This window comes from Pseudomonas sp. DWP3-1-2 (genome assembly GCF_049896285.1).
Lineage (GTDB): Bacteria > Pseudomonadota > Gammaproteobacteria > Pseudomonadales > Pseudomonadaceae > Aquipseudomonas.
This window is the reverse complement of the sequence record NZ_JAFCTZ010000012.1, coordinates 69,382-121,288: the sequence shown is the minus strand read 5'-3', so window position 1 is coordinate 121,288 and position 51,907 is coordinate 69,382. Positions and strand designations below refer to the sequence as shown.

47 protein-coding genes are annotated in these 51,907 nt (G+C 58.4%); 15 read left to right on the top strand and 32 right to left on the bottom strand.

Features of this window, described 5'->3' with window-relative positions; all coding sequences use genetic code 11:
- Positions 1 to 262: 262 nt before the first annotated feature.
- From thiO to ACP7B0_RS20850, 7 genes are read right to left on the bottom strand one after another with little or no spacing between them, the layout of a single operon-like run.
- Entirely contained in the window at positions 263 to 1,369 is a 1,107-nt protein-coding gene (thiO, locus tag ACP7B0_RS20880; protein ID WP_426143551.1) for a glycine oxidase ThiO, read from the bottom strand.
- Positions 1,370 to 1,396: 27 nt separating this feature from the next.
- The gene (locus tag ACP7B0_RS20875; protein ID WP_426143550.1) at positions 1,397 to 1,825 is read right to left on the bottom strand and encodes a type IV pilin protein; all 429 of its coding nucleotides are present in this window, start codon (positions 1,823 to 1,825) and stop codon (positions 1,397 to 1,399) included.
- Positions 1,826 to 1,838: 13 nt separating this feature from the next.
- Positions 1,839 to 4,940 (bottom strand): pilus assembly protein, encoded by a 3,102-nt coding sequence (locus ACP7B0_RS20870; protein ID WP_426143549.1) that lies wholly within the window; start codon positions 4,938 to 4,940, stop codon positions 1,839 to 1,841.
- The gene (locus ACP7B0_RS20865; protein ID WP_426143548.1) at positions 4,924 to 5,442 is read right to left on the bottom strand and encodes a pilus assembly PilX family protein; all 519 of its coding nucleotides are present in this window, start codon (positions 5,440 to 5,442) and stop codon (positions 4,924 to 4,926) included. The genes ACP7B0_RS20870 and ACP7B0_RS20865 overlap by 17 nt, the downstream gene beginning before the upstream one ends.
- A 9-nt stretch (positions 5,443 to 5,451) precedes the next feature.
- A complete protein-coding gene (locus ACP7B0_RS20860; protein ID WP_426143546.1) occupies positions 5,452 to 6,144 on the bottom strand; it encodes a PilW family protein in 693 nt (230 codons plus the stop codon).
- Positions 6,141 to 6,593 (bottom strand): type IV pilus modification protein PilV, encoded by a 453-nt coding sequence (gene pilV / locus ACP7B0_RS20855; protein ID WP_426143545.1) that lies wholly within the window; start codon positions 6,591 to 6,593, stop codon positions 6,141 to 6,143. Before pilV ends, ACP7B0_RS20860 begins: the two co-directional genes overlap by 4 nt.
- Positions 6,593 to 7,057 carry a GspH/FimT family pseudopilin gene (locus tag ACP7B0_RS20850; RefSeq protein WP_426143543.1) on the bottom strand — a complete coding sequence of 155 codons (465 nt, stop codon included), beginning with the start codon at positions 7,055 to 7,057 and terminating at the stop codon, positions 6,593 to 6,595. Before ACP7B0_RS20850 ends, pilV begins: the two co-directional genes overlap by 1 nt.
- A gap of 130 nt (positions 7,058 to 7,187) precedes the next feature.
- On the opposite strand from ACP7B0_RS20850, the gene ACP7B0_RS20845 reads away from it, so the two are divergent.
- A complete protein-coding gene (locus ACP7B0_RS20845; protein ID WP_426143542.1) occupies positions 7,188 to 7,688 on the top strand; it encodes a GspH/FimT family pseudopilin in 501 nt (166 codons plus the stop codon).
- Positions 7,689 to 7,803: 115 nt separating this feature from the next.
- On the opposite strand, the gene ispH is transcribed toward ACP7B0_RS20845, so the two are convergent.
- From ispH to murJ, 6 genes are all read right to left on the bottom strand, one after another.
- Positions 7,804 to 8,751, bottom strand: coding sequence for a 4-hydroxy-3-methylbut-2-enyl diphosphate reductase (gene ispH / locus ACP7B0_RS20840; RefSeq protein ID WP_426143541.1), 948 nt, complete (start codon positions 8,749 to 8,751; stop codon positions 7,804 to 7,806).
- Positions 8,752 to 8,819: 68 nt separating this feature from the next.
- On the bottom strand, positions 8,820 to 9,293 hold the full coding sequence (locus tag ACP7B0_RS20835) for an FKBP-type peptidyl-prolyl cis-trans isomerase (RefSeq protein ID WP_426143540.1): 474 nt from the start codon (positions 9,291 to 9,293) through the stop codon (positions 8,820 to 8,822).
- Positions 9,286 to 9,792: a signal peptidase II gene (gene lspA / locus ACP7B0_RS20830; protein WP_426143539.1), complete on the bottom strand. Its 507-nt coding sequence runs from the start codon at positions 9,790 to 9,792 to the stop codon at positions 9,286 to 9,288. The genes ACP7B0_RS20835 and lspA overlap by 8 nt, the downstream gene beginning before the upstream one ends.
- Positions 9,785 to 12,616: an isoleucine--tRNA ligase gene (gene ileS, locus ACP7B0_RS20825; protein WP_426143537.1), complete on the bottom strand. Its 2,832-nt coding sequence runs from the start codon at positions 12,614 to 12,616 to the stop codon at positions 9,785 to 9,787. The genes lspA and ileS overlap by 8 nt, the downstream gene beginning before the upstream one ends.
- Positions 12,613 to 13,563 (bottom strand): bifunctional riboflavin kinase/FAD synthetase, encoded by a 951-nt coding sequence (gene ribF / locus ACP7B0_RS20820; protein ID WP_426143536.1) that lies wholly within the window; start codon positions 13,561 to 13,563, stop codon positions 12,613 to 12,615. Before ribF ends, ileS begins: the two co-directional genes overlap by 4 nt.
- Before the next feature lie 131 nt (positions 13,564 to 13,694).
- Entirely contained in the window at positions 13,695 to 15,233 is a 1,539-nt protein-coding gene (gene murJ / locus ACP7B0_RS20815) for a murein biosynthesis integral membrane protein MurJ (protein ID WP_426143535.1), read from the bottom strand.
- A gap of 251 nt (positions 15,234 to 15,484) precedes the next feature.
- On the opposite strand from murJ, the gene rpsT reads away from it, so the two are divergent.
- Complete coding sequence (gene rpsT / locus ACP7B0_RS20810; protein ID WP_065836169.1) at positions 15,485 to 15,763, top strand: 30S ribosomal protein S20; 279 nt, start codon at positions 15,485 to 15,487, stop codon at positions 15,761 to 15,763.
- Positions 15,764 to 16,180: 417 nt separating this feature from the next.
- Here the strand turns inward: rpsT and ACP7B0_RS20805 are convergent, their stop codons facing one another.
- The 5 genes from ACP7B0_RS20805 to rplU form a co-directional block, all read right to left on the bottom strand.
- Positions 16,181 to 16,657 (bottom strand): CreA family protein, encoded by a 477-nt coding sequence (locus tag ACP7B0_RS20805; protein ID WP_426143534.1) that lies wholly within the window; start codon positions 16,655 to 16,657, stop codon positions 16,181 to 16,183.
- Positions 16,658 to 16,691: 34 nt separating this feature from the next.
- Entirely contained in the window at positions 16,692 to 17,810 is a 1,119-nt protein-coding gene (proB, locus tag ACP7B0_RS20800; RefSeq protein ID WP_426143561.1) for a glutamate 5-kinase, read from the bottom strand.
- A gap of 103 nt (positions 17,811 to 17,913) precedes the next feature.
- Positions 17,914 to 19,137 carry an Obg family GTPase CgtA gene (gene cgtA, locus ACP7B0_RS20795; protein WP_426143533.1) on the bottom strand — a complete coding sequence of 408 codons (1,224 nt, stop codon included), beginning with the start codon at positions 19,135 to 19,137 and terminating at the stop codon, positions 17,914 to 17,916.
- Between the two features lie 235 nt (positions 19,138 to 19,372).
- Entirely contained in the window at positions 19,373 to 19,648 is a 276-nt protein-coding gene (gene rpmA / locus ACP7B0_RS20790; protein WP_002551972.1) for a 50S ribosomal protein L27, read from the bottom strand.
- Between the two features lie 32 nt (positions 19,649 to 19,680).
- Positions 19,681 to 19,995, bottom strand: a complete 315-nt coding sequence (rplU, locus tag ACP7B0_RS20785; RefSeq protein ID WP_026014348.1) for a 50S ribosomal protein L21 — start codon at positions 19,993 to 19,995, stop codon at positions 19,681 to 19,683.
- Between the two features lie 240 nt (positions 19,996 to 20,235).
- Between rplU and ACP7B0_RS20780 the strand changes: the two genes are divergently transcribed.
- Both ACP7B0_RS20780 and ACP7B0_RS20775 read left to right on the top strand, forming a co-directional pair.
- Entirely contained in the window at positions 20,236 to 21,204 is a 969-nt protein-coding gene (locus ACP7B0_RS20780) for a polyprenyl synthetase family protein (protein WP_426143531.1), read from the top strand.
- Between the two features lie 194 nt (positions 21,205 to 21,398).
- Entirely contained in the window at positions 21,399 to 21,641 is a 243-nt protein-coding gene (locus ACP7B0_RS20775; protein ID WP_426143530.1) for a hypothetical protein, read from the top strand.
- Between the two features lie 89 nt (positions 21,642 to 21,730).
- Here the strand turns inward: ACP7B0_RS20775 and ACP7B0_RS20770 are convergent, their stop codons facing one another.
- The 5 genes from ACP7B0_RS20770 to ACP7B0_RS20750 form a co-directional block, all read right to left on the bottom strand.
- Positions 21,731 to 22,348, bottom strand: a complete 618-nt coding sequence (locus ACP7B0_RS20770) for an FKBP-type peptidyl-prolyl cis-trans isomerase (RefSeq protein ID WP_426143528.1) — start codon at positions 22,346 to 22,348, stop codon at positions 21,731 to 21,733.
- Positions 22,349 to 22,455: 107 nt separating this feature from the next.
- Positions 22,456 to 22,761, bottom strand: coding sequence for a DUF6482 family protein (locus ACP7B0_RS20765; protein ID WP_426143527.1), 306 nt, complete (start codon positions 22,759 to 22,761; stop codon positions 22,456 to 22,458).
- Between the two features lie 138 nt (positions 22,762 to 22,899).
- On the bottom strand, positions 22,900 to 23,388 hold the full coding sequence (locus ACP7B0_RS20760; RefSeq protein ID WP_426143526.1) for a TIGR00645 family protein: 489 nt from the start codon (positions 23,386 to 23,388) through the stop codon (positions 22,900 to 22,902).
- Positions 23,389 to 23,547: 159 nt separating this feature from the next.
- Entirely contained in the window at positions 23,548 to 23,877 is a 330-nt protein-coding gene (locus tag ACP7B0_RS20755; protein WP_426143525.1) for a hypothetical protein, read from the bottom strand.
- A gap of 377 nt (positions 23,878 to 24,254) precedes the next feature.
- The gene (locus ACP7B0_RS20750; RefSeq protein WP_426143524.1) at positions 24,255 to 26,690 is read right to left on the bottom strand and encodes a Lon protease family protein; all 2,436 of its coding nucleotides are present in this window, start codon (positions 26,688 to 26,690) and stop codon (positions 24,255 to 24,257) included.
- A gap of 277 nt (positions 26,691 to 26,967) precedes the next feature.
- Between ACP7B0_RS20750 and ACP7B0_RS20745 the strand changes: the two genes are divergently transcribed.
- From ACP7B0_RS20745 to ACP7B0_RS20730, 4 genes are all read left to right on the top strand, one after another.
- A complete protein-coding gene (locus ACP7B0_RS20745; protein WP_426143522.1) occupies positions 26,968 to 27,456 on the top strand; it encodes a DUF3015 domain-containing protein in 489 nt (162 codons plus the stop codon).
- A gap of 80 nt (positions 27,457 to 27,536) precedes the next feature.
- On the top strand, positions 27,537 to 29,390 hold the full coding sequence (locus tag ACP7B0_RS20740) for a DUF4105 domain-containing protein (RefSeq protein ID WP_426143521.1): 1,854 nt from the start codon (positions 27,537 to 27,539) through the stop codon (positions 29,388 to 29,390).
- Between the two features lie 386 nt (positions 29,391 to 29,776).
- Positions 29,777 to 30,130, top strand: a complete 354-nt coding sequence (locus tag ACP7B0_RS20735) for a hypothetical protein (RefSeq protein WP_426143519.1) — start codon at positions 29,777 to 29,779, stop codon at positions 30,128 to 30,130.
- A 73-nt stretch (positions 30,131 to 30,203) separates the two neighbouring features.
- Entirely contained in the window at positions 30,204 to 30,701 is a 498-nt protein-coding gene (locus ACP7B0_RS20730) for a GreA/GreB family elongation factor (protein WP_426143518.1), read from the top strand.
- A gap of 79 nt (positions 30,702 to 30,780) precedes the next feature.
- Here the strand turns inward: ACP7B0_RS20730 and ettA are convergent, their stop codons facing one another.
- Complete coding sequence (gene ettA, locus ACP7B0_RS20725) at positions 30,781 to 32,445, bottom strand: energy-dependent translational throttle protein EttA (protein ID WP_426143517.1); 1,665 nt, start codon at positions 32,443 to 32,445, stop codon at positions 30,781 to 30,783.
- Between the two features lie 556 nt (positions 32,446 to 33,001).
- On the opposite strand from ettA, the gene ACP7B0_RS20720 reads away from it, so the two are divergent.
- Positions 33,002 to 36,847, top strand: coding sequence for a sensor domain-containing protein (locus ACP7B0_RS20720; RefSeq protein WP_426143515.1), 3,846 nt, complete (start codon positions 33,002 to 33,004; stop codon positions 36,845 to 36,847).
- Between the two features lie 197 nt (positions 36,848 to 37,044).
- Positions 37,045 to 38,298, top strand: a complete 1,254-nt coding sequence (gene glyA, locus ACP7B0_RS20715) for a serine hydroxymethyltransferase (protein ID WP_426143514.1) — start codon at positions 37,045 to 37,047, stop codon at positions 38,296 to 38,298.
- A gap of 111 nt (positions 38,299 to 38,409) precedes the next feature.
- On the opposite strand, the gene yjiA is transcribed toward glyA, so the two are convergent.
- From yjiA to ACP7B0_RS20700, 3 genes are all read right to left on the bottom strand, one after another.
- Positions 38,410 to 39,387: a GTPase gene (yjiA, locus tag ACP7B0_RS20710; RefSeq protein WP_426143513.1), complete on the bottom strand. Its 978-nt coding sequence runs from the start codon at positions 39,385 to 39,387 to the stop codon at positions 38,410 to 38,412.
- Between the two features lie 156 nt (positions 39,388 to 39,543).
- Entirely contained in the window at positions 39,544 to 39,741 is a 198-nt protein-coding gene (locus ACP7B0_RS20705; protein WP_032627364.1) for a YbdD/YjiX family protein, read from the bottom strand.
- Positions 39,742 to 39,768: 27 nt separating this feature from the next.
- Positions 39,769 to 41,844, bottom strand: coding sequence for a carbon starvation CstA family protein (locus tag ACP7B0_RS20700; protein ID WP_426143511.1), 2,076 nt, complete (start codon positions 41,842 to 41,844; stop codon positions 39,769 to 39,771).
- Between the two features lie 286 nt (positions 41,845 to 42,130).
- Here ACP7B0_RS20700 and ACP7B0_RS20695 point away from each other — a divergent pair, with 286 nt between their 5' ends.
- Entirely contained in the window at positions 42,131 to 42,499 is a 369-nt protein-coding gene (locus tag ACP7B0_RS20695) for a PilZ domain-containing protein (RefSeq protein ID WP_426143510.1), read from the top strand.
- A gap of 59 nt (positions 42,500 to 42,558) precedes the next feature.
- Here ACP7B0_RS20695 and radA read toward each other — a convergent pair whose 3' ends face one another.
- Positions 42,559 to 43,926, bottom strand: coding sequence for a DNA repair protein RadA (radA, locus tag ACP7B0_RS20690; RefSeq protein ID WP_426143560.1), 1,368 nt, complete (start codon positions 43,924 to 43,926; stop codon positions 42,559 to 42,561).
- 193 nt (positions 43,927 to 44,119) lie between these two features.
- Here radA and mscL point away from each other — a divergent pair, with 193 nt between their 5' ends.
- Positions 44,120 to 44,566, top strand: coding sequence for a large-conductance mechanosensitive channel protein MscL (gene mscL, locus ACP7B0_RS20685; protein WP_426143508.1), 447 nt, complete (start codon positions 44,120 to 44,122; stop codon positions 44,564 to 44,566).
- Positions 44,567 to 44,690: 124 nt separating this feature from the next.
- Here mscL and ACP7B0_RS20680 read toward each other — a convergent pair whose 3' ends face one another.
- Positions 44,691 to 45,467, bottom strand: a complete 777-nt coding sequence (locus ACP7B0_RS20680) for a ferredoxin--NADP reductase (protein WP_426143507.1) — start codon at positions 45,465 to 45,467, stop codon at positions 44,691 to 44,693.
- Positions 45,468 to 45,827: 360 nt separating this feature from the next.
- Here ACP7B0_RS20680 and ACP7B0_RS20675 point away from each other — a divergent pair, with 360 nt between their 5' ends.
- Positions 45,828 to 46,061, top strand: a complete 234-nt coding sequence (locus tag ACP7B0_RS20675; protein WP_426143506.1) for a helix-turn-helix domain-containing protein — start codon at positions 45,828 to 45,830, stop codon at positions 46,059 to 46,061.
- 118 nt (positions 46,062 to 46,179) lie between these two features.
- Positions 46,180 to 47,304: a methyltransferase gene (locus ACP7B0_RS20670; protein ID WP_426143505.1), complete on the top strand. Its 1,125-nt coding sequence runs from the start codon at positions 46,180 to 46,182 to the stop codon at positions 47,302 to 47,304.
- 62 nt (positions 47,305 to 47,366) lie between these two features.
- Here ACP7B0_RS20670 and ACP7B0_RS20665 read toward each other — a convergent pair whose 3' ends face one another.
- The 3 genes from ACP7B0_RS20665 to ACP7B0_RS20655 are packed head-to-tail and all read right to left on the bottom strand — an operon-like array spanning position 47,367 to position 50,042.
- Entirely contained in the window at positions 47,367 to 47,537 is a 171-nt protein-coding gene (locus ACP7B0_RS20665) for a DUF2474 domain-containing protein (protein ID WP_426143504.1), read from the bottom strand.
- Positions 47,538 to 47,588: 51 nt separating this feature from the next.
- Complete coding sequence (cydB, locus tag ACP7B0_RS20660) at positions 47,589 to 48,596, bottom strand: cytochrome d ubiquinol oxidase subunit II (RefSeq protein ID WP_426143503.1); 1,008 nt, start codon at positions 48,594 to 48,596, stop codon at positions 47,589 to 47,591.
- Positions 48,597 to 48,599: 3 nt separating this feature from the next.
- Complete coding sequence (locus ACP7B0_RS20655) at positions 48,600 to 50,042, bottom strand: cytochrome ubiquinol oxidase subunit I (protein ID WP_426143502.1); 1,443 nt, start codon at positions 50,040 to 50,042, stop codon at positions 48,600 to 48,602.
- 408 nt (positions 50,043 to 50,450) lie between these two features.
- On the opposite strand from ACP7B0_RS20655, the gene ACP7B0_RS20650 reads away from it, so the two are divergent.
- The gene (locus ACP7B0_RS20650; protein WP_426143501.1) at positions 50,451 to 51,707 is read left to right on the top strand and encodes an MFS transporter; all 1,257 of its coding nucleotides are present in this window, start codon (positions 50,451 to 50,453) and stop codon (positions 51,705 to 51,707) included.
- Positions 51,708 to 51,907 lie beyond the last annotated feature (200 nt).

Sequence of the window (51,907 nt, the reverse complement as noted above, 5' to 3'; positions counted from 1 at the left end):
CCATGGCCCAACGGCGCTCGACCGGCATCCATGCCGGTCGCCCCACCCCACGACACCTGCGCTCAGCCTCCCGACGCGCGTTTGGCGGTGTCTGCCAGATCGCCGCACGGAAAAGCAAAGCAAAAGCAAATCCGCATGGCGGATTTTTAAGGGGATATTTTTTGTCTGACTCACCTCCAGCCTTGGGCGGGTGAATGTGCGCAGGACTCAAGGGTGACGACAATTGCGATTCCAATACTCTGCAACAGAGTATCTACAGGTCTCAGAGACTGAGCACCCTACCCTGCGGCGTATACGGCGTGGCGTCGATCACGGGCTCATGGCCCAGCAACAGATCGGCCAATAGCTGGCAGGACGCGGGCGCGAGAACCAGCCCATTGCGGTAGTGGCCACAGTTCAGCCAAAGCCCTTCGAATCCGGGCATCGGGCCGATGTACGGAATGCCCTCCGGCGAGCCTGGCCGCAAACCGGCCCACTGGGCGACCGGCTGTGCATCGGCAAGGGCCGGGATCAGTTCCATGGCCGACGCCTGCAGGCTCTGCAGCGCAGCGTCCGTGGGTGCCTTGTTGAAACCTTCGTGCTCAAGCGTGCTGCCCACCAGAATATGCCCGTCACGCCGCGGTATCGCGTAACGCCCCTTGGCCAGCACCATGCACGACAGGAAATCCGAGGCGCACTTGTAAAGGATCATCTGGCCCTTGACCGGCTCCACCGGCAAATCCAGACCCAGCGTCTTGAGCAATTCGCCACTCCAGGCCCCGGCCGCCAGCACGACCTGGTCAGCAAGGATATCGCCGGACGCCGTGCTGACACCCCGAATGCGCTCGCCCTCTCGAATAAACCCGCTGACCTCGCACTGCTCGTGAAGGGTGACATTCGGCAGCGCCAGCAGGGCGGCGGTCAGCGATTTCACCAGCCTTGGATTACGCACATTGGCGACATTGGCCATGTAAACGGCGCTTGAATAACCTTCCCCCAGCACCGGCACAGCCTTGTGCACCGCCGAAACAGCAACAGCGCTCAACGGCCGGTTGTTTTGTGTCGCCCAATCCAGCGCCTGCTGCTCGTCATCCAGATCCAGCCAGTACAACCCGGTGGTATGCACCTCGGGATCAATGCCAGTGCGAGTAAACAACCGATCGGCCAGCTGCGGATAGAAATCCTGAGACCAATGCGCCAGCGCCGTCACTGCCGGGCTGTAACGCCACGGATAAAGCGGCGAAACGATGCCACCGCCCGCCCACGAAGATTCCTGCCCGACCCTGGAACGATCCAGCAGAACCACGCTTTCCACCTCGGCAGCCAGGTTAAGGGCGGTCAACAGCCCAATAACGCCACCACCGACAATCACGACGTGTTGCCTGGACATCTTGCCCTCGATCCGAAAAAAACAACGTTAGCGGCCCCAACAGTCTTTGCTGGTGACGCCCACGGCGCCGGGGTTGGTTCTGGCGCCGGTGTTGGTTATTACAAAGCCGCCACACTTATCACCCTTCATCATTGACGTCGCGACGGGGTCGGCGGTCAAGCTGAACGTCTGCGCCGCACGCGTAGGGGTAATGGCGTAGTAGTCATTGCCCTTTGAAAGGGTCAGCTCCGAGGCAGCAGTGCTTCCTGAAGCGGCAATGTCAGTGTACTGACCCGTGCGTGAATAAAACCTTTCAAGCGCCTGGACTTGCTCCGATAACAAACTGGCAATTTCAGCCCGATGGGTACGCTTCACGTACTCCGTGTAACTGGGGTAAGCAATTGCCGCCAGAATACCCACAATCGCCACAACGATCATGAGCTCGATCAAGGTAAAGCCTTTGGATACAGTGCGCATATAACTGCCTTTTCTACTGAATTTGTCGCCACATGATTCTTCTGTCGCTCGTTCCGCCCACTTCCTGCTCCGAGTGTTGGCCCTGAGGATCACCGCCCAGAACAAGCACCTGATTGCCTTCGCTACCGTTGCTCAACGTTGCCGCCAGGAAAGGAACGCCGCTACTGAGCATGAAGCCACTAGACTTTCTGTCACTGCCATTGATCGCATCGTCACCATCTGTGTCGAGGACTGCGTAACTCAGCATTTTTCCATTTATTGCGTCAATGTCCACCAACCGACCTGAACCCGCGCTTGAGCAAGGGTCCGTGGTATCAACCGCAGCGGTGGTAAATAACACGCGACCATAACTGAGTTGCGCGGCATAAATGACTCGCTCGCCAGTCGCCACATTGTTGTAGATCAATGGCAGGAAGAAACCTTTTTTGTTTGTGTAATTAACGTCCGTTTCGCTGCTGGTGAAGTATTGGCCGGAAGCGCCTGTAAACACGCCGGTTATGGATTGGGCTTGCAGGTCAGCCTCGCCGTAGTTGGCTGCGGTGGAGTCAGTATCCCTTACCGCATAAAAGGTCTGGAGGGCGGTACTCGTTTTATCGGCAACCTCATTCAGCTTGCCGGTACCGAAATAAACCATTTTCCCGCCACTTGGGTGATTACCCACTACCGCCTGCGCCGTAATCGGCTGGTTTGTGCCCCGAGGCGCTGTAAACAATGGCGTTCCGCCAAACGCAACGCCCCATCCAGAGATAGCAGTACTGGTGAAGTCAAACTTCCACATTCGCCCTTTCAAGTCACCACCATAGGCATACTGGATGACACTCTGCGCATTAACACGCAACCTCACTGAAGAAAGCCCGTTATTACCCGTGGCGTCGACCACGATTTCCTTGATGAGCGAGCCATCTGCGATGTTCACGACAAAAAGAGATGCGGTGCCAGAAGTGCTGCCATAGCCGTTGGAAATGAAGGCCGCCCAACGACCATCCGGAAGCTGAGCGACTTCCGGCTTGGCGTAGGCGTAACCCATATTGGCAAAGCCAGTCGTTTCGTTCGAGATATTCCACAACGCGCCAATGGAGTTCCCCTCGGAAGCATCAAAAAGTCGCAAGGCATAGAACCCCTTCCCCCCCGCGCCCACGCCGCCTAACGCCAGGGTTGTCCAGGTATTGCTTATCCGCGCATCGACAACGGCCACCTGCCCATCCACAAGGAATTTGTGTGAAACCCCGTTGATATAAGAAGTGCTGGCGATGTAACGCAGGTTCGGCAGGACAGTAGAAGGCATAAATGCATAACGCCTGACGCCATCGACCGGATTGATGACATTCACAAAGCCGTCGTTAGCATTGACTACCAGATTGGGAGACATGCTGGCTGCTTTGGAATCGAGATAAACGGTGTAACTGTTATTCTCCGCAGGATCGGAAGCAGTGCGCCCCGTCGGAGAAGCGTAAGCCAGTGGCGAGTTGATGATATCGCCCAATAACGCGGTTCGGACTTTCAAACCTGCTCTGTTAGTCCCCTTACTCCACTCAACAAGGTGTGCCCCGGTGATGGATTGTGGAAGATTCGAGTCTAAAACTGACTTCTGCGCCGGTGAAAAATTCAGATAACTCAGGGTGATGGCTGTGTTGCTCGTCGTATTCCAGGACTGATAGGTGGCAGTCGCCCCCGGAACAATGGTTTTATCCGTCGACCAATTGAGAGACGATTTGTTAACGGTACCGTCTGTATTGAGGGGAAATGACTTAATGGTGCCACGCCAGTCTGTAGGGTCGTACTGTGTTTGGAAATAAGCCGCCGAACTCGACAGCGTGGATGAATCGGAAGCACCTGCACCGCCTGTGCCTGCTCTGGAAGTAATGTCATTAAGCGCAGCTGAAAGTGCCGTGTTCAAGCCAGCACTATCAGTGGCTTGATAATAAATGCCGTTCCCATAAGTCGCTGCCTTGGAAAGCATGGCGTTCGCGGCAGTAAAACCCACCGTATACGTAAACAGATTCTGCTGCGTAAAATCCGCAGCGTCCCAGCTCTTGTTAGCCGCATCCGTCCCGGATGACCGCAAATCGATATCGTAGGCAAACTTGGCAATATCATCGAGGTAAAGCGTATCGCCCTCCCCGTCACCACTCAGGTTATTGCCATCATCCGCACTGTTGCCATCCCAGTTAGGCAGTCGTGAACCGCCCAATGGGTCATTGCTGGGAAATGTCCGGTCATAGGTCGGCAGACCGTCAGTGATGACCACGCCATAGTTTTTCTGGCAACGGTACTGGATGGGGCTTGTATACGTTGATGGTGTCGAGTTGTAGTACGGCGACATGCCGCGAAAATATCGGGTTATCTCATAGTAAGTTTCCGCCAATGGTGTATTCGCGACGGCATCGAGATTATTGATAGCAGAAATGAGATCATTATAGTTTTTATCCGCGCCAGCCTGATTCGTATTGGCAGTCACCGACAGATCAGCAATAGCTTTGGCAATATTGCCGCCAGGGCCGGAATTGTTAAACGTAGGAGAGTTGAACGTTGCGAGACCGATTCGCAAATTTTTATTACTCGTCACCAACGCTTTAGATACCGTACGTGCGACATTGATCCGGTAATCATTCGGAACAGTGCCATCCGTATAGTCTTTTTGGGTTGAGTTCGTAGAGGCCAGCAGATAGCCAAGATAGTTGACACTGTAGCGGGTATTACCACCCCCGACGGGATCGGGTAATTTTAGGCACACAAAAGTACTCGACGAAAATTTGTAAAACCCCGAATAGCCGGTCGAACATCCCCCTCGATTGAGATCACCAATAAACAGGTTGGTATTACTCATATCAAGCGCTGTCACATTGCGACAATTGTTATCAGAACTGCAGTTATAAATTTGCGGCTGCGCGACAGCGGGATTATACCCTGTCGCCCAGATGATGTTGTTCATGCTGCCGGAGTTATCCACCAGAAGCATCACGTTTGGCGTGACTGACCCAGCGGTTAGCAAAGGCGAATCAGAAGGAGAAAATGCGTAAGCGGATAGCGTCGTACCCAGCCCAAATATTGCCCCAGCCATAAGCTTCGACAACCAGATCAGCAACGAACCGTGAACTTTAATGAAGTTTGACATAAATACTCTCCAGCACGGTTCGCGAACCATCCCCATCACCGACAAGCCCTACCCCGGTTATCCGGTATAACGTCCAAGGAAGGCTTTCATCCAGCCCATAACTTGCATTGACCGGGTCTTTAGTTGTTCCGATTTTCTGAACACCGTACAAACCACCATCGGTCGCAATCCACGTCACCCCGGAAGTTCCATTTGCCCCGGCTGCAACGACTGTCGTGGCTTCTGCAGGAGGCGCACATTTGGCTACGGTCGCGCACGCTGCAAGTTCATAGGAAGTCTGCTGTACCGCAGTCTCAGCCACCCGCAAGGCTGTCTCGGCAAACTGGAAAGATTCATTGCGCAACTGAACGCTGCCGGACATTTTTTCCTGAAGCGTCGCATTTTGCATGGATGAGACCCCAATCAGCGTTAACAACAGTAGAAAAATCAAACTGACGACAAGCACCATGCCCCGCTGAGAGGCGCCGTAAGAAGATCCAGAGAAGCATTTCGATGTGCTCATGATCGGCATCTATTCAAGCCTGTTCCGTAGGGCCGCCACTACGCTAAACCTCTGGTCTCTCACTTTGCCCTTTGGGTCGGACAGAGTGAGCACCACGTTAACGCTTCGGATCAATGCAGCGTTGGAAGGTGTAGCGGAATAACTGGTTACTGCCGTACCGGTAGAACTGCTGGCGAGGCCGAAGAGCAGCGTAAACGCGGATACATTGCTTACCAGAGGCTGACCGCCCAACGTGATCTGGCCATTCGCGAATCTGTAGACAAGCTTTCTGATTGGAAAAGCCATCTGACCATTTGCCGGGGCACTTACGCCTGTGTATGCGGTGGCCGATGACTTGCAGTCCGAACGTATTGTCCAGTTAGGCGCGGCGGCCGCAGTCGTTGTTGCCGAAGTAATCAAGGTTAATGTTCCAGTCGCGTTATCCCAACTGATTGGCGTCGTTTGAGCCGCTTTAAAGTCGCCGGTGGCACTGGAGTCAAGCACCGTCTGGAGGCAGCCGAACATCCCTACCATGCGAATTTCCTGAACAAGTTTACTCAGTACGAACCGCGCATCTTCTTGCATGACCGCAGAGGCGTTTTGGCTGGCGTAAGTGTTTTTTGCGCTGACGAAGGTTTGAGTCACACCCAGCATAATCACTAACCCCAACACCAGGGCTATCATGATTTCAACCAGACCAAACCCTCCCGACCGATTCCTCATAGGGGCGTGACCGCTACACGGCTGGTCAATTTGAACTGCTGCATCGTATTGTCCACGTTGGCCGCCCGAGAGTCATTCCAGGTAATCGTTATGGTCACAACCTGCTTGTCCACCGCAATCGTCGCCCCAGCATGTGCGCCACCCATCGCAGTGACGGCTGTACCAAAATCGAAAAGATCCTGCGTTCTGGGGTTGGCCAGATTGCCATCCGTCGGAGCGCTGGATAAAGAGGTGAGGCCGTAGTTGGCGTCTGGATTGGCTCTGATGCGGTCCATCATGTCGTAGGCAATGAAACTTGCCTGAGTACTGATTCTTGAACTATCGGTGTACTTCAACGCATTCAGCTGAATCGCCGCCGCGCCCAGCAAGCCAATTGCCAGGATCAGCACCGACACCAGCACCTCGATGAGCGTCATCCCTGTCTGTGTACTGCGACTACATTCGGCCATCAGCAGCTTCCGCCTAAAACGATTCTTCCATTCAGACACACATTCAATGTCTTGCTGATGGTGCCCAGCGCATAGGCCATGGCCACCGCAGTGCCGGGCGACTGGAGACCACCCAGATTATTGAATTCAATCGCAGTGACATCCGTGACAGTGACTGTTGCGCCGCTGGTCATGGCCGGGACGATGCGAATGGTTGTGTCCGCGTCTGAAGACCGCACCACTTTCAGCTCACTGTTCCAGCCGGCACTGGCCGTGGTCGGCTGAACTTTCATGGTCACCCCCCGGTTTATCGCCTCCATCCGCGCATAGTTGAGCGCCCGCTGCAGATCACTGACCTCGGTGTCGGCTTTTGAATTCTGTATGACACTGGTGAAGCTCGGGATTGCGATAGCGGCCAGAATGCCCACCAAGGACACAGTGACTAACAATTCGATCAGGGTGAAGCCCTTGGCGTGGTGATTCATTAGGTGTCTCCTTGACGTTACGACTATAGGGCAGCGGCAGCTGCCAGAGACTGGCTGCAGGATATACGGTTGTTTGGTCAGGACGAATGCCCGGATGGCGTTCAAACAACGTTTTCAGGGAGGAAGACTTTTGAAAAACGCAGGTTTTACGCTCGTTGAGTTACTGGTGGCGCTGGTGCTCATCGCCGTGATGTCGGCGCTGGCCTTACCCGCGCTGGGTGAGATGGCTGACAGGCAACGTCGCCTGGACGCCGCGCAGCAACTGGCAAGCGGCATCCGCACGGCGCGCACTGAAGCGATCATGCGCAATCAGATCGTGACCATCCACGGCATTGACGATGACTGGAGCAATGGCTGGCGCATTATCCTGGATGCCGATGGCAAGGGGCCTGATGACGACGACAGGGTTCTGATCGAGCGGGCGACGAGTGGGAAAACAAGAGTGGTGGGCAATCAGAAGGTCAAAAACCACATCCGCTTTAATGGCCTGGGCGAGGTGATGGGCGCAGCGAACGGGACGTTATTCGTCTGCCTGAAAGACCAACCGGTGAGCCACTATCAAGTGGTATTGGCTTTGACGGGACGGGTCAGGATTAGAAATCAGGAGCAGCCCGAGGCGTTATGCGGGTGATACGCAGGTTCGGGCGGCGTTGGAGCGAGGCTTGCCCGCCAATCAGGCGACGCGGTAGAACTGATCCACCGCACTCTCGTTCTTCACGGGCTAGCCTCGCTCCAACGCGCTCACATCACAACAACGTTTTAACCCGCAGTTCCTTGGGCATGGAGAACGTCACGTTCTCTTCACGGCCGGCGAGTTCGTCTGCGCCGGTGGCACCCCAGGCGTGCAGTTGCTGGATGACGCCCCGCACCAGCACTTCCGGTGCTGAGGCGCCAGCCGTGATGCCGATGCGCTCGACGCCGTCGAACCAGGTACGCTGCATGTCTTCGGCGCCGTCGATCAGGTAGGCCGGGGTCGCCATGCGTTCGGCCAGTTCCCGCAAGCGATTGGAGTTGGAGCTGTTGGGGCTGCCCACGACCAACACCACGTCGCACTCATCAGCCAGCAACTTGACCGCGTCCTGACGATTCTGTGTGGCGTAGCAGATGTCGTCCTTGCGGGGGCCGCCGATGGCCGGGAAACGGCTACGCAGCGCGTCGATGACCCGGCTGGTGTCGTCCATGGACAGCGTCGTCTGGGTCACGAATGCCAGGGATTCAGGGTTGCGCACCTGCAAGTTGGCCACATCCTCTTCGTCCTCCACCAGATAGATCGCGCCGCCATTGCTGGCGTCGTACTGCCCCATGGTGCCTTCCACTTCGGGATGGCCCTGGTGACCGATGAGAATGCATTCGCGACCGTCACGGCTGTAACGCGCCACCTCGATATGAACCTTGGTGACCAGCGGACAGGTGGCGTCGAACACTTTCAGCCCACGTCCGGCGGCCTCGGTGCGCACGGCCTGGGAAACGCCGTGGGCACTGAAAATCACGATGACGTCATCCGGCACCTGTTCGAGCTCTTCAACGAAGATCGCGCCACGGGCGCGCAGGTCTTCGACGACAAATTTGTTATGAACCACTTCATGGCGCACGTAGATAGGCGGGCCAAACACTTCCAGGGCACGATTGACGATTTCGATCGCACGGTCCACTCCAGCGCAGAAGCCGCGAGGGTTGGCGAGTTTGATTTGCATAGGGTGCCTCGTGTCTACATGCGGAGCAGCCCGACCGGGGTCGGGCTCCTTGTCATCCATTCTCTGGGTCAGGCCGTGAGTGCCTTGACCTCGAAGATTTCGACTTCGAAGTCCAGGGTCTTGCCCGCCAGCGGGTGATTGAAGTCGATGGTGACCTGTTCATCATCGAAAACCTTCACAACGCCGGGCAGCTCAGTATTGGCCGCATCGTTGAAGATCACCAGCAAACCTTCGGACAGCTCCATGTCCTTGAACTGCGAACGCGGGATGATCTGGACGTTCTGCGGGTTCGGCTGACCGAAGGCGTTTTCCGGCAAGACCTGCACGGTGCGCTTGTCGCCCGCCTTGAAGCCGAAGAGCGCGGCTTCAAAACCCGGCAACAGGTTGCCATCACCCACCTTGAATTTGGCCGGAGCCTTGTCAAAGGTGCTGTCCACCGTATCGCCGTTTTCCAGACGCAAGGCAAAATGCAGGGTGACTTCCGTGTTCTGACCAATGCGCTGCTCGCTTGCAGCGTTGTCAGCCACTAACTGTTCAGTCATTGACGGGTTCTCCGGTTTTTTTGCTCTTGAACATATCCAGCGCCAGCATGATTGCACCGACGGTGATTGCGCTGTCCGCAACATTGAACGCCGGGAAGCGGTATTCGTTGCGCCAGTGTACAAAGATGAAGTCGATCACATGGCCCAGGGCGATGCGGTCATAGAGGTTGCCGAGAGCGCCCCCCAGCACCAGCGCCAGCGCCACGGCGAGCCAGGTGTCATCCCGGCCCAGACGTTTGAGCCAGACGACCAGCACCGCACTGACCACGACCGCGATCAGGGCAAACAACCAGCGCTGCCAGCCCGAACTGTCGGCCAGGAAGCTGAATGCAGCGCCGGTGTTGTAAGCCAGCGTCCAGCTGAAGTAGTCCGGGATCACGATGATCTGTTCATACAGACTCAACCTGTTCTCGAAGTAATACTTGCTGGCCTGGTCAATGACCAGGATCAGCACGCTCAGCCAGAGCCAGGACAGACGACCAAAAGCTGCCTTAGGCATAGTGACGTACCTCGCCTGAGCCGCTGATGTTGTCGACGCAACGGCCGCAGATTTCAGGATGCTCTGGATCTACGCCGACGTCAGCGCGGTGGTGCCAGCAACGGGCGCACTTCGGATGACCGGACTTGACCACCTTCAGCTTGAGACCCGCGACTTCGGTCACGACCGCATCGGCAGGCGCATCGAGCACCGGGGCGACGCTGGCGGTGGACGTGATCAGCACGAAGCGCAACTCGTTGCCCAGCTTCCCCAGATCGGCAATCAGCGCGTCCTGAGCATACAACGTCACTTCCGCTTGCAGGTTGCCGCCAATGGCCTTGGCTGCCCGCAGGTTTTCCATTTCTTTGTTGACCGCGACTTTCACTTCCATGATTCGCGCCCAGTAGGCACGGTCCAGCTCGAAGTCCGCAGGCATTTCGCTGAGGCCTTCGTACCAGGTGTTGAGCATCACGGACTCGTTACGCTCGCCCGGCAGGTACTGCCACAGCTCGTCGGCGGTGAACGCCAGGATCGGCGCGATCCAGCGCACCAGCGCCTCGGAGATATGGAACAGCGCCGTCTGGCAGGAGCGCCGTGCGATGCTGTTCGACGCCGTGGTGTACTGACGGTCCTTGATGATGTCCAGATAAAAGCCGCCCAACTCCTGCACGCAGAAGTTGTGGATCTTGGAGTAGACGTTCCAGAAGCGGTATTCGCCGTAGTGCTCTTGCAGTTCGCGTTGCAGCAGCGCAGCGCGATCCACGGCCCAGCGATCCAGCGCCAGCATTTCTTCGGCGGGCAGGATGTCGGTCGCCGGATTGAAGCCGGTCAGGTTCGAAAGCATGAAGCGTGCAGTGTTGCGAATGCGCCGATAGGCGTCTGCGCTGCGCTGCAGGATCTGATCGGACACCGCCATCTCACCGGAATAGTCAGTCGCGGAAACCCACAGACGCATGATGTCGGCGCCCAGGGAATCGTTGACCTTCTGCGGCGCCACAACGTTGTTGAGCGACTTGGACATCTTGCGACCGTTTTCGTCGACGACGAAACCGTGGGTCAGCAATTCGCGGTACGGCGCGTGGTCGTCCAGCATGCAGCCGGTCAGCAACGAGGAGTGGAACCAGCCACGGTGTTGGTCGGAGCCTTCCAGGTACAGATCGGCACGCGGGCCGGTTTCGTGGCCCATCGGGTGCGAGCCGCGCAGTACGTGCCAGTGCGTGGTGCCGGAATCGAACCAGACGTCCAGGGTGTCGGAAATCTTGTCGTACTTGGGTGCTTCGTCACCGAGCAACTCGGCGGCATCCAGTTTGAACCAGGCTTCGATGCCTTCCTGCTCGACACGCAGGGCGACTTCTTCCATCAGTTCGACGGTACGCGGGTGCAGCTCGCCGCTTTCCTTGTGCAGGAAGAACGGGATCGGCACGCCCCAGTTACGCTGCCGGGAGATGCACCAGTCAGGACGGTTGGCGATCATCGAATGCAGGCGCGCCTGACCCCAGGCCGGTACGAACCGAGTCTCCTCAATGGCCTTGACGGCACGCTCACGCAGGGTCTCACCCGCTTCGGGCTGCTTGTCCATGCCGACAAACCACTGCGCCGTGGCGCGGTAGATCAGCGGCGACTTGTGGCGCCAGCAGTGCATGTAGCTGTGAGTGATGGTTTCGGTGTCCATCAGGCTGCCCACTTCGGCCAGCTTGTCGATGATGTTCTGGTTGGCCTTGAAGATGAACTGGCCACCAAAGAACTCCAGGGACTCGACGTAAACGCCGTTGCTCTGCACCGGGCTGATGATGTCGTCGTTGGTCAGGCCATAGCGCTTGCTGATCACGAAGTCGTCGACGCCATAAGCGGGCGAACAGTGAACCACGCCAGTACCTGCGCCCAGTTCGACATAGTCAGCCAGATACACAGGCGACAAACGATCGTAGAACGGGTGACGGAAGTTGATCAGCTCCAGCGCCGCGCCGGTAGTCGTGGCGAGAACGGTGCCTTCAAGCTTGTAGCGCGCCAGACAGGACTCAACCAGCTCCGATGCCAGAACCAGCAATCTGTCACCGACGTCGACCAGCGAGTATTCAAACTCGGGGTGAACGTTCAGCGCCTGGTTGGCAGGAATGGTCCACGGCGTGGTGGTCCAGATCACAATGGATGCAGGCTTGCTCAGCGAAGGCAGACCAAAGGCCGCGGCCAGTTTGGCTTCATCGGCAATCGGGAATGCCACATCGATGGTGGACGACTTTTTGTCCTGGTATTCGACTTCCGCTTCAGCCAGCGCCGAACCGCAATCGAAGCACCAGTTCACAGGCTTGAGGCCCTTGAATACGAAACCGCCCTTGACCATTTCGGCCAGCGCACGGATTTCCCCGGCTTCATTGGCGAAGTCCATGGTGCGGTACGGGTTGTTCCAGTCGCCCAATACACCCAGACGGATGAACTCGGCCTTCTGACCCTCGATCTGCTCGGCGGCGTATGCGCGGCACAGCTCGCGGGTCTTGTCCGCAGGCAGGTTCTTGCCGTGGGTGACTTCGACCTTGTGCTCGATCGGCAGGCCGTGGCAGTCCCAACCCGGAACGTACGGCGCGTCGAAGCCCGCCAGGGTTTTCGAGCGCACGATCATGTCCTTGAGAATCTTGTTTACGGCATGACCGATGTGAATATTGCCGTTGGCATAAGGAGGGCCGTCGTGCAGGACGAACTTGGGACGATCCTTGCCAATTTCGCGCAGCTTCTGGTACAGGCCAATGCTGTCCCAGCGCTGCAGAGTTTGCGGCTCGCGCTGGGGCAGGCCGGCCTTCATCGGGAAGGCGGTGTCCGGAAGGTTTAGCGTGGCTTTGTAGTCGGTCATTTAAGGCTCTTCGTTAGCGGTTGGCCATGCCAATGGGCACGGGCGGCGGCGACGTCCGCATTGATCGCCGTCTTGAGCGCCTCCAGTGAGGCGAAACGCTGCTCATCACGCAGCTTATGGTGGAAAGCCACCGTCAAACGCCGGCCATAGAGGTCACCGGCAAAATCCAGAAGATGCACTTCAAGGTGGGCACTGCCATCACCTGCCACGGTCGGACGCACGCCGATATTGGCGACGCCCGGCCAGGTCTTGCCGTCGATGCTCGCGCTGACCAGATAAACCCCGGTCAGCGGGACGCGACGACGCTTGAGCTGCACATTGGCCGTGGGCGTGCCCAACTGGCGCGCCAGCTTCTGGCCGTGCAGCACTCTGCCGGCAATCCGGAAGGGACGGCCGAGCATGCGCTCCACAAGGGTGAAATCCGCCGTTGCCAGCGCGTTTCGCACCTTGGTACTGCTGACGCGAACGCCATCGATCTCGACGGTCTGGGCCGCCTCGACCGTAAATCCTTCGGTTGCGCCCACTTGCTGCAGGAAATCGAAGTCGCCGGCCCGGTCACAACCGAAACGGAAATCGTCGCCCACCTCAAGATGCTGCACACCCAGGCCTTTTATCAGCACAGTGTCGACGAACTCGGCAGCACTGAGTTTGCTGAAACGCTGATTGAACGCCAGGCACAACACTTGATCGACGCCTTCGGCAGCCAGCAATTCCAGCTTGTCGCGCAAGCGTGCCAGACGGGCCGGCGCGGTGGCGGGCGCGAAGAACTCACGCGGCTGCGGCTCGAAAATAACCACGCAACCGGGCAGGCCCAATTCGACAGCACGATCCCGCAAGCGCGCCAGAATAGCCTGGTGGCCTCGGTGAACACCGTCAAAGTTGCCAATGGTGGCGACGCAACCCCGATGGCGGGGAAGCAGATTGTGAAGGCCTCGAACCAGCTGCATAACGCGCTTCTTGCTCATAAAGTGGCCGATTATAACCACACCCGGCCCTGGACGACAGGCAACACGCCAAGGCAAAACAACAGTCGCCCGCCCATGCAGGGCAAAATCGACGACTGCCCGCTTGATACTGCTTACATCACGGCGCTGCGGGCGAAGTCTTTCAGACGAAAGCCCAGCGCAAGAAGCATGGCGAAATAAGCCACGATCCCGGCCATCACCAATCCACCCAGGCGAACGAAACGTTCAAGCATGTGCCCCTGCTCCCAGGCTGGCATGACGTGCATAAGGCCCAGCAGCACGCCGGACATCACCGCCACGGCGACCACCAGCTTGAATAAAAACGTCGTCCAGCCCGGTTGTGGTTGAAACAAATCCTGCTTGCGCAATTGCCAGAACAGTAAGCCGGCGTTGATGCAGGCACCGACACTGATCGCCAGCGCCAGACCGGCATGTTGCAGCGGACCGATGAAAGCCAGGTTAAGCAACTGCGTAACAATGAGGGTGAAGATTGCGATTTTCACCGGGGTGCGAATATTTTGCTGCGCGTAAAAACCGGGTGCGAGCACCTTGATGACAATGATGCCCAGCAGGCCGACCGAATAAGCAATCAACGCCCGCTGCGTCATGGCCGCATCCAGGGCGTCGAATTTACCGTATTGAAACAGAGAAACGGTCAGCGGTTCAGCAAGGATTCCCAGCGCCAGGGTGCAAGGCAGCACTAACACAAAGCACAGCCGCAGCCCCCAGTCGAGGATCCGCGAATACTCCTGGCGGTCCTTGCTGGCATAGGTTTTGGAGAGGATCGGCAACAAAATCGTCCCCAGTGCAACGCCTAGAACGCCTGATGGCAATTCCATTAAACGGTCGGCGTAGTACATCCAGGACACGGAACCGGCCACAAGAAACGAGGCAAAAATCGTATTGATAATCAGAGAAATCTGACTGACGGAAACGCCAAGGATGGCAGGCAGCATCTGTTTCATGACCCGCCACACGCCGGTGTCGCGCATGTTCAGCCGTGGCAAGACCAACATCCCGATTTTTTTCAGGTGCGGCAGTTGATACAGCAATTGCAGCAACCCGCCGACCAGCACCGCCCAGCCAAGGGCCATGACCGGCGGATCGAAATAAGGCGTCAGAAACAGCGCGAAGACGATCATGCTGACGTTAAGCAGGGTCGGCACGAACGCCGGAACAGAGAAGCGATTCCAGGTATTAAGGATCGCGCCCGCCAGCGACGACAGCGAAATCAGCAATATATAAGGAAAGGTCACCCGCAAAAGATCGGACGTCAGTGCGAATTTCTCAGGCGTATCCGCAAAACCGGGGGCGGTCGCCCAGATCACCCAAGGGGCGGCCACGATCCCCAGCAGCGTCACCAGGGCCAGCACCAGGGTCAGCAACCCGGTCACATAGGCGACAAAGGTCCGCGTGGCCTCCTCGCCCTGCTGACTTTTGTATTCGGCCAGAATCGGCACGAACGCTTGGGAAAAAGCACCCTCGGCAAAGATGCGCCGCAGCAGATTGGGCAGTTTGAACGCGATGAAAAACGCATCCGTCGCCATGCCGGCCCCGAATGTTCGCGCGATGATCGTGTCCCGAATAAAGCCCAAAACCCGGGAAAGCATCGTGATAGAGCTGACGGCAGCCAATGATTTGAGTAGGTTCATTAAGGAATTATTGCCTTGGCTAAAGGACCGGGCGATTAACCTGTCCATTTATGCGATACTCCGCGCCGCAAAAGCACAGAGTCAAAGTCGGCGAGTTTACAGGTCGCGCACCGGAAATAAATAATCCGGTCAGACACAGCGACCACTCAGCGGAACACATCAACTGCCCTTGACAACACATCAACTCATCGGCATGATTCGCGGCCTATTTTGTTTGCTATTTCCTAAAAAGTCTTTCGAGGAGCTCGACGGTGGCCAACACACCTTCCGCCAAAAAACGTGCAAAACAGGCTGAGAAGCGTCGCAGCCACAACGCCAGCCTGCGTTCCATGGTTCGTACCTACATCAAGAATGTAGTTAAAGCCATCGACGCAAAAGACGCTGAAAAAGCGCAAGCCGCTTATGTTCTGGCCGTGCCAATCATCGACCGTATGGCCGATAAAGGCATCATCCACAAGAACAAAGCTGCTCGCCATAAAGGTCGTCTGAATGGTCACATCAAGGCTCTGAACCTTGCTGCTGCTGCCTAAGCGATCCGCTTGTTAAAAAACCGACCCCAGGGTCGGTTTTTTATTGGCTGCGATTTAGTGAAGAACCGAAAAGCGAGGCTTGCCCGCGAACCGGAGTTCCGCCGACACATTCAGCGCCTGAATTTATGCGTTCGCGGGCAAGCCTCGCTCCAACATGGGGAGCGCAGATATAGCGCTATTGAACGCACACCCCGTTGGAGCGAGGCTTGCCCGGGAGAGGCCGACACATTCAGCCGACTTTGCGGATCACAAATCCCTTCGCGAGCAAGCCTCGCTCCAACATGAGGAGCACAGCTGTAGCGCCATTGGACGCATACCCCGTGGAGCGAGGGCTGCTCGGGAGAGGCCGACACATTCAGCCGACTTTGCGGATCACAAATCCCTTCGCGGGCACGCCTCGCCAACAGATCTTCGCCCTTAAGGCGCAGGCGCGGGCGCAGGCATCCAGGGCAGAATCGGAATCGCGGTCACGGCGTTCTGCGGACTGCCCTCGATGACTCGGTCGCTATAGACCAGATAGACAAGCGTGTTGCGCTTCTTGTCGAGGAAACGCACGACCTGCATGGTCTTGAAGACCAGGGAGGTGCGCTCCTTGAACACTTCATCACCGTCTTTAAGGTTTTCCTTGAAGCGAATCGGCCCAACCTGGCGACAGGCGATGGAAGCCTCGGCGCGGTCTTCAGCCAATCCCAGACCGCCCTTCACGCCGCCGGTCTTGGCGCGAGACAAGTAACACGTCACACCCTCGACCTTGGGATCGTCGAATGCCTCGACGACAATCCGGTCGTTCGGCCCGACAAACTTGAACACCGTTGAAACCTGACCAATCTCCTCGGCCGAAGCCAGAAGCGGAAACGCCAGCAGCAACCCCAACAATCCTTTCATGACGCGCATCAAATCTTCCTTCTATCGAGAGACCGAGTCGAACTCAAACCAGAATCAGGTTATCCCGGTGCACCAACTCCGGCTCTGCCATGTAGCCCAGCACGCGGACGATGGCGTCAGATGAGTGACCAATAATCTTCTGCGCCTCAAGTGCACTGTAGTTACTCAAGCCCCGAGCAACCTCTCGCCCATCCGGCGCGACGCAGACCACCATTTCGCCACGACGAAAGCTGCCTTGCACGAGCTTCACACCGACCGGCAGCAGACTTTTGTGATCATTGCTCAGCGCCTTGACGGCCCCCTCATCAAGCACCAGCGTGCCGCGCGTCTGGAGATGCCCGGCCAGCCACTGCTTGCGCGCCGCAAGCATTTCGCGCTCAGGGGAAAGCAACGTACCCAACCGCTCACCCGCCTTCAGCCGCGCCAGCACGCGCTCGATGCGCCCACCCACAATGACGGTGTGCGCCCCTGAACGGGCCGCCAGCCGTGCCGCACGCAATTTGGTCTGCATACCGCCACGACCCAGCGCGCCGCCCGTACCGCCTGCGACAGCGTCCAGTGTCGGATCATCGGCACGCGCCTCATATATAAGCTGAGCTTCGGGATTGTTGCGAGGATCAGCGTCGAACATGCCGTCGCGATCGGTAAGAATCACCAACAGATCAGCTTCGACCAGATTCGCCACCAAAGCAGCCAGCGTGTCGTTATCGCCGAAACGAATCTCATCCGTCACAACGGTGTCGTTTTCGTTGATGACCGGGATAACGCCCAGCTCGACCAGCGTGCGCAGGGTGCTGCGTGCATTCAGGTAGCGCTTGCGATCAGAAAGATCGTCATGAGTCAGCAGGATTTGCGCAGTATGCCGGCCATGCTCGGCAAAACTGGATTCCCAGGCCTGCACCAACCCCATCTGACCGATAGCGGCAGCCGCCTGAAGCTCGTGCATGGCACTGGGTCGCACCGTCCAGCCCAGACGACTCATGCCGGCCGCGACAGCGCCGGATGACACCAGAACCAGCTCAACGCCCGCCTTGTGCAGCGCCACCATTTGCTCAACCCACACACCCATGGCGGACCGATCAAGACCCTTGCCGTCTGCCGTAAGCAGGGCACTGCCGATCTTCACGACCCAGCGCTGAGCGCCCGTCACTTTGCTGCGCATCATCTTCCAACCTTAGCCAGAGAATTTTGGTAGATACAAATTCGAATAACCGGATACAAAAACGCCGCTTATAAATAAGCGGCGTCTAGTTTACTGCACCCGATCAGTCACGGACGTAAATGATTTCAGGACCGTCTTCATCGTCCTCATCATCTTCATCCCAATCGTCTTCACCGATGTCATGCACACTCTTCACGCCACTGCGACGCAATGCACGCTGATCATCCAGCGCCTGAAGCTGTGCACGGGCTTCGTCTTCGATGCGCTGATCAAGCTCGGCCAGCTCTTCGGCATAGCCCGGCTCTTCGGCGATGCGCAGGTTGCGCTCTTCGAGGTAGTTCATGATGTCGCGGCAGAGCTGCTCAGTGCCTTCTTTGGCAATTGCAGAGATCACATAGACCGGACCCGTCCACTCCAGGCGATCGACAATTTCCTTGACCCGCTCCTCGTGCTCTTCCTCAAGGATCTGATCGCACTTGTTCAGCACCAGCCAGCGATCACGCTCGGCAAGCGAAGGGCTGAACTTGACCAGCTCATTGACGATAACTTCAGCCGCGTCGGGGGCGCTGGTTTCGTCCAGCGGCGCCATGTCAACGAGATGCAGCAGCAGACGCGTACGCGCAAGGTGCTTGAGGAAGCGAATCCCCAGACCTGCGCCGTCCGAAGCACCTTCAATCAGGCCCGGAATGTCAGCGACGACGAAGCTCTTCCAGCGATCGACACTGACCACGCCCAGATTTGGCACCAGGGTGGTGAACGGGTAATCGGCCACTTTCGGCTTGGCTGCGGATACCGAGCGAATGAAGGTACTTTTACCGGCGTTCGGCAAGCCCAGCAGACCCACATCAGCCAGCACCTTCAGTTCAAGCTTGAGGTCACGCTGATCACCGGGCTTGCCTGGAGTCGTCTGACGCGGAGCGCGGTTGGTGCTGGATTTGAAACGCGTGTTACCCAGACCATGCCAGCCACCCATAGCCACCAGCAGGCGCTGACCGGCCTTGGTCAGGTCGCCGATGACTTCCTGAGTGCTGGCGTCAATGACCGTGGTGCCGACCGGCACACGCAGCACCAGCTCTTCACCTTTTTTGCCCGTGCAATCGGCACTGCCGCCATTGGAACCGCGTTCCGCGTCAAAGTGACGGGTATAACGGTAATCGACCAGGGTGTTGAGGTTTTCGTCGGCGATCATGTAGATCGAGCCGCCATCACCCCCATCACCACCGTTAGGGCCGCCGTTCTCGATGAACTTTTCACGCCGGAAGCTCATGCAACCGTTGCCGCCGTCGCCGGCTTTTACTCGAATGGATACTTCATCTACAAATTTCATAACGCACGCCTCCCGCCACAGGGACGAGCTGAACAACATAAATACATAAGACTCTTGCAAAAATGAGCGTTGCGATACCGATCAGAAACCAGCGACCTCACAGGGTCAACATCACAACAGCCCGCACAAACAGTTTTGCAAGAGACTCACCAAGCTTTTTTACAACCTGTAGCCTGCAACCTTCAAAAACGAAAAAGCCCCGTCGCGAGACAGGGCTTTTCCAGCTGCTGCATGATTACGCTGCGGAGACTTCAGTCTTCGGAACGATGCTCACGTAGCGACGACCGAAGGCGCCTTTAACCTGAAACTTGATCACGCCTTCCACTTTCGCGAACAGGGTGTGATCTTTACCCATGCCAACGCCGTAGCCAGCGTGGAATTGGGTGCCGCGCTGACGCACGATGATGTTGCCCGGAATGATAGCCTGGCCGCCATACATCTTAACGCCAAGGCGTTTGGCTTCTGAGTCGCGACCGTTACGGGTACTACCACCAGCTTTTTTGTGTGCCATGAGTCAATTCTCCAAATGAGGATTAGGCTGAATTAAGCCTGAATACCGGTGATTTTGATCTCGGTGTACCACTGGCGGTGGCCCATACGCTTCATGTGGTGCTTACGACGACGGAACTTGATGATGCGAATCTTGTCGTGACGACCTTGGGAGATCACTTCAGCAACAACAGTGGCACCCGCAACAACTGGCGCGCCGATGTTCACGTCGTCGCCATTGGCAACCAACAGAACGCGATCAAAAGTCACGGATTCGCCAGTGGCGACTTCCAGCTTTTCGATCTTCAGGTATTCACCTGGAGCAACTTTGTACTGCTTGCCACCGGTAACGATTACTGCATAAGACATGGTATTTCTCCGTAAATCCTGCTCACCCAGCTCTTTATTAGTAGAGTATCGGCTGGCATGGCTGCTTGGGGCTGGAACGGCCCGTTTGCAATTGCGTAAGGCAGGTGCTGCCCAGGAAAGTTAGGGTGCGCGATTGTACGCAAGGCGCAAGGCTGATGCAAGAGCCAGGATGTCATGCCTTGACACGCTCTGACCCGCAACCTAGCATGCGGCGCATCCCTTCTGGAGCACCTGTCGCTGATGCAACCTCAAGCCTTCTACCGCGCGGTGGCGGACGATTTTAGTGCCGTTGACGTCATTATCAAGAAGCAACTGACGTCGCGCGTACCGCTGGTCTCGAAAATCGGTGACTACATCACTTCGGCAGGTGGTAAACGCCTTCGCCCGCTGCTGGTACTGCTGTGTGGCAAGGCCCTGGGGCGCGAAGGCGACGACCTGCGCCTGCTGGCCGCCACTATCGAGTTCCTGCACACCGCGACCCTGCTGCACGACGACGTCGTGGACATGTCCGGCATGCGCCGTGGCCGCTCCACCGCCAATGCACTCTGGGGCAACGCGCCCAGCGTTCTGGTAGGTGACTTCCTTTATTCGCGCTCGTTCGAAATGATGGTCGAACTGGGCTCGATGCCCGTCATGAAGATCCTTTCGAAAGCAACGCGGGTGATCGCTGAAGGCGAAGTGTTGCAGTTGTCGAAGATCCGCGACGCCAGCACCACTGAAGAAACCTATATGGAAGTGATTCGCGGCAAGACAGCCATGCTGTTCGAAGCCTCGACGCACAGTGCCGCAGCCTTGTGCAACGCGACAGAAGCCCAAAGCGAAGCCCTTCGCACATTCGGCGACCACCTGGGCGTAGCCTTCCAGCTGGTGGACGATCTGCTCGACTATCGTGGCGACGCAGAAACCCTGGGCAAGAACGTCGGCGACGATCTGGCCGAAGGCAAGCCGACGCTGCCGCTGATCTACACCATGCGCGAAGGCACCGCCGAACAGGCAGCCCTGGTGCGCCAGGCGATTCAAAAAGGCGGCCTGGAAGACTTGGAAAGTATCCGCAATGCGGTAGAGCAAGCCGGCGCGCTGGATTACACCGCCCAGCTGGCCAGAGACTATGTGGCCCGTGCCATCACCTGCCTGGACGCGCTGCCCCCTAGCGAGTACCGCGACGCGTTGGTGGAACTGAGCGAGTTCGCGGTCGCGCGCACCCACTGATCACTTGTCGCAGCTAAACAAAGCCCGTCCCTGTGACGGGCTTTTTGTTGCCTGGCTGACTTGCTGCAAAACGGCCAAGGCGAACTCCGTGATCTGAATCAACCACTCGGCGCAAAATGCGAACAATTCTCAATAGAGACTTGCTATTCCATCAATAAGAATTATTCTCATTGGACTTTCCAAGGAGAAGACACATGACTTATCTGATCGATGCATGGCTGGATCGCCCACACCCTTACCTCAGGATTCTTCACCGGGAAACCGGGGAAGTGTGTGCAGTCCTGGAAGAGGAAGCGCTGGATGAATTACGGGACCAGGGGGATCTGGATGTACATGACCTGAGTTCAAGCGAACCGATGGTGCTCAAGGAGCTGGTGCGTAGCCTGTTCCTCTTCTGCTATGCGCGAGCGCTACGCCCGGTGGGTGAGCTGCACTGACCATGGGCCAGCGCACTCCCCCACCGAACGTTGATGCTGAGCGAACCAGGGAGATTCGTTCAGCATTCAACTGATGCGACTGAAGTCGATCAGAGAACGTCCAGCAACTCGACGTCGAACACCAGCACGCTGTGCGGTGGAATGCTGCCAACGCCCTGGGCGCCGTAAGCCAGCTCGCTCGGCACGTGCAGACGCCATTTGCTGCCCGCGCTCATCAGTTGCAGGGCTTCGGTCCAGCCAGGAATAACGCCGCCGACCGGGAATTCAGCCGGTTCGCCACGATCGTAGGAGCTGTCGAAAACAGTGCCGTCGATCAGGGTGCCGTGGTAGTGCGTACGCACCTGATCTTCACGCGAAGGCTTGGCGCCGTTGCCGGTGGTCAGCACTTCGAATTGCAGACCGGAAGCCAGGGTGGTCACACCTTCACGCTTGCCGTTCTCGGCCAGGTACGCCAGACCCGCGCCCGCAGCCTGCTCAGCCTTGGCAGCGGCTTCGGCCTGCATGATTTCACGAATGACTTTGAAGCTTGCGGACATTTCTTCCTGGCCCACACGGCTTGGCTTGCCACCGAATGCATCGGTCAGGCCCGCCACGATTGCGTCCAGGTTCACGCCCGGTGGTGGGTTGTCACGCAGTTGGTCGCCCAACTGACGGCCAATGCCGTAGCTGACGCGGGTTTCGTCGGTAGACAGGTTAACTTCGGACATATTGCTGCTCCGCAAGGGGAACGCTCTAACAAAGCGCCCCGAACCAAAAGGCCGTGCAGCCTAGCACAGATGGTCGACGCGCCCCTACAGCACGGTGGCTGCAAGCCCTACCACTTCGAATGAAAGCTGATGGGCACGCGCAACGCCTCGCGCTTGTCCACCGGCATGCCGCACATTTCGTCGTGGACGACGGCGTGAACAAGGTGAAACGGCAAGGGTGGGAAATCCTTCAGCAAGTCACGGGCATGCTCGACGGAGCGCAGATGGGCGACGTCGCCCTCGCCGCCTTTCAGGTAGCGGATCGTTCCCTGCAGTCGCGCCTGCAGCAGATAGATGCCGCCTTCGATGGAGATCAGATTCAGTTCGTCAATGCTTCCAGCGTCGGCATGTTTTGTCAGTTCTTCAAGCGTCATCTGTAGCTCCTCACGAAACCTGCATCAATGTTATACAAATGAATAAACCACGTACAACATAGCGGATTCGTGCATCAGAAACGACACCGCCCGTCCATCTCGCAATGGCCGGGCGGCGTGAAACGCGCGTAGGCAAACTCAGTGCTTGGTCAGCTTGTCCAGATAACCCATGGCAAAAGCAGACACCACGAAGGTCATGTGAATGATTACATACCACATCAAGTATTGCGGCTCGATGTTCTTGGCATCCATGAACACCCTCAACAGGTGGATAGAGGAAATCGCCACAATGGAAGCCGCCACCTTCATCTTGAGTGACGAAGAATCCATGGTGCCCAGCCAGTTGAGCTTTTCCTTGCCGTCATCGATATCCAGTTGCGAGACGAAGTTCTCGTAACCCGAGATCATCACCATCACCAACAGGCCGCCTACCAGCGCCATGTCAATCAGCGACAGCAGCACCAGAATCAGATCCGACTCAGCCAGGGCAAATACATTGGGCAGGACGTGGAAGATTTCCTGAAAGAACTTCAGGACCAGCGCAAGCAAGCCCAAAGACAAACCGAAATACAGCGGTGCCAGCAGCCAACGGGAGGCGTACATGGCGTTTTCGAGAAAACGTTCCATTTGAATTCACAGATGATTGAAAGTGGCGGCGAGTATACCAGCAGCGCCGAGATTCATAGAGGGCAGATAAACCGGAAGCCGAGCACGATGCCACTGCTGCATTCCAGAACTGAAACAGGGAACACAAGGCATCGCGGTTTGACGCAATGGGAGGGCTTGTCAGAAAGGCAAAGTTCGTCTGGACCGAGAGGCATCGCCATTGAGACGGCGCAATTCACCTTGCAGGTGCAGGCTCCAGGTAGGCATTTCGTCGAGCACTTCATACCCCTGCAAGGTAAGGCTTTCGGTGATGGCGATCATCACCGATTCCGCTGCCAGGGCCCCGTGAAACGGTCCTTGAGTCTTGATGGCAGAAGGTTGTCCCCCGGTCATGCCAGCGGCAAACAGCAACGTCCACATGCCGTTGTCACCTGAAAGGGGGCGGATCGCACATTCGATTCGGGTCATCAGACCCAGGCATTGGCGAGTAAGACAGAGGCTACGCAACATGGCGAGCTCCTCGTAGGCTACGGTATTCACCCTCCAATACTGCTGAAGCAGCGCGTCAGTCCCTTTGACCACCGTGGTAACAACACAGGATAGAAGAAAAGCCGGAATCGAGAGAAAAGGGGGATGAGTGGTCGTCGGTGGAAGTGCTCTTCGCGGGCAAGTCGGAACGCCGCCCGCTCGCTCCAACGAGATCGCACTACGCGAAATGCTCACTTCCCTTGTGGGACCGGCTTTAGCCGGGAAGGCGATGTTCCAGGCCTGCAAATGCAGCGAATGGACTGGCCTCTTCCCGGCTAAAGCCGGTCCCACGATCTAAGCTGCACCCCAAAAGTTGGACACTTATCCAGACTTTGGGGTGCAGTTCAATCTGAACGACCCTACGCCTTGAGTTCCGGTGCCAACTGCGCCGGTTCCTTCTCCAGTTCTTCCTTGAGGTCTTCATCACTGAGCATTTCAGCGATGTCGCGCAGACGCTCCACCACCCGCGCATTGATGCTGCCTTCCGGGAACTCGCCGTTTTCGTCCGGCTCGCCGGCAGGCTCGCCCACCAGCAGGCTCAATGCCTCATCGGCCTGGCGCACCGCGTACACATGAAACTGCCCGGCGCGAACCGCTTGCAGCACGCGCTCGTCCAGCATCAGCGTGGCGACGTTGGCCTGAGGAATGATTGCGCCCTGCTCGCCCGTGAGGCCACGAGCCTCGCACAGCCGGAAGAAACCCTCGATTTTCTCGTTGACCCCGCCCACCGCCTGCACTTCGCCGAACTGGTTGATGGAACCCGTGATGGCAAAGCACTGCTTGAGCGGCGTTTTCGACAAGGCCGAGATCAGCGTGCACGCCTCGCCCAGCGAAGCACTGTCGCCGTCCACGTAACCGTAGGACTGCTCCAGGGCGATGCTTGCGGAAATCGCCAGCGGGAATTCCTGGGCATAGCGGCTGCCCAGATAACCGGTGAGGATCATCACGCCCTTGGAGTGAATGGGCTGGCCGAGGTTAACCTCGCGCTCGATGTCGACAATGCCGCTGCCGCCGGGATAAACCGTCGCGGAAATGCGGGCCGGCACACCAAATGCCGAGTCGCCGACTTCCAGCACCGTCAGCCCGTTGCACTTGCCCACGGCTGCGCCATCGGTGTCGATGAGGATGATGCCCGCCAGCATGTCATCCAGAATCCGTGCCGACACGCGCCCGGTTCGGGTGGCCTTGGCCTTGAGCGCACGTTCGATATGCCCGGCATCGGTCTTGTCGTCATTGGCCAGTTGCCGGATAAAGTCCGCTTCGCTGACCAACTGAAACAGATCGCCGATTTTCGCCGACAGACGCCCCTGATGCTCGGCTAGACGCGCGCTGTAGGTGGCCAGACGCGCCACGGCATCGGCGGTGAGCGGTGCCATGCCCTCTTCCGATGTCCGGGTTTTGAGCAACTGGGCAAACTGCTCCAGGGTCTCGTCGTACATCGGGATGTCTTCGTCGAAATCCACCAGGACGCGAAACATCTCCTGAAAGTCAGGATCGAGGTCTTGCAAGGTGTAATACAGCGAACGCGCGCCGATGATGATGACTTTGACGTTTAACGGGATCACTTGCGGCGTCAGCGACACGGTGGCCAGACGACCCATCTCACCCAGCGGCGACTCCATCTTCAGCTTGCGCGATTGCAGCGCCCGCTTCAGGGCATCCCAGACAAAGGGCTCGCTGAGCATTTTTTCCGCTTCAAGCACCAGGAATCCGCCGTTGGCGCGATGCAACGCCCCGGCACGCAACTGGCGATAAGTCGTGTAAAGCGCGCCTTGGTCGGTGCTGTATTCGATGCGCCCGAACAGGTTGTCGTAGGTCGGATGCGGCTCGAACACCACCGGAGCGCCACCGGTAAAGGAATGACCCACCACGAGGCTAGGGCTGTATTGCTCTTCAAGCAACTTGCGGGCCTGGGCGTCGGTCTTGCTGTCGTCAACCAATTGCTCGACCACGGTCTTGAGCAAATACACCTGCATCGCTTGCAGGTAAGCGCACACCGCCGCGTTTTCAGCGTACTGCTCGGACAATGGCGCCAACAATGGCTGCAACGCCAGGGTGATGGTTTCTTCGTTGAGCTGGCGCATCTGATTGCTGGATTCGCGCTTCCATTGCGGCAGGCTGGCCAGCTCTTCGTTCAAGCGCTCTTCCAGCGCCGAGATGTCATCGTGAAAACGTTCGCGATCCGCCTCCGGCAGCTGGGAGAACTCCGCCTCGTCCAGCGCCTTGCCATCCAGCATCGGCGTAAAGGCGATGTTGGTGCTGTCGCGATACAGGGCGATGTCTTTTTCCAGAGAAAGGCGCTCGATGACGTCGAGAGCCTTGTCATAGCGCTGATTGAACGCACGGTCGATGGCGCTTTTTTTCTGCTGGTAGGACGGGTGCTCGAAAACCGCCGGAAAAGTCGCCAGCAGGTTGTCGATCAAGCCACCAATGACCGTGATGAACTGATGCGCGCTGCCCGGAGGCAGCTCCAGAGCCTTTGGCTCCCGGGGTTCATCGAAGTTATTGACGTAGACCCAATCGCAAGGGGTCTGCATGCGCTTGCCCTCGGCTTTGAGGTAGCGCTTTACGAACGAGAACCGGCCGGTGCCGGGCTCGCCCATGACAAACACGTTGTAACCGGGGCGCGGCATGGCCACGCCGAATTGCAGGGCTTCAACCGCTCGCTCCTGACCGAGCACTCCGCGAAAGGGTTCCAGATCATTGGTCGTCGAAAAGCTGAACTGTTCAGCGGAAAACGGGCGTGTCAGCGCTTCGGGCGCAAGACGCAGGCTGGCAGCAACTGGATCGGGCATCGGGCATCCTTACATCACGGGGCAGATGACCGGCATTCTGGCGCTCGCTGCACATGACTTGCAAGGCAGGAAAATCCTGATGGCTTATCAACCGACTCAGGTTTGCCCGGATAGACAGGTGTTTCTTGCAGACAACATTTTGTAATAAACAGCGGAACCCTTGGAACCTGCCTAAACTCCAAGTTCCGCGTACCCGAGTAAACACGACTCTGGCCGCCCTGGCGCTTGTACGGGCCATGAACCCTGACCCTTGGTTGAATATAAAGAGAACAAAGCTATGAAACGGATTCTTCTTGGTACTCTCTTCGCAGCTGTTTCCATCAACGCAATGGCCCAGGCTCCTGGCGGCCCGGATTGTGGCTGGGGCAACATGCTGTTTGAAGGTCAGCGCGGTACCCCCGCTCACTTTCTCGCATCGACCACCAACGGCACCTCCGGCAACGCCACGTTCGGCATGACCTCGGGCACCAACGGTTGCTCCACCAACAGCGCACTCACCTACGGCGGTAAGTCCTGGATTGCCATGAACGGCATGATGGACGAGCTTTCCAAAGACATGGCCATGGGCCAAGGCGAAGCACTGACCACGTACGCGGTCGTGCTGGGCGTTGCACCGCAAGACCGTGCGCATTTCGCCGCAGTCACCCACGAGCACTTCAACCAGATCTTCAGCAAAGCCGACGCTACCGCTGAAGATGTCCATACCAACACCATCAACGTTCTGAAAAACGACCCTACCCTGGCCAAATACGCTACCCAGGCTTAAGCTCGTTGCGCCTGCCCCTCTGTCCGGAGGGGCAGGAGTTGTTGCGCTCTCGCGCCCGATCCCCTGACTAGTTGCTTTCTATGCTCAAACGCCTTGTGTATTCGGCGCTGTTTGTATGCGCCCCGCTGTGCGCCGCTCCCCAGGTGAGCGCTGACCGTTTGCAGCAACTGGCCAATGAGCCGTTCTGGATTTCCCTGGGCCATTACGAAACCGCCAAACTCGGCGGCTGGCGCAGCTATGTCGATGACCCGAAATTTTTTCTCGCGGCCAACGGTGCCCACGACCCGAAGGCTGAGCTGAGCGCCACACTGGAGGCAATCCATGCCCCGGCCAGCGCAGGCGAGAAGCACGCCCAATGCGTTTACCCGGCCCGCACCCGCTGGTTGCGAGACCAGTTGCAACTGAACGACCTGCCCACGGTTGAGTGCAAGGAATTCAAGCAGTGGTTCAAGGACGTCGCCCCGGACAGCGCCGTGCTGATTTTCCCGGCGGCTTACCTGAACAGTCCGTCATCCATGTTTGGCCACACGCTGCTGCGTATCGATCAGGCTGACGTGCAGACCAACCACACCGCCCTGCTCAGCTACGCCATCAACTTCGGTGCTTATATCGAAGGCATGGACAACAGCATTCTTTATGCCTGGAAAGGCCTGATGGGCGGTTATCCGGGGTTGTTCGCTCTGGTGCCCTATCAGGAAAAACTGTCCGAATACCGCAGTCTGGAAAACCGTGACCTGTGGGAATACCGACTCAATCTGACCCCGGAAGAAACCGGTCGCATGGTCGAGCACGTCTGGGAGCTGAAACAGATCCGCTTCGGTTACTTCTTCTTTGATGAAAACTGCTCCTATCGCTTGCTGGAATTGCTTCAGGTCGCTCGCCCGGGCTTGCGCCTGACCGAGCAGTTCCCGCTGACCGCCATCCCCACCGATACCGTCAAGGCCGTCAAGGCCGCCGGGCTGGTGGAAAAGATCGACTACCGCCCGTCGCGGGAACGCGAGCTGCTGGAGCGCGCCAAACCGCTCAATAGCGATGAGCAACAATGGGTGCTTAACGTCAGCGCCGACCAGAAACAGCTGCAAAACCCTGATTATCTGGCCCAGCCCAAAGCGCGCCGCGCGCTGATCCAGGACGCGGCCTATCGTCTGGAACGCTACCGGGCCAATGGCCTGGAACGTGATACCGAGCGTTCGCAACGCAGTTTCGAACTGTTGCGCGCCATCAATCAGAATCCGCCACCCGCCCTGGACATCGCCCGGCCCGGCTTGCCGGAAGAAGGCCATCAATCGCGCACCTGGCAGATCGGCGCCGGTACTCGAGGCGACAAAGCGTTCGCTGAGTACGGCCTGCGCATGGCGTATCACGATCTCAACGACAACGCCTACGGCTTCCCGCTGGGCGCACAGATCGAAATCATGCAGCTCAAGCTGCGTCAGTACGAGGGGAACAAGTGGCAGGTCCAGCAACTGGATCTGGCGACCATTCGCTCACTGACGCCCCGCAACGAGCTGTTGCAGCCCTGGTCGTGGCAAGTGGCCGGTGGACTGGAACGCGTGTTGGGCAAGCACGGCGACGAGAATCTGGTCAGCCATGTGAACGGCGGCGCGGGCGGCACCTGGCAGTTGGGCGAAGACGTGCTTGGTTTTGCCTTGGGCACGGTACGGGTCGAACATAATAACGATTTCGCCGAGTTCGTTTCCCCCGCCGCCGGCTTCAACACCGGAGTGCTGTGGCGCAACCCGGTGGGCAACCTGAGCCTTGAAGCCAAGGGCGACTATTTCACCAATGGCGAAGTGCGCCGCAGCATCAGCCTCAATCAGCAGTGGGAGCTGTCCCGCAACCTCGGCCTGCGCCTGAGCGCCCAGCGCGAATTCAGCCAGCTCGCCTCGCCACAGAATGAAGTGATGCTTGAGGTGAAGTGGTATCACTATTGATGCCGCTCTCTCATCTGAATTGAACGGCGATTCGTTGGAGCGAGCGGGCGGCGTTCCGGCTTGCACCGCGAATCAGGCGCCTCGGTGGACCAGCCTCACCGCGTTATCGTTCTTCGCGGGCAAGCCTCGCTCCAACGGGGTCAGTGTTTGGGGTTGTAATCCGTAACGCCTTCACTATCCGCCGATACAACTCAATGGCCTCTTCTGTTTTCGACGGTGTCTGCCGGATCGATTTTCGAGATCGCGCCTTGTTGGAGCGGGTGGAGTGTACTGGCTGACGATAATCCGTTGGGGCGAGCGGGCCAAATCACTAATTTCCTACACGCGTTTAACGAATAACTCACAGCCGGGTTTCTAGACTTTGTTTACAAGTCGAGGAACCCGTCATGAATGTGCGTTGGGCTATGCCGTGGCTGCTAGTGCTGGTGGCTGGCTGTCAATCTACCCGTGATCAGCTATTGGCCGAAGGTTATCCTCCGCCGTTTGCCGACGGGTTTCAGGATGGCTGCGGCAGCGGCCGCCAGGCCGCGGGATCCATCAGCGGACACTACAAGAAGGACGTCCCCCGCTACCTCAAGGACAAGGCTTACGCCGTGGGCTGGGACGATGGTTTTCGGCAGTGTCAGGCCATGCTGGATCAACGTGACCGCCTTAACGCGAATCAGATCTGGAATGACCGCGATAGAGCCTGGGAGCAGCAAAAGACCCAGGATATGGGCAAGGCTTACCGTTCCCGTTGAAATGGCCGAGTCAACATTCAAGGAAACTAAACCACTGAATGCAAGGCCCAAATCTCATGAAGAGGAGAGAATCATGAGCCGCGCTTTCGTCAATGAAGATAACGCTGCAGCAGATGCCAGCCAGCCGGTAGAGCGTCTTGTCAGCCCACAACCCAATTACCTGACCGCCAGCGGCCTGCTTCATCTGCAGACCCGTGTCGCGCAGCTTCAGGCTCAACATAGCGCACAGTCGGCCCAGGGTGACGACGCAGACAAACAGCGCCTGGCCGATCTCGAGCGTGATCTGCGCTACTTCAATCAACGCCTCCAAAGCGCTCAAGTCGTTACCCCCGCGATTTCAACCGAGAAAGCACAGATCGGCAGTTGGGTGACTTTTGCCGACGAACAGGGCACCGAGCATCGCGTGCAATTGGTCGGCGAAGACCAGGCCGACGTGACCGCAGGCTTGATCAACTGGGGTTCGCCACTGGGCCGGGCGCTGTTGGGGGCAAAGCCAGGCGATGAAGTGTTGTGGAAGCGTCCGGCCGGCGATCAGTTGATTGAGGTGGTGCTGATTGAGGCAGATGCCTGAAGGCGCCAGAGTGCATCGACGGATGCGCACCCATAAAAAACGGAGCCCGAAGGCTCCGTTTTTGTGACACCTGAACAAATCAGGCCAGTTTCTTGTGCCGAACCCGGTGCGGCTGGGCGGCAGCGTCGCCGAGGCGCTTTTTGCGATCGGCTTCGTACTCGGTGTAGTTACCTTCAAAGAACACGGCTTGCGAGTCGTCTTCGTAAGCCAGGATGTGCGTTGCCACACGGTCCAGGAACCACCGATCGTGAGAGATCACAATGGCGGCGCCAGGGAAGTCCAGCAACGCTTCTTCCAGGGAACGCAGGGTTTCCACGTCAAGGTCGTTTGACGGTTCGTCGAGCAGCAGGACGTTGCCGCCCTCTTTCAAGGTCAACGCCAGGTGCAAGCGACCGCGCTCACCACCGGACAGGTCCTTGACGAATTTCTGCTGATCACCGCCCTTGAAGTTGAAGCGCCCCACATAAGTGCGCGACGGGATTTCGTAGTTGCCGATACGGATCTGGTCGGAACCGTCGGAAATTTGCTGGAACACGGTCTTGCTGCCGTCCAGGTCGTCACGGCTCTGATCCACGCAGGCCAGTTGCACGGTTTCGCCGATCTCGATGCTGCCCGAGTCCGGTTGCTCCTTGCCCATGAGCATGCGGAACAAGGTCGATTTACCTGCACCGTTACCGCCGATCACGCCCACGATGGCGCCTTTAGGCATGGCGAACGACAGGTTGTCGATCAAGACGCGATCACCGTACCCCTTGCTGACGTTCTTGAACTCGATGACTTTGTCGCCCAGACGCGGCCCGGCCGGGATGTAGATCTCATTGGTCTCGCTGCGCTTCTGGAATTCCTGCGACTGCATTTCTTCAAAACGTTGCAGACGAGCCTTGGATTTTGACTGACGTGCCTTGGCACCTTGGCGAACCCATTCCAGCTCTTCTTTCATGGCCTTTTCATGGGCCGATTGCTGCTTGGATTCCTGGGCCAGACGATCAGACTTGGCTTCAAGCCAGCCCGAATAGTTACCCTCGTAAGGAATGCCCGCACCGCGGTCAAGCTCCAGAATCCAGCCGGCGACGTTGTCCAGGAAGTACCGGTCGTGCGTGATCGCAACCACAGTGCCCGGGAAATCGTGCAGGAAATGCTCAAGCCAGGCGACGGAATCGGCGTCCAGGTGGTTGGTGGGCTCGTCGAGCAGCAGCATGTCCGGCGCAGACAGCAGCAGACGGCACAGGGCGACACGACGCTTCTCACCACCGGAAAGGACCGCCACTTTTGCGTCCCACGCGGGCAGACGCAAGGCATCGGCGGCTACTTCCAGCTGACGCTCGAGGTTGTGACCGTCACCCGCCTGCAGAATGGCTTCGAGCTTGGCCTGCTCGGCGGCCAGCTTGTCGAAATCGGCATCCGGCTCGGCGTATTCAGCGTAGACCTGGTCCAGACGCGCCTGGGCGTCCTTGATCACACTCACCGCTTCTTCGACGACTTCACGCACCGTTTTGGTCGGATCCAGTTGCGGTTCCTGTGGCAGATAGCCGATGTTCAGCTCGGGCATGGGCCGCGCTTCACCATCAAACTCGGTGTCGACACCGGCCATGATTTTCAATAGGGTCGATTTACCCGAACCGTTCAGGCCGAGCACGCCGATCTTGGCGCCCGGAAAAAACGACAGAGAGATATTTTTGAGGATTTCCCGCTTCGGCGGCACAACTTTGCTCAGCCGATGCATGGTAAAGACGTATTGGGCCATGGAGTGAAAACCTGGTGTAAGTGGCTATTGAATGGGGCTGGATAGAGCGCGAGCTTAGTGCCCCGTCCTTAAAAAAGCGTTTATCTATCGAATGTACTTGCCGTTTGACGTTTGCGAGCCTTGAATCAGACAGGGCAACTAAGTGATGAACGATAGAGTTGGGGGCAGGCCCCGTAATTGCAAGCAGTGGGTTCACTGATGCAGGGGTCCGGACCGCACGTCGGGCAAAGCTACCCGAATGCGCTCAACAGGGCAAACCGTCCAGCCCAACGGGTCTGGCACTTTGCCACAACTATAGGCATGCTACCCGCCCTTCGGGCGTCCGGCTTTAGCGTTCATGTGGCAATAACTGCCTCGCCAACAGTGCTCAAGCGCACCGAGCGATGACAAGACAAGGCAAAAACAAACGAAAACGGTCGGGGTCGCGTCCGACGTCTGGCTGTACATCACTATTTTTCGCGTGTTTTTAACCCAGTATTGTAGGCCTGGCACCGCAAGTGCCCACCTTACGGAAGCTTACACACTGTCTGTTTAGTCCAGTAGTCAGGATCAGAGCTTGTCAACACCAATACCCCCCTATTCAGCGCGTATGGCGAAAAGCGCGACCGCCACGCCGTTACGTGGCTCACTGAAAGGTGCGCTGGCGGCGTTGGCTCTGTTGATGCTCGCGCTGTTGTTGTGGCAGTTGATCGCCCAGTTTCAGCAGACCCAGCAGCAGCAACGTCAACGCAGCCTGGACTACAGCGTACAACTGGCGGACCGCCTGAGCCTGAACATGGCCCTGACCGCTCAGATCGCCCTCAATTCGCTGGCAGACAGCCTCCAGCAACCGCAAAACCACACCGCGCAATCGGCAATGACGGTGACGCTGCGCCAGTCCTTACCGTCGTTGCGCAACATGGCCTTGCTCGACGCTGCCGGCGAGATCATTGCCGATAGCATGAAACGGCCTCGCGACGCCGATTTTCTAAAGCAGTCGATGCAACAGACCGCTGGCAGACCTTATTACTACACCAACGCCACGGATGGCTCGCGTGTCTATCTCCTGATCCGCAAGCCCGGTGACGCGCGGCAATACTGGGCGTTGCGACTGGCACCCGATGTGCTGAAATCCCTGTTTGAGCAAAGCACTCCGGACTTCAAGCCCTTGTGGCGGCTCGAAAACAGCAGCACCGAACGCATGCTGTTTCGCGACACCCCGACAGACGATGAACCCAGCGGCAGCAGTCTGGGCGACAGTGAAACGGTGCTGCTTCAACCTCTGGCCAACAGCGACTGGCAACTGCGCGGATTGTTCGACGCCACGAAAGCCCGACAGCAATTGCTGTTCCCCTTGATAGGAAAGTGCCTGATTGGCCTTTTGTGTTCGATCCTGCCGCTGGTGGCATTGATCAGCATGCGAAGGCGCCAGCGCCAACTGCACGAAAGCCGCCGCCGTTATCAGGACATTTTCGAAGGCGCTGGCGTTGCCATCTGCGTTCTGGACATGTCGACGCTGCCAGACCGCCTGTCCGCGTTGAATCTGCGCACCAGTAGCGAACTGGAGGCGCTGTTGCGGGCTCAACCGGGCCAGTTGAAGGCTTTGTTGCGGCAACTGCGCATTACCGAGGTCAATCAGGTCGCCCTCAGCCTGCTCAAGGTGAAATCCAGCCAACAGGTCTGGGAATACCTGATCGAAGGCTGTTCGCGCAGCCGTCAGGGCATCGGCGAACAAGTGCTCCACGCGGTGGTATCCAGACAAAGCCAGCTGGAGCTGGAAATCCAGCTGACCCAGGATAACGGCGAGGACCAGCACCTATGGCTGGTTTTGCGCTTGCCTGAACACCTGGATGACCTTCATGCCGTCATTCTCAGCATTGGCGACATTACTCGACGCAAGCAGGTTGAGTTGTCATTGCAGGAGCGCGAGGGATTCTGGTCCGACGTGGTGCGCACCGTGCCGGACCATCTGTACGTGCAGGACGTGTTCAGCCAGCGGATGATCTACAGCAACCATCATCTCGGGCAAACGCTGGGCTACAGCAAGACCGAACTGCTGCGCATGGGCGAGTTTTTCTGGGAAATCCTTCTGCACCCCGATGACGCGCAGTCTTATCAGGACATGCGCCTGCGCCAGCGCCATCGTGGGCACAGCGAACTGTTGCACTGCCTGCTGCGTTTTCGCGACAGCAAGAATAAATGGCGACGCTTCGACATTCGCGAACAAGCGCTCACCCACGACAAGGACGATCAAGCCACCCGCATCATCGGTATCGCCAAAGACATTACCGAGCAACTGGAAGCCAGCGAGTCCCTGCGCGACAGCGAGCAGCGCTATCGCACCCTCGCCGAAAGCATCAGCGATGTGATTTTTTCCACTGACAGCACGCTGATCCCTAATTACGTGAGCCCGTCGGCAGAGGACGTACTCGGCTACAGCCCCGAATGGATTCTCGAAAACGGCTGGGGCTCCACACTTGCCAACCCTGCGCAACTGACGGATATCTACGCGCTGCTGTCGCGGATCAGCAACGCGCTGGACTACCCCGAAGAGCTACAGAAACTGCGCCTGGAAGTCCCGACCCAGTTGTTTCTCTTCGATTGCCTGCGCGCCGATGGCCGCAAGATACCCGTCGAGCTGCGCCTGGTGCTGGTCTGGGACGAGCACGGGGTGTTCGACGGCATACTCGGTGTCGGTCGCGATATCAGCCAGCAGCGCCGGGCGGAAAAAGACCTGCGCATGGCGGCCACGGTTTTCGAGCACTCCACCTCCGCCATCCTCATTACCGACCCGGCGGGCTACATCGTGCAGGCCAACGAGGCGTTCAGCCGCGTCAGCGGTTACGCCGTGGCTGACGTGCTCGACCAGTTACCGTCGATGCTGACGGTCGATCAGGATCAGGAAGCGCACCTGCGGTATATCGTCAAACAACTGCATCAAGGTGGCGGCTGGGAAGGCGAAGTGTGGCTCAAACGCCGGAGCGGCGAGCACTATCCGGCGTGGGTCGGTATCAACGCGGTGCTGGACGATGAAGGCGATCTGGCCAGTTATGTGTGTTTCTTCAGCGACATCAGCGAGCGCAAGGCCAGTGAACAACGCATCCATCGCCTGGCCTACTACGACGCGCTGACTCATTTGCCAAACCGCACGCTCTTTCAGGATCGCCTGCACTCGGCGCTGCAACAGGCCGAACGGCAAAAGTCCTGGGTCGTGCTGATGTTCCTCGACCTTGATCGTTTCAAGCCGATCAACGATTCCCTCGGCCACGCCGCGGGCGACCGAATGCTTCAGGAAATGGCCACGCGCCTGCTGGCCTGCGTTGACGATGACGACACCGTGGCCCGAATGGGTGGCGACGAATTCACGTTGCTGTTGCAACCCGGCGCGACCCGACAGCTTGCGCTGGGCCGGGCGATCCACGTTGCCGAGAAGATCCTGACCAGCCTGGTCACGCCCTTCGTGCTCGAAGGCCGCGAATTCTTTGTCACAGCCAGTATCGGCATCGCCCTCAGCCCCCAGGACGGCAACGAGCTGAGCCAACTGATGAAAAACGCCGACACGGCGATGTATCACGCCAAGGAGCGAGGCAAGAACAACTTCCAGTTCTATCAGGCTGACATGAACGCCTCGGCGCTCGAACGCCTGGAGCTGGAAAGCGATCTGCGCCACGCTCTGGAGCAGAAAGAGTTCACGCTCTACTACCAGCCGCAGTTCAGCGGGGACGGCAAGCGCCTGACGGGTGCCGAAGCACTTCTGCGCTGGCGCCACCCACGTCGCGGCCTGGTATCGCCCAACGAATTCATTCCGGTTCTCGAAGAGCTGGGCCTGGTGGTGGAAGTCGGGGATTGGGTGCTGACCGAAGCCTGTCGCCAGCTCAAGGCATGGCATGTGGCGAAAGTCCGGGTGCCCAAGGTTTCGGTGAACATCTCGGCGCGCCAGTTCTCCGACGGTCAACTGGGCACCCGGATCGCCAACATCCTCAACGAAACCCGACTACCGCCCGCGTGCCTGGAACTGGAGCTGACGGAAAGCATCCTGATGCGTGAAGTCGACGAAGCCATGCAGATCCTCGACGGCCTCAAATGCCTGGGTCTGAGCATTGCCGTCGACGACTTCGGCACGGGCTATTCGTCGTTGAACTACCTCAAGCAGTTCCCCATCGACGTACTGAAAATCGACCAGACCTTCGTCGACGGCCTGCCATCCGGCGAACAGGACGCGCAAATCGCCCGGGCCATCATCGCCATGGCCCACAGCCTGAATCTGTCGGTCATCGCCGAGGGTGTTGAAACTCACGAGCAGTTGGAGTTTCTGCGCGAACACGGTTGCGACGAGGTCCAGGGCTACCTGTTCGGCCGCCCGATGCCCCCGAGCCGCTTCGAAGCGCAGTTCAGCAACGATGCGTTATTCATGCTTGATTGATGGCAGCGGCCGGGTTCTGTAGGCACTCGCACAACGTCCCACGACCGTCAGCTGCGTCCGCCTGACAGAAGCCGGTCCCACGACCGTCGTGGCTGGATGAAAGCCGCTTGTCCACGACATGACTCCCTTTCATATGCCAGATAAAACCCGATGGGGTAGAATGCCCCCCTTTCTGCCCCCGATCCTTGAGGACCGCCATGTTCAGCCGTGATTTGACCCTCGCCAAGTACGACGCCGATCTCTTTGCCGCCATGGAGCAAGAAGCTCAGCGCCAGGAAGAGCACATCGAGCTGATTGCCTCGGAAAACTACACCAGCCCAGCGGTCATGGAGGCTCAGGGCTCGGTCCTGACCAACAAGTACGCCGAAGGCTACCCAGGCAAGCGCTACTACGGCGGCTGCGAATTCGTCGACGTGGTTGAGCAACTGGCCATCGACCGTGCCAAAGAACTGTTCGGCGCGGATTACGCCAACGTTCAGCCCCACGCAGGCTCCCAGGCCAACAGCGCGGTTTACCTGGCCTTGCTGCAAGGTGGCGACACCATTCTGGGCATGAGCCTGGCTCACGGCGGTCACCTGACTCACGGCGCCAGCGTCAGTTCGTCGGGCAAGCTGTATAACGCGGTTCAGTACGGCATCGACGGCAACGGCATGATCGACTACGACGAAGTCGAGCGTCTGGCCGTTGAGCACAAGCCAAAAATGATCGTGGCCGGTTTCTCTGCCTACTCGCAGATCCTCGACTTCCCGCGTTTCCGTGCCATTGCTGACAAGGTCGGCGCGTACCTGTTCGTCGACATGGCCCACGTGGCCGGTCTGGTTGCGGCGGGCGTTTACCCTAACCCGGTGCCTTTCGCTGACGTGGTCACCACCACCACGCACAAAACCCTGCGCGGTCCACGGGGCGGCCTGATCCTGGCACGCGCCAACGCCGAGATCGAGAAGAAGCTGAATTCGGCTGTTTTCCCTGGCGCACAAGGCGGTCCGCTGGAGCACGTCATCGCGGCCAAGGCCGTGTGCTTCAAGGAAGCGCTGCAGCCTGAGTTCAAGGCTTATCAGCAACAAGTGGTCAAGAACGCCAAGGCCATGGCGGGCGTGTTCATCGAACGTGGCTTCGATGTGGTGTCCGGCGGTACCGAGAACCACTTGTTCCTGCTGTCGCTGATCAAGCAGGACATCTCCGGTAAAGATGCCGATGCCGCCCTGGGTCGTGCGTTCATCACCGTGAACAAGAACTCCGTCCCCAACGACCCACGCTCCCCGTTCGTCACTTCGGGCCTGCGTTTCGGCACCCCGGCCGTCACCACTCGCGGCTTCAAGGAAGCAGAGTGCAAGGAACTGGCTGGCTGGATCTGCGACATCCTGGCTGACCTGAACAACGAAGCCGTGATCGACGCGGTACGTGAAAAAGTCAAAGCCATCTGCGCGAAACTGCCGGTATACGGCGCTTAAACAGCCCCGTTTACCGCAGAAACAAGAAGCCCGGCTCTAGAGCCGGGCTTTTTGCATCCGTGGGTCCTGAAACCCGATCATCGTGGGACCGGATTCATCCCTCGCAGGTCGTTACGCGGTAACCTTTGCAAACCCCGCCCGGATCTTCTCTTCCGGCAGCTCATCGGCAATGAACACGATCACGCTTTCGCGTTTTTCGTCTTCGCCCCATTCAGTGTCCCAGTCGAAGCCGTAGAGTTTGAGCACGCCCTGAAACACCATCCGGCGCGGTTCGTCGGCGATGCTTAGCACGCCCTTGTAACGCAGCAATTGCTGGCCGTGGTCTTCCAGCAGTTCATTCATGAACGCGCTGAGTTTGTCGATATCCAGGGGTTTGTCGCTGCGCAACACCAGGCTGCTGATCCGGTCGATGGAAATGCCCGCAGGCGCTAACGGACGCAAGCTCATGCCGCCGCCCAAGTCCGCATTCAGGTTGAAGCCACGCACATCCAGCAGTTCGGCCAGATCAATCTGGCCATGCTCCACCACCCGAATCGGGGCGCGGCGGTTGATGCGTGTCAGGCGCGCGCTCAGTGCATCAAAGGTCGCGTCGTCCACCAGGTCGCGCTTGCTTACCAGCAAACGGTCGGCAAAACCGATTTGCGCCTGGGCGATGGTCTGTGCCAGATGCGTGTCCGCGTTGGCCGCGTCCACCAGGGTAATGATGCCGTCAAGGATGTAGCGCTCGCGCAGCTCTTCATCAATGAAGAAGGTCTGTGCCACCGGCGCCGGATCGGCCAGTCCGGTGCACTCGATCACCAGACGATCGAAGACGATTTCCCCGCTGTCCAGACGCTCAAGCAGCAGGAACAGCGCTTTGGTCAGGTCGGTGTGGATGGTGCAACACACGCAGCCATTGGACAGGGTCATGACTTGCACAGGCTCAGAACCCAACAACTGGGTGTCGATGCCAGCGTCACTGAATTCGTTTTCGATCACGGCGATTTTCAGGCCGTGCTCGGCCTTGAGCAAATGGCGCAGCAAAGTGGTCTTGCCCGCGCCGAGAAAACCGCTCAGAACCGTGACGGGGATGGGGTGCGGGGTGGTCATGGGGACTCCTGTACTTATCAACACAACGTTTTGAGTTCACCGCAACCTGGGCGGGACCGGCTTTAGCCGAGCCCGCGATCGCGACGAACCCCAAACAAAAACGCGCCACGACAAGCGTGGCGCGTTGTTCAGGCAAGCCTGCCGTTGATCAGACGATCAGCAGCATTTGGGCCCACCCTTGCCACCGTATCGGGCTTCCTGACGCTCCCGGAAGAACGCCTCGTAGTCCATCACCGGTTTGTCAGGGTGTTTGACCTGCATGTGCGCGACATAGTTGTCGTAGTCGGGCATTCCCACCATCAGGCGGGCGGCCTGACCGAGGTATTTCCCGAGGCGACTCAGGTCATTGAACATAGACAGCTCCTCTTTTCACGGTCTGCTTCACACCTGGGTCGGCGCCGACAACGCCTGGAAAGGCGCTTCCTTGTCGGTACGTTCTTTATTGCCCCATGCCGCGATGCCGATTTTCAGCGCGTAGAACAGAATGCTGAACACCACGAACAGGAACAGGATGGTCAACCCGGCGTTGGTGTAAGCGTTGAAGATCACGTGTTGCATCTGGTCCATGGTTTTGGCCGGTGCCAGGATCTGACCGGCGTCAGCCGCAGTGCTGTATTTCTTGGCCAGGGCCAGGAAACCCACAGCCGGATTGGCGTCGAACAGCTTGATGAAACCTGCCGTCACGGTGCAGATCAACAGCCAGGTAGCGGGCAGCATCGTCACCCAGACATAACGCTGACGCTTCATTTTGATCAGGACGACCGTCGCCAGCATCAGTGCGATACCCGCCAGCATCTGGTTCGAGATACCGAACAGCGGCCACAAGGTGTTGATACCACCCAACGGGTCGATGACACCCTGATACAGCAGATAACCCCACAGCGCCACGCAACCCCCGGTGCCAATCGCGTTGGCGGTCCAGGACTCGGTACGTTTCAGGGCTGGCACGAAGCTGCCCAGCAAGTCCTGCAGCATGAAACGACCGGCGCGAGTACCCGCATCGACAGCGGTCAGGATGAACAGCGCTTCAAACAGGATCGCAAAGTGGTACCAGAAAGCCATGGTGCTGGCGCCCGGCAATGCCTGATGCAGGATCTGCGCGATACCCACTGCCAGGGTCGGCGCACCACCGGCGCGGGCCAGTACAGTGTTCTCGCCAATGTCCTTGGCCACCGCAGTCAATTGCTCCGGTGTGATGGCAAAGCCCCAGCTCGATACAGTCTGCGCAACGGTCACGACGTCACTGCCGACAATGGCGGCCGGGCTGTTCATCGCGAAGTACACACCCGGCTCGATCACCGACGCGGCAACCATGGCCATGATGGCCACGAAAGACTCCATCAACATGCCGCCGTAACCGATGTAACGGGCGTTGATTTCGTTATCCAGCAATTTTGGTGTGGTGCCCGAAGAGATCAGCGCATGGAAGCCCGATACCGCACCGCACGCGATGGTGATGAACAGGAACGGGAACAGCGTGCCCTTCCAGACCGGACCGGTGCCGTCGGTGAACTGAGTCAAGGCAGGCATTTTCAGCTCGGGCGCAAGGATCAGGATGCCGATTGCCAAGGCCAGGATGGTGCCGATTTTCAGGAAAGTAGACAGGTAGTCACGCGGGGCCAGCAGCAGCCAGACCGGCAGCATGGCGGCCACAAAACCGTACCCCACCAGCATCCAGGTGATCTGCACACCCGTGAAGGTGAACATCGGTGCCCACTCCGGACTGGCAGCGACCATGCCGCCGACCCAGATCGAGAGCAACAGCAGGACCACGCCAATCACCGAGATTTCCCCGATGCGGCCCGGCCGGATGTAGCGCATGTAAATGCCCATGAACATCGCGGTAGGGATAGTCGCCAATACCGTGAACATGCCCCATGGACTTTCGGCCAGGGCCTTGACGACGATCAGCGCCAGCACCGCCAAGATGATGATCATGATCAGGAAGCAGCCAAACAAGGCAATGGTGCCGGGAATGCGGCCCATTTCCTCGCGCACCATGTCGCCCAGGGAGCGACCGTTGCGGCGTGTGGACAGGAACAGGATCATGAAATCCTGCACCGCGCCAGCCAGCACCACGCCGGCAATCAGCCAGAGCGTGCCTGGCAGATAGCCCATTTGCGCCGCCAGCACCGGACCCACCAGAGGCCCGGCACCCGCGATGGCGGCAAAGTGGTGCCCGAAAAGAATGTGTTTGTTGGTCGGAACATAGTCCAGACCGTCATTGTTGACCACTGCCGGCGTCGCCCGCAGCGGATCGAGCCGCATGACGTGCGTGGCAATGAACAGACTGTAGTAACGGTACGCAACCAGATAGATGGCAACCGCTGCCACCACAATCCAAAGCGCGTTGATTGCTTCTCCGCGGCGCAAGGCCACTACCCCAAGGGCACAAGCCCCGGCAATTGCGACGATCAGCCAAGGCACGTGGCGCATAAGCCCATTATTATTTTTCATTTTTTTATTCCAGCAGGATGACTAGAAGACCACCGCTGCGAGTTTAGCCATGTCACCGGGAAAGGCCACCCCCCACGATGGTATACAGCGCAAAAGATTGCGCCGACGCAGTTCGTCGGAATCGGACGTGGCAAGCACGGAAAATTCGCTGCCGAAACAGCTTTGTAAAGATACGCACCAAAACTGTTCGGCAACCCTGAACGGGTCTATTGTCGTTGAGTGTGGCGCTGCTTACTGGCGTCGATCCGCTGACGTTAAGTCAGGCGATTACGAGAGGGCTGACCCGATGACCGACCCCGAAAAAGATCGTCGACGCTTCAAGCGCATTGCCTTCGACGCGATAACAGAGGTGCGCCAGGGGCAGAACCGTTGGCAGGTCACACTGATCGACCTGTCCCTCAAAGGCCTGCTTATCCACCGCCCCGATCCCTGGCTGGCCGACACTCGCCAGCCTTTTGCGATTGACCTCCGCCTGAGCAGTGACGTCCACGTCCAGATGGATGCGCACCTGACCCACGACGATCACCGACATTTAGGCTTCGAGTGCCTGTACATCAGCCTGGAGTCAATCAGCCACCTGCGTCGCCTGATCGAACTGAACCTGGGTGATCAAGATGAACTGGAGCGCGAACTGGCGGCGTTGATTGAGGTTTGACCGGACCTTATGACCGGGTCTGCGACGAGCGCTGCGTTTAGGTGCGGCGTTCGTCACCTTTATTCAAACAACGCATCCAGCGCCTGCTCCAGCCGTGTCACGCCAATAACCTGCAAACCCGGCGGTGATTCCTTCGGGGCGTTGGCCTTGGGTACGATGGCGCGCTTGAAGCCGTGTTTGGCGGCCTCTTTCAGGCGTTCCTGACCGCTGGGTACAGGTCGCACTTCGCCGGACAGCCCCACTTCGCCGAACACCAGCAGATCATGAGGTAACGGGCGATTGCGCAGGCTGGACATCACGGCCGCCATCAAGGCCAGGTCGGACGCGGTTTCCAGAACTTTCACGCCGCCCACGACGTTGAGGAAAACGTCTTGATCATGGGTAGGAATCCCGCCGTGGCGGTGCAGGACCGCCAGCAGCATGGCCAGTCGGTTCTGATCCAGCCCCAGGGTAACGCGACGAGGATTGGCCAAGTGGCTGTCGTCCACCAGCGCCTGGACTTCAACCAGCATCGGTCGTGTACCTTCCCAGGTCGCCATGACCACGCTGCCCGGCACTTCTTCCTGGGCACGGGTGAGAAAAATCGCTGACGGGTTGGAGACCTCTTTCAGGCCCTTGTCGGTCATGCCGAACACACCCAGCTCGTTGATGGCGCCAAAACGGTTCTTCACCGCTCGCAGCAAACGCAACCGGCCATCGGACTCGCCTTCGAAGTACAGCACCGTATCCACCATGTGCTCCAGGACCCGAGGGCCGGCCAGCGCGCCTTCCTTGGTGACATGACCCACCAGAAAAATAGCCGTGCCGCTTTGTTTGGCATAACGCACCAGCAACGCGGCGCTTTCGCGCACCTGAGACACGCCGCCCGGCGCCGATTGCAGTTGTTCGGTGAAAATTGTCTGGATCGAATCGATCACCATGACTTTGGGCTTTTCCACCCGTGCCGTGGCAATGATGGTTTCGATACAGGTCTCGGTCATGACCTTGAGTTTGTCCTGGGGCAACCCCAGGCGGCGGGCGCGCATGGCAACCTGCTGTTGCGACTCTTCACCTGTGACGTACAAGGCGGGCATGCGCTCGGCAATGGCACACAGGGTCTGCAGCAGAATCGTGGACTTGCCGATACCTGGATCGCCGCCGATCAACACAACAGAGCCATCCACCAGACCGCCGCCCAGCACGCGGTCCAGCTCAGTGGAGTTGGTGGAGAAACGCGGAATTTCCTCGACGCTGACTTCTGCCAGGGTACGAATCTGCGCCTGTTGGCCGGTCCAGCTGGAACGGCCACTGGGTGCCGCAGCCGCGCCGCTTTCCAGCACGGTTTCAACCAGTGTGTTCCAGGCGCCGCATTCACTGCACTGGCCGGCCCATTTCGGAAAGGTCGCGCCGCATTCGGTGCACCCGTACATGCGTTTGGCCTTGGCCATGACAACCCCTTCGTAAAAGTCGGCAATCATAGCGCAGGTTGGCGCACCTGCGTCCCAGCGCCAGGCGGATGCATGTTTTTGAGTGCCTGCGTAAAACTTCCACCTTCAAAGCCGGTCGATTTGAGGGGAAGCACGATGCATGGAGCTGATTTACACTGCATTGATCCCACTCATCTGTAACAAGGAATGACCCATGAGCGTACTAAGCGAGTTCAAAGCCTTTGCCGTCAAAGGTAACGTGGTCGATATGGCCGTCGGTATCATCATTGGCGCGGCATTCGGCAAGATCGTTTCGTCGTTCGTCGGCGACGTCATCATGCCACCGCTGGGGCTGCTGATTGGCGGCGTTGATTTCAGCGATCTGGCAGTCGTCTTGCGGCCTGCCGTAGGCGAAGCGCCTGCGGTGATGCTGGCCTACGGCAAATTCATCCAGACCGTGATTGACTTCATCATCGTGGCGTTTGCCATTTTCATGGGTGTCAAAGCGATCAACCGTCTGAAACGCGAAGAAGCCAAGGCTCCCACCCTGCCGCCTACACCCAGCAAGGAAGAAATTCTGCTGGGCGAAATCCGCGACCTGTTGAAAGAGCAAAACAAACCTGCGGCACCGATTACGGTTGATCCGTCACGTCCGGTTTGATCTCCACAGAACACCCACCCTGTGGGAGCGGATTTATCCGGGAAGGCCATGGTGCGGTCATGGAACACACCGGTCTCTCGCGAATGAATTCGCTCCCACAGGTGGATAGAGTGGGTCCAGGGCGTTACCAGTAAGTCTCCACCGCCACCTGCCCCGGACGTCGACTCAGGCTCAACTGCAGGTTCCGCGCCTTGAGCAATGCCCGCGTATCCTCGACCATTTGCGGGTTGCCACACAGCATGACCCTGGAGTGTTCGGCGGTCATGTCCAGCGCTGCTGCCTTTTCCAGGTCGCCGCTTTCCAGAAGATGGGTGATCCGGCCGTGCAATACGCCGGGAGGGTGCTCGCGGGTGACGGTGGGCAGGAACAGGAATTTTTCGGCGTATTCAGCGAGGTAATCCCGCTGAATCAGTGTCGTGATCAGCTCCTGATAGGCCAGTTCCCGGGACTCGCGCACGCTGTAGACCAGAATGATCCGTTCGAATTTTTCCCAGACTTCGAAATCCTGAAGGATCGACAGAAAGGGCGCGACACCTGTGCCCGTGGATAACAGCCACAAGTCCCGCCCATCGGCAAAACGGTCCAGCGTCAAATAGCCGAACGCCTGTTTCTCGATCAACAACGTGTCGCCTTCCTGCAAACGACTCAGCTCACTGGTGAATTCGCCCTCCGGGACCACGATGGAGAAGAACTCCAGAAATTCATCGTGGGGCGAGGACACCATCGAATAGGCACGCCAGACAACGCTGCCGTCGGCTTTGGTAACGCCCAGACGAGCGAACTGCCCCGCCCGGAAACGGAACCCCACGTCACGTGTCGTGCGCAGGGTAAACAGGCTGGGGGTGAGCGGCGTCACGTTCAACAGGGTTTGCCGGGTGAACTTGTCTGCACTGGCGGTCATGGTCAACCTGCAAGCAAAAAATGAAGGGGATCAGTGTCCCGCAAAGCGGGGGAGATAAACACCGGCGGTTTGTAGTGATATCCCGTGCACCGACAAAACACGTCCCGATATCGAGGCTTTAGACTTTTTCACTCTTGGAACTATCGCAACACAATTCATCATCCGGACTTGAATTTGGCCAAGCGCTTTGACACGCCGCTTGATGGCGGACGGCGTTTTTTCAGGGTGATAACTAGCACCTAAACGCCAGCACCCATCCGTCTGCAAGGATTTTACCGTGGGATTTTCACCGCCCTTTTCTTCCTACACTTGGGGTCTGGACGCATGGAATGAATAAAGAATGGCCGCATGGAGGCAGCAATGAACAGGACGGTAATCAGCTCGTTTCAAGAGGTTTCGGATAAACACCTGACACCCCGGGAAATCGAAATATTGAGATGGTCAGCCGAAGGCAAGACCGCTGCGGATATCGCCATCATCCTCAGCATGAAGGAACGCACGGTGCATTTTCATGTGGCCAATGCGGTTCAAAAAATGGGCGTAAGCAACAAGATGTCAGCCGTGGTGCAAGCCGCGTTGAGCGGTCTGTTCTGAGCAAAGGCAAACGACAGGGTGCCAAGCGGCAAAAAGCACGTAAAATCACGGCATTCTGCGAGCCAGCGCACCACGGGCTACGCGACAACATGTTGATTGCCCCCGAGTTTGCCTGCCCATGCCCCTGCTTATCACACCCTTCGCCCAGCTTGATCTCATTCGCCAACCGCAACAGCAGGATGAGCCGCTACAAGCCTTCGACGCAGCCGATGAATACCTGCTCAACCATGTAGCCGAGCAAGGCGTAACGTTGCAGAGCCGGGTGCTGGTGCTTAATGACAGCTTCGGCGCATTGGCCGTGAGCCTGGCCAGGCACGCCGCGGTGGTCAGCAGCACGGACTCCTACCTCGCCGCTTATGGCCTGGAGAAAAACCTGATCCGTAACGGCATGGCTTACGACGCGGTGCCGATGATCCCGGCAAGCGAAGCACTGGTCGGGCCATTTGACTGGGTATTGATCCGGGTGCCGAAAACCCTCGCCCTGCTGGAAGAGCAGTTGATCCGCCTGCAAGGCCAACTGGCTCCGGGCGCACACGTGGTCGCGGCTGCCATGGTCAAGCACTTGCCGCGTTCGGCCGGTGAGCTGCTTGAGCAGTACGTCGGCCCGGTGACTGCGTCACTGGCGATGAAGAAAGCCCGCCTGCTATTCGCCACGCCGCAACCCCGTGAAATACAGCCATCGCCCTACCCGACCACTTACGCCCTTGATGATCCGGCCATCAACCTGATCAATCACGCCAACGTTTTCTGTCGCGAAGGTCTGGATATCGGCACCCGCGCATTCTTACCGTATCTGCCGAAAAACCTGGGGGAGGCGCGCGTCGCGGACCTGGGCTGTGGCAATGGCGTCCTGGCAATTGCCAGCGCCTTGGACAATCCGCAGGCCCACTACACGATGGTGGACGAATCATTCATGGCCGTGCAGTCCGCCGCGCAGAACTGGAAGACCGCCCTGGGCGAACGCGAAGTGGTCGTCCGCGCCGATGACGGCCTTGCCAGTCAGGCGCCCGATTCGCTCGATGTGGTCCTGTGCAACCCGCCTTTCCACCAGCAACAGGTCGTCGGGGATTTCCTGGCGTGGCGCATGTTTCAACAGGCTCGCTCGGCGCTGGTGGTCGGCGGTGCGTTGTATGTCGTCGGCAATCGTCACCTGGGTTATCACAGCAAGCTCGCCCGGTTATTTCGCGGTGTTGAGCAAGTCGCCGCCACGCCGAAATTCGTGATCCTCAAAGCGCGAAAATAACCGAAAAAAAACCCTCCAGAGGAGGGTTATAAAGCCGCGCCAGGCGCGGGATGGGAATTGGGTCAGTGCGTGCGCATACCGGCAGCCGTCATGAACATGCGCAGCAGGCTGGCCACCAGGTACAGGGCAAACACGCTGCCTACCCAGATACCGACCAGCCAGGCCAGACGCTGCCAGAGAGGCTTTTTAAGGGCTGGATCCTGGTCGTCGTGCAAGGATTCTTTGCGGGACATCGCCAATCTCCTTAAAGGGTGGCCCCGACGCCAGCATCGGGGCCTGATCTGCTAGTGGTAGCCGTCTTCGTGGGTGACCTTGCCGCGGAACACGTAGTAGCTCCAGAAGGTGTAACCCAGAATGAACGGGATGATGAACAGCGTCCCGACCAGCATGAAGCCCTGGCTCTGCGGCGGGGAAGCCGCGTCCCAGATGGAAATCGAAGGTGGCACGATGTTCGGCCACAAGCTGATACCCAAGCCGCTGTAGCCGAGGAAGATCAGCACCAGCGTCAACAGGAACGGCGTGTAATTCGCATTGCGGGCCACGGCCTTGAACAGACCATACATGGTCACCAGCACCAGAATCGGCACCGGCAGGAACCAGAATAGATTCGGCAGGGTAAACCAGCGATCGGCGATGTCCGGGTGGGCCAGCGGTGTCCAGAGACTGACGACGCCCATCACCGCCAGAACCGCAAAGGCCAGCGGACGCGCCAGGTCATGCATGGCTTTCTGCAACGCACCTTCGGTTTTCATGATCAGCCAGGTGCAGCCCAGCAGCGCATAAGCCACGATCAACGCCACGCCGCAGAACATCGTGAACGGGGTGAGCCAGTCCAGTGAGCCGCCAGCGAATTGCCGGTTGACTACCGGGAAGCCGTCAATAAACGCCCCCAACGCGACCCCCTGGAAGAATGTGGCCGTCAGCGAACCGCCGATAAAAGCCTTGTCCCACAAATGACGCTTGGCGGCGGTGGCCTTGAAACGGAACTCGAAGGCAACACCGCGGAAAATCAGCCCGATCAGCATCAGGATCAATGGCAGATAGAGCGCCGACAGCACCACCGAATAGGCCAGCGGGAAGGCGCCGAACAAACCCGCGCCCCCCAGGACCAGCCAGGTTTCATTGCCATCCCAGACTGGCGCGACGGTGTTCATCATCACATCACGGTCGTGCTCTTCCTTCATGAACGGGAAGAGAATGCCGATGCCCAGGTCAAAGCCGTCCATCACGACATACATCATGATGCCGAAGATGATGATGACGGCCCAGATCAGCGGAAGATCAATACCCATGGCTCAATGCTCCTTGGTCAGGCTGTCGTGGTTGTCGTGGTCTTCGGTGCCTTCTTCAGCGGCCGACAGCGGACGAGCCGGTGTGCGTTTCTGGCCAGGGCCGCCGTGCTTGGGCGTGTCGCCTTCATTGACGACCGGACCTTTGCGCACCAGACGCATCATGTAACCCAGCCCCGCACCAAACAGCAGGAAGTACACCACCACGAACAACACCAGGGTGATGGTCATCTGCTCGACACTGTGCCCGGACGACGCATCCTTGGTACGCATCAGGCCATAAACCACCCAGGGCTGACGGCCAACTTCGGTAGTAATCCAGCCTGCCAGGATGGCGATCAGGCCCGAAGGTCCCATCCACAACGTCAGGTACAGGAACGGACGAGACTTGTAGAGCGCGTCACGCTTGCGCAGCCACAGGCTCCACAGCCCGGTGAAGATCATCAGGAAGCCCAGGCCGACCATGACCCGGAATGACCAGAATACGATGGCCGAATTGGGCCGGTCTTCAGGCTTGAAGTCCTTGAGCGCCGGGACTTGCTTGTCCAGGCTGTGGGTCAGGATCAGGCTGCCCAGATAGGGGATTTCCACGGCAAAATCAGTGCGTTCTTCCTTCATGTTCGGCAGCCCGAACAGGATCAACGGCGTGGGTTCGTCACCGACGTTTTCCCAGTGGCCTTCAATCGCCGCAATTTTCGCGGGCTGATGTTCAAGGGTGTTGAGACCGTGGAAGTCACCGATCACGGCCTGTACAGGCGCAACCAGCAGCGCCATCCACATGGCCATGGAGAGCATTTTGCGCACCGGCGGTGTATCGCGGCCGCGCAGCAGATGCCAGGCGGCGGATGAGCCGACAAAGAACGCCGTGGCCACAAAGGCTGCAACGGACATATGCGCCAGGCGATACGGGAAGGACGGGTTGAACACCACCGCGAACCAGTCGGTAGGAATCACCCGGCCGTCGACAATTTCAAAGCCTTGAGGCGTCTGCATCCAGCTGTTGGAGGACAGAATCCAGAAGGTCGAAATCAGGGTGCCGATAGCGACCATGATCGTCGAGAAGAAGTGCAGATTACGGCCCACCCGGTTCCAGCCAAACAACATGACACCGAGGAAACCTGCCTCGAGGAAGAATGCCGTCAGCACCTCGTAGGTCAGCAGCGGACCGGTGACAGCCCCCGCGAAATCGGAGAACCGGCTCCAGTTGGTACCGAACTGATAAGCCATGACCAACCCGGAAACCACGCCCATGCCGAAGTTGACGGCAAAGATCTTCGACCAGAAGTGGTACAGGTCACGGTAGACGTCTTCGCGGGTCTTCAGCCACAACCCTTCGAGCACCGCCAGATAACTTGCCAGACCGATGGTGATGGCAGGGAACAGGATGTGGAACGAAATGGTGAATGCGAACTGAATTCGGGCGAGATCAATTGCCTCCAAACCGAACATAGGTCTTCCTCTATCAGGTTAAATGGCTGTGACCCGAGGCCATCAGCGACTGCCCCCACCAACTATGAGCACGGTGCGTTGGAATTGTTCTAAAAGATTGCTGGCATGGGGGTTTGCTGGTCGCGCCACCACGCACTTGCTGTACGCGCATTGACGCAGGTCAACCAACGATCAAAGAGTAGACCCATTTGAATGCAGGGTCCGTGTGGTCTTTTGTCGCGTGACGAGTTGCCTCATCCGAAGAGAGGCCCGAACGACGTGGCTTGAGGCGCTTTCTGACAACCCGCAGAATTTTGTTACAGGCATGCCGTCCGTAAAGCTTTCAGGGCGCGAAGAGCGTTGCTTCACGAAATGCATTGTTACAAAGTGTTAATCTCGCTCATCCCTTCTCCCAGGCCGCTGTAACTCATGCCGACTCAAGCCCCCGTTTTGCTGCGCCATCACCGTCCGTTCGTCGCTTTCTGGTTCGCCCGCATCTTCACTGCCAGTGGTTTTCAGATGTTGACGGTGGCCATTGGCTGGAATCTGTATCAACTGACCGGCAACGTGCTTGACCTGGGGCTTGTGGGTCTGGTGGAGTTCGCGCCCCGGGTGCTGTTCATGCTGCATACCGGGCACGTCGCTGATCGCTACGATCGACGCAAGATCGCGGCGATCTGCCAGACCCTTCAGGCGTTGATCGCTCTGACGCTGTTCATCGGCAGCAGCACGGACAGTGTGACCAGGGAGATGATCTTCATTCTGGCGTTTGCCTTGGGTGCATCGCGCTCCTTCGAAATGCCTGCGACTCAAGCCCTGTTGCCGACGATTGTGCCCAGCGCCCTGTTTCCCCGGGCCGTGGCGTCGGCGCAGTCGGCGCAACAGTCGGCAACCATCGTCGCCCCGGCGTTGGGCGGCTTTCTATACGCCTTCGGCAGCAGCTGGGTCTACGGCCCCACCGTGGTGCTGTACGTGATTGCGTGCACCTTGATGCTCAGCCTTCCGGCGCGTCAGACCGCCTTGAACACAGGCAAGGCGACACTGGACTCGTTGATGGCGGGGATTCGTTTCATCCGCAGTCGTCCCGATGTGCTCGGCGCGATTTCCCTGGATTTGTTCGCGGTGCTGCTGGGTGGCGCGACGGCGCTGTTACCGGTATTCGCCAAAGACATTCTGCTGACCGGTCCCTGGGGGCTGGGGCTGTTGCGTTCGGCGCCGGCGGTGGGTGCCTTGGGTATGTCGCTGTGGCTCGCGCATTTCAACGTCGAGCGCAACGTGGGACGGGTGATGTTTACGGCCGTTGGCGTGTTCGGGGTCGCGACCATCGCGTTCGGGCTGTCGACATCGTTCTGGTTTTCCATGGCCGTGCTGGTGGTGCTGGGCGCAGCCGACATGATCAGCATGGTGATCCGCGCCTCCTTCGTGCAACTGGAAACCCCCGATGAAATGCGCGGCCGGGTCAGCGCCGTCAACGGGCTGTTTATCGGGGCATCCAATCAGCTCGGGGAATTCGAGTCCGGCTTGACCGCCCACTGGCTGGGCACGGTTCCCGCCGTGGTGCTGGGCGGCGTCGGCACCCTCGCGGTGACAGGCATCTGGATCAAACTGTTCCCGACCCTGGCCAAGCGGGACCGGATGCGGGATGGGGTGGAAGAGGCGGAAGAGGTGCAGAAAGCGTCTGTTTAACGGCCCATTGGCCCCTTCTGTCTTTGCGATGTCTGCCGGATCGACTTTCCAGATCGCGCCTTGTTGGAGCGTGGCTTGCCCGCGAATGCCATTCTTCAGCCGGTATTTTTACCGGCAGGATTGACGCGTTCGCGGGCAAGCCTCGCTCCAACGGAGTCAGGTGTTTGGGGTTGTAATCCGTAACGCCTCCACTATCCGCC

Coding starts and splice junctions, on each gene's coding strand:
- ACP7B0_RS20780 (WP_426143531.1), top strand. CDS start 20,236: ATGCAACCTCAAGCCTTCTACCGCGCGGTGGCGGACGATTTTAGTGCC.
- yjiA (WP_426143513.1), bottom strand. CDS start 39,387: ATGACCACCCCGCACCCCATCCCCGTCACGGTTCTGAGCGGTTTTCTC.
- ACP7B0_RS20665 (WP_426143504.1), bottom strand. CDS start 47,537: ATGTCCCGCAAAGAATCCTTGCACGACGACCAGGATCCAGCCCTTAAA.
- ACP7B0_RS20870 (WP_426143549.1), bottom strand. CDS start 4,940: ATGTCAAACTTCATTAAAGTTCACGGTTCGTTGCTGATCTGGTTGTCG.
- rplU (WP_026014348.1), bottom strand. CDS start 19,995: ATGTCTTATGCAGTAATCGTTACCGGTGGCAAGCAGTACAAAGTTGCT.
- proB (WP_426143561.1), bottom strand. CDS start 17,810: ATGCGCAGCAAAGTGACGGGCGCTCAGCGCTGGGTCGTGAAGATCGGC.
- ACP7B0_RS20760 (WP_426143526.1), bottom strand. CDS start 23,388: ATGGAACGTTTTCTCGAAAACGCCATGTACGCCTCCCGTTGGCTGCTG.
- ACP7B0_RS20735 (WP_426143519.1), top strand. CDS start 29,777: ATGAATGTGCGTTGGGCTATGCCGTGGCTGCTAGTGCTGGTGGCTGGC.
- ACP7B0_RS20680 (WP_426143507.1), bottom strand. CDS start 45,467: ATGACCGCCAGTGCAGACAAGTTCACCCGGCAAACCCTGTTGAACGTG.
- mscL (WP_426143508.1), top strand. CDS start 44,120: ATGAGCGTACTAAGCGAGTTCAAAGCCTTTGCCGTCAAAGGTAACGTG.
- ACP7B0_RS20655 (WP_426143502.1), bottom strand. CDS start 50,042: ATGTTCGGTTTGGAGGCAATTGATCTCGCCCGAATTCAGTTCGCATTC.
- pilV (WP_426143545.1), bottom strand. CDS start 6,593: ATGGCCGAATGTAGTCGCAGTACACAGACAGGGATGACGCTCATCGAG.
- ACP7B0_RS20650 (WP_426143501.1), top strand. CDS start 50,451: ATGCCGACTCAAGCCCCCGTTTTGCTGCGCCATCACCGTCCGTTCGTC.
- ACP7B0_RS20850 (WP_426143543.1), bottom strand. CDS start 7,057: ATGAATCACCACGCCAAGGGCTTCACCCTGATCGAATTGTTAGTCACT.
- ileS (WP_426143537.1), bottom strand. CDS start 12,616: ATGACCGACTACAAAGCCACGCTAAACCTTCCGGACACCGCCTTCCCG.
- ACP7B0_RS20700 (WP_426143511.1), bottom strand. CDS start 41,844: ATGAAAAATAATAATGGGCTTATGCGCCACGTGCCTTGGCTGATCGTC.
- ACP7B0_RS20835 (WP_426143540.1), bottom strand. CDS start 9,293: ATGACTGAACAGTTAGTGGCTGACAACGCTGCAAGCGAGCAGCGCATT.
- lspA (WP_426143539.1), bottom strand. CDS start 9,792: ATGCCTAAGGCAGCTTTTGGTCGTCTGTCCTGGCTCTGGCTGAGCGTG.
- ACP7B0_RS20755 (WP_426143525.1), bottom strand. CDS start 23,877: ATGTTGCGTAGCCTCTGTCTTACTCGCCAATGCCTGGGTCTGATGACC.
- ribF (WP_426143536.1), bottom strand. CDS start 13,563: ATGCAGCTGGTTCGAGGCCTTCACAATCTGCTTCCCCGCCATCGGGGT.
- thiO (WP_426143551.1), bottom strand. CDS start 1,369: ATGTCCAGGCAACACGTCGTGATTGTCGGTGGTGGCGTTATTGGGCTG.
- ACP7B0_RS20750 (WP_426143524.1), bottom strand. CDS start 26,690: ATGCCCGATCCAGTTGCTGCCAGCCTGCGTCTTGCGCCCGAAGCGCTG.
- cgtA (WP_426143533.1), bottom strand. CDS start 19,137: ATGAAATTTGTAGATGAAGTATCCATTCGAGTAAAAGCCGGCGACGGC.
- glyA (WP_426143514.1), top strand. CDS start 37,045: ATGTTCAGCCGTGATTTGACCCTCGCCAAGTACGACGCCGATCTCTTT.
- ACP7B0_RS20740 (WP_426143521.1), top strand. CDS start 27,537: ATGCTCAAACGCCTTGTGTATTCGGCGCTGTTTGTATGCGCCCCGCTG.
- ettA (WP_426143517.1), bottom strand. CDS start 32,445: ATGGCCCAATACGTCTTTACCATGCATCGGCTGAGCAAAGTTGTGCCG.
- ACP7B0_RS20805 (WP_426143534.1), bottom strand. CDS start 16,657: ATGCGCGTCATGAAAGGATTGTTGGGGTTGCTGCTGGCGTTTCCGCTT.
- murJ (WP_426143535.1), bottom strand. CDS start 15,233: ATGAACCTACTCAAATCATTGGCTGCCGTCAGCTCTATCACGATGCTT.
- ACP7B0_RS20675 (WP_426143506.1), top strand. CDS start 45,828: ATGAACAGGACGGTAATCAGCTCGTTTCAAGAGGTTTCGGATAAACAC.
- ACP7B0_RS20730 (WP_426143518.1), top strand. CDS start 30,204: ATGAGCCGCGCTTTCGTCAATGAAGATAACGCTGCAGCAGATGCCAGC.
- ACP7B0_RS20745 (WP_426143522.1), top strand. CDS start 26,968: ATGAAACGGATTCTTCTTGGTACTCTCTTCGCAGCTGTTTCCATCAAC.
- ACP7B0_RS20670 (WP_426143505.1), top strand. CDS start 46,180: ATGCCCCTGCTTATCACACCCTTCGCCCAGCTTGATCTCATTCGCCAA.
- radA (WP_426143560.1), bottom strand. CDS start 43,926: ATGGCCAAGGCCAAACGCATGTACGGGTGCACCGAATGCGGCGCGACC.
- ACP7B0_RS20695 (WP_426143510.1), top strand. CDS start 42,131: ATGACCGACCCCGAAAAAGATCGTCGACGCTTCAAGCGCATTGCCTTC.
- ACP7B0_RS20765 (WP_426143527.1), bottom strand. CDS start 22,761: ATGACGCTTGAAGAACTGACAAAACATGCCGACGCTGGAAGCATTGAC.
- rpmA (WP_002551972.1), bottom strand. CDS start 19,648: ATGGCACACAAAAAAGCTGGTGGTAGTACCCGTAACGGTCGCGACTCA.
- ACP7B0_RS20860 (WP_426143546.1), bottom strand. CDS start 6,144: ATGAGGAATCGGTCGGGAGGGTTTGGTCTGGTTGAAATCATGATAGCC.
- ACP7B0_RS20865 (WP_426143548.1), bottom strand. CDS start 5,442: ATGAGCACATCGAAATGCTTCTCTGGATCTTCTTACGGCGCCTCTCAG.
- cydB (WP_426143503.1), bottom strand. CDS start 48,596: ATGGGTATTGATCTTCCGCTGATCTGGGCCGTCATCATCATCTTCGGC.
- ACP7B0_RS20875 (WP_426143550.1), bottom strand. CDS start 1,825: ATGCGCACTGTATCCAAAGGCTTTACCTTGATCGAGCTCATGATCGTT.
- ACP7B0_RS20775 (WP_426143530.1), top strand. CDS start 21,399: ATGACTTATCTGATCGATGCATGGCTGGATCGCCCACACCCTTACCTC.
- ACP7B0_RS20705 (WP_032627364.1), bottom strand. CDS start 39,741: ATGTTCAATGACCTGAGTCGCCTCGGGAAATACCTCGGTCAGGCCGCC.
- ACP7B0_RS20770 (WP_426143528.1), bottom strand. CDS start 22,348: ATGTCCGAAGTTAACCTGTCTACCGACGAAACCCGCGTCAGCTACGGC.
- ispH (WP_426143541.1), bottom strand. CDS start 8,751: ATGCAAATCAAACTCGCCAACCCTCGCGGCTTCTGCGCTGGAGTGGAC.